The 56,140-nt window shown below is 58.0% G+C and carries 57 protein-coding genes (2 of these 57 cut by a window edge); 18 read left to right on the forward strand and 39 right to left on the reverse strand.

What is annotated here, in order from left to right:
• The 3 genes from ACP15U_RS07505 to ACP15U_RS07515 form a co-directional block, all read right to left on the reverse strand.
• Positions 1-269, reverse strand: partial view of a C40 family peptidase gene (locus ACP15U_RS07505; protein WP_425044531.1) — the start only. The gene continues 568 nt to the left of window position 1, outside the view; the window shows 269 of its 837 coding nt (coding positions 1-269); its start codon is at positions 267-269; its stop codon lies off the left edge, out of view.
• The gene (locus ACP15U_RS07510; RefSeq protein WP_425044532.1) at positions 266-1,645 is read right to left on the reverse strand and encodes a leucyl aminopeptidase family protein; all 1,380 of its coding nucleotides are present in this window, start codon (positions 1,643-1,645) and stop codon (positions 266-268) included. Before ACP15U_RS07510 ends, ACP15U_RS07505 begins: the two co-directional genes overlap by 4 nt.
• Positions 1,646-1,754: 109 nt before the next feature.
• The gene (locus ACP15U_RS07515) at positions 1,755-2,144 is read right to left on the reverse strand and encodes a hypothetical protein (RefSeq protein ID WP_425044669.1); all 390 of its coding nucleotides are present in this window, start codon (positions 2,142-2,144) and stop codon (positions 1,755-1,757) included.
• 139 nt (positions 2,145-2,283) lie between these two features.
• Between ACP15U_RS07515 and ACP15U_RS07520 the strand changes: the two genes are divergently transcribed.
• The gene (locus ACP15U_RS07520; RefSeq protein WP_425044533.1) at positions 2,284-2,934 is read left to right on the forward strand and encodes a carbonic anhydrase; all 651 of its coding nucleotides are present in this window, start codon (positions 2,284-2,286) and stop codon (positions 2,932-2,934) included.
• A 69-nt stretch (positions 2,935-3,003) separates the two neighbouring features.
• Here the strand turns inward: ACP15U_RS07520 and ACP15U_RS07525 are convergent, their stop codons facing one another.
• The 18 genes from ACP15U_RS07525 to ACP15U_RS07610 form a co-directional block, all read right to left on the reverse strand.
• Positions 3,004-3,195, reverse strand: coding sequence for a hypothetical protein (locus ACP15U_RS07525; protein ID WP_425044534.1), 192 nt, complete (start codon positions 3,193-3,195; stop codon positions 3,004-3,006).
• Positions 3,196-3,236: 41 nt separating this feature from the next.
• Entirely contained in the window at positions 3,237-3,416 is a 180-nt protein-coding gene (locus ACP15U_RS07530; RefSeq protein WP_425044535.1) for a hypothetical protein, read from the reverse strand.
• Positions 3,413-3,634: a hypothetical protein gene (locus tag ACP15U_RS07535; RefSeq protein ID WP_425044536.1), complete on the reverse strand. Its 222-nt coding sequence runs from the start codon at positions 3,632-3,634 to the stop codon at positions 3,413-3,415. Before ACP15U_RS07535 ends, ACP15U_RS07530 begins: the two co-directional genes overlap by 4 nt.
• 432 nt (positions 3,635-4,066) lie before the next feature.
• Positions 4,067-5,089 carry an aspartate-semialdehyde dehydrogenase gene (locus ACP15U_RS07540; protein WP_425044537.1) on the reverse strand — a complete coding sequence of 341 codons (1,023 nt, stop codon included), beginning with the start codon at positions 5,087-5,089 and terminating at the stop codon, positions 4,067-4,069.
• A 218-nt stretch (positions 5,090-5,307) separates the two neighbouring features.
• Entirely contained in the window at positions 5,308-6,366 is a 1,059-nt protein-coding gene (locus tag ACP15U_RS07545; RefSeq protein ID WP_425044538.1) for a branched-chain amino acid ABC transporter permease, read from the reverse strand.
• A complete protein-coding gene (locus tag ACP15U_RS07550; protein ID WP_425044539.1) occupies positions 6,363-7,394 on the reverse strand; it encodes a branched-chain amino acid ABC transporter permease in 1,032 nt (343 codons plus the stop codon). The genes ACP15U_RS07545 and ACP15U_RS07550 overlap by 4 nt, the downstream gene beginning before the upstream one ends.
• A gap of 62 nt (positions 7,395-7,456) precedes the next feature.
• Positions 7,457-8,179: an ABC transporter ATP-binding protein gene (locus ACP15U_RS07555; RefSeq protein ID WP_425044540.1), complete on the reverse strand. Its 723-nt coding sequence runs from the start codon at positions 8,177-8,179 to the stop codon at positions 7,457-7,459.
• Positions 8,172-8,936: an ABC transporter ATP-binding protein gene (locus tag ACP15U_RS07560; RefSeq protein ID WP_425044541.1), complete on the reverse strand. Its 765-nt coding sequence runs from the start codon at positions 8,934-8,936 to the stop codon at positions 8,172-8,174. Before ACP15U_RS07560 ends, ACP15U_RS07555 begins: the two co-directional genes overlap by 8 nt.
• A gap of 134 nt (positions 8,937-9,070) precedes the next feature.
• Positions 9,071-10,246, reverse strand: coding sequence for a substrate-binding domain-containing protein (locus ACP15U_RS07565; RefSeq protein WP_425044542.1), 1,176 nt, complete (start codon positions 10,244-10,246; stop codon positions 9,071-9,073).
• 128 nt (positions 10,247-10,374) lie between these two features.
• Positions 10,375-11,145 (reverse strand): HpcH/HpaI aldolase family protein, encoded by a 771-nt coding sequence (locus ACP15U_RS07570; protein ID WP_425044543.1) that lies wholly within the window; start codon positions 11,143-11,145, stop codon positions 10,375-10,377.
• 11 nt (positions 11,146-11,156) lie between these two features.
• Positions 11,157-11,957, reverse strand: coding sequence for a 2-oxo-hept-4-ene-1,7-dioate hydratase (hpaH, locus tag ACP15U_RS07575; protein WP_425044544.1), 801 nt, complete (start codon positions 11,955-11,957; stop codon positions 11,157-11,159).
• Positions 11,954-12,826 (reverse strand): fumarylacetoacetate hydrolase family protein, encoded by an 873-nt coding sequence (locus ACP15U_RS07580; RefSeq protein ID WP_425044545.1) that lies wholly within the window; start codon positions 12,824-12,826, stop codon positions 11,954-11,956. The genes hpaH and ACP15U_RS07580 overlap by 4 nt, the downstream gene beginning before the upstream one ends.
• Positions 12,826-14,235: a pyridoxal phosphate-dependent decarboxylase family protein gene (locus ACP15U_RS07585; protein WP_425044546.1), complete on the reverse strand. Its 1,410-nt coding sequence runs from the start codon at positions 14,233-14,235 to the stop codon at positions 12,826-12,828. The genes ACP15U_RS07580 and ACP15U_RS07585 overlap by 1 nt, the downstream gene beginning before the upstream one ends.
• Before the next feature lie 10 nt (positions 14,236-14,245).
• A complete protein-coding gene (gene hpaD / locus ACP15U_RS07590) occupies positions 14,246-15,226 on the reverse strand; it encodes a 3,4-dihydroxyphenylacetate 2,3-dioxygenase (RefSeq protein WP_425044547.1) in 981 nt (326 codons plus the stop codon).
• A gap of 18 nt (positions 15,227-15,244) precedes the next feature.
• On the reverse strand, positions 15,245-16,057 hold the full coding sequence (locus ACP15U_RS07595; protein WP_425044548.1) for a GNAT family N-acetyltransferase: 813 nt from the start codon (positions 16,055-16,057) through the stop codon (positions 15,245-15,247).
• Between the two features lie 27 nt (positions 16,058-16,084).
• Positions 16,085-16,948, reverse strand: coding sequence for a 3,4-dihydroxyphenylacetate 2,3-dioxygenase (gene hpaD, locus ACP15U_RS07600; RefSeq protein WP_425044549.1), 864 nt, complete (start codon positions 16,946-16,948; stop codon positions 16,085-16,087).
• A gap of 78 nt (positions 16,949-17,026) precedes the next feature.
• A complete protein-coding gene (gene hpaE / locus ACP15U_RS07605; protein WP_425044550.1) occupies positions 17,027-18,538 on the reverse strand; it encodes a 5-carboxymethyl-2-hydroxymuconate semialdehyde dehydrogenase in 1,512 nt (503 codons plus the stop codon).
• Complete coding sequence (locus ACP15U_RS07610) at positions 18,538-18,930, reverse strand: 5-carboxymethyl-2-hydroxymuconate Delta-isomerase (protein WP_425044551.1); 393 nt, start codon at positions 18,928-18,930, stop codon at positions 18,538-18,540. The genes hpaE and ACP15U_RS07610 overlap by 1 nt, the downstream gene beginning before the upstream one ends.
• A 105-nt stretch (positions 18,931-19,035) precedes the next feature.
• Between ACP15U_RS07610 and hpaR the strand changes: the two genes are divergently transcribed.
• Positions 19,036-19,479, forward strand: coding sequence for a homoprotocatechuate degradation operon regulator HpaR (gene hpaR / locus ACP15U_RS07615; protein ID WP_425044552.1), 444 nt, complete (start codon positions 19,036-19,038; stop codon positions 19,477-19,479).
• 40 nt (positions 19,480-19,519) lie between these two features.
• Here hpaR and nadC read toward each other — a convergent pair whose 3' ends face one another.
• Together nadC and nadA are read right to left on the reverse strand one after the other, a co-directional pair.
• Entirely contained in the window at positions 19,520-20,368 is an 849-nt protein-coding gene (nadC, locus tag ACP15U_RS07620) for a carboxylating nicotinate-nucleotide diphosphorylase (RefSeq protein ID WP_425044553.1), read from the reverse strand.
• Between the two features lie 309 nt (positions 20,369-20,677).
• Positions 20,678-21,730, reverse strand: a complete 1,053-nt coding sequence (gene nadA / locus ACP15U_RS07625) for a quinolinate synthase NadA (protein WP_425044554.1) — start codon at positions 21,728-21,730, stop codon at positions 20,678-20,680.
• Between the two features lie 833 nt (positions 21,731-22,563).
• Between nadA and ACP15U_RS07630 the strand changes: the two genes are divergently transcribed.
• Positions 22,564-23,214 (forward strand): GntR family transcriptional regulator, encoded by a 651-nt coding sequence (locus tag ACP15U_RS07630; RefSeq protein WP_425044555.1) that lies wholly within the window; start codon positions 22,564-22,566, stop codon positions 23,212-23,214.
• Positions 23,215-23,228: 14 nt separating this feature from the next.
• On the opposite strand, the gene ACP15U_RS07635 is transcribed toward ACP15U_RS07630, so the two are convergent.
• The gene (locus ACP15U_RS07635) at positions 23,229-23,945 is read right to left on the reverse strand and encodes a type 1 glutamine amidotransferase (protein WP_425044556.1); all 717 of its coding nucleotides are present in this window, start codon (positions 23,943-23,945) and stop codon (positions 23,229-23,231) included.
• Positions 23,946-24,017: 72 nt separating this feature from the next.
• Here ACP15U_RS07635 and ACP15U_RS07640 point away from each other — a divergent pair, with 72 nt between their 5' ends.
• The 3 genes from ACP15U_RS07640 (at position 24,018) to ACP15U_RS07650 (ending at position 26,981) form a co-directional block, all read left to right on the forward strand.
• Positions 24,018-25,277 (forward strand): cytochrome P450, encoded by a 1,260-nt coding sequence (locus tag ACP15U_RS07640; RefSeq protein WP_425044557.1) that lies wholly within the window; start codon positions 24,018-24,020, stop codon positions 25,275-25,277.
• Between the two features lie 89 nt (positions 25,278-25,366).
• The gene (locus ACP15U_RS07645) at positions 25,367-26,656 is read left to right on the forward strand and encodes a glutamine synthetase (protein ID WP_425044558.1); all 1,290 of its coding nucleotides are present in this window, start codon (positions 25,367-25,369) and stop codon (positions 26,654-26,656) included.
• Positions 26,657-26,666: 10 nt separating this feature from the next.
• Positions 26,667-26,981: a 2Fe-2S iron-sulfur cluster-binding protein gene (locus ACP15U_RS07650; protein WP_425044559.1), complete on the forward strand. Its 315-nt coding sequence runs from the start codon at positions 26,667-26,669 to the stop codon at positions 26,979-26,981.
• A gap of 50 nt (positions 26,982-27,031) precedes the next feature.
• Here ACP15U_RS07650 and ACP15U_RS07655 read toward each other — a convergent pair whose 3' ends face one another.
• The 3 genes from ACP15U_RS07655 to ACP15U_RS07665 are packed head-to-tail and all read right to left on the reverse strand — an operon-like array spanning position 27,032 to position 29,825.
• Complete coding sequence (locus ACP15U_RS07655; protein WP_425044560.1) at positions 27,032-28,390, reverse strand: aspartate aminotransferase family protein; 1,359 nt, start codon at positions 28,388-28,390, stop codon at positions 27,032-27,034.
• Entirely contained in the window at positions 28,387-29,049 is a 663-nt protein-coding gene (locus ACP15U_RS07660; RefSeq protein ID WP_425044561.1) for an HAD-IA family hydrolase, read from the reverse strand. The genes ACP15U_RS07655 and ACP15U_RS07660 overlap by 4 nt, the downstream gene beginning before the upstream one ends.
• Positions 29,046-29,825 (reverse strand): IclR family transcriptional regulator, encoded by a 780-nt coding sequence (locus ACP15U_RS07665; RefSeq protein ID WP_425044562.1) that lies wholly within the window; start codon positions 29,823-29,825, stop codon positions 29,046-29,048. The genes ACP15U_RS07660 and ACP15U_RS07665 overlap by 4 nt, the downstream gene beginning before the upstream one ends.
• A gap of 165 nt (positions 29,826-29,990) precedes the next feature.
• Here ACP15U_RS07665 and ACP15U_RS07670 point away from each other — a divergent pair, with 165 nt between their 5' ends.
• The 11 genes from ACP15U_RS07670 (at position 29,991) to ACP15U_RS07720 (ending at position 42,513) form a co-directional block, all read left to right on the forward strand.
• The gene (locus ACP15U_RS07670) at positions 29,991-30,929 is read left to right on the forward strand and encodes a tripartite tricarboxylate transporter substrate-binding protein (RefSeq protein ID WP_425044563.1); all 939 of its coding nucleotides are present in this window, start codon (positions 29,991-29,993) and stop codon (positions 30,927-30,929) included.
• Positions 30,930-30,998: 69 nt separating this feature from the next.
• Positions 30,999-31,529, forward strand: coding sequence for a tripartite tricarboxylate transporter TctB family protein (locus tag ACP15U_RS07675; protein ID WP_425044564.1), 531 nt, complete (start codon positions 30,999-31,001; stop codon positions 31,527-31,529).
• Entirely contained in the window at positions 31,529-33,148 is a 1,620-nt protein-coding gene (locus ACP15U_RS07680; protein ID WP_425044565.1) for a tripartite tricarboxylate transporter permease, read from the forward strand. Before ACP15U_RS07675 ends, ACP15U_RS07680 begins: the two co-directional genes overlap by 1 nt.
• Positions 33,130-34,497, forward strand: coding sequence for an aldehyde dehydrogenase family protein (locus ACP15U_RS07685; RefSeq protein WP_425044670.1), 1,368 nt, complete (start codon positions 33,130-33,132; stop codon positions 34,495-34,497). Before ACP15U_RS07680 ends, ACP15U_RS07685 begins: the two co-directional genes overlap by 19 nt.
• 7 nt (positions 34,498-34,504) lie before the next feature.
• Positions 34,505-35,737 carry a Tm-1-like ATP-binding domain-containing protein gene (locus tag ACP15U_RS07690; protein WP_425044566.1) on the forward strand — a complete coding sequence of 411 codons (1,233 nt, stop codon included), beginning with the start codon at positions 34,505-34,507 and terminating at the stop codon, positions 35,735-35,737.
• 287 nt (positions 35,738-36,024) lie between these two features.
• Entirely contained in the window at positions 36,025-38,124 is a 2,100-nt protein-coding gene (locus ACP15U_RS07695) for an FAD-dependent oxidoreductase (protein WP_425044567.1), read from the forward strand.
• Positions 38,121-39,299, forward strand: coding sequence for an acetyl-CoA C-acyltransferase (locus ACP15U_RS07700; RefSeq protein ID WP_425044568.1), 1,179 nt, complete (start codon positions 38,121-38,123; stop codon positions 39,297-39,299). The genes ACP15U_RS07695 and ACP15U_RS07700 overlap by 4 nt, the downstream gene beginning before the upstream one ends.
• Before the next feature lie 85 nt (positions 39,300-39,384).
• The gene (locus ACP15U_RS07705; RefSeq protein WP_425044569.1) at positions 39,385-39,744 is read left to right on the forward strand and encodes a SnoaL-like domain-containing protein; all 360 of its coding nucleotides are present in this window, start codon (positions 39,385-39,387) and stop codon (positions 39,742-39,744) included.
• Between the two features lie 40 nt (positions 39,745-39,784).
• A complete protein-coding gene (locus ACP15U_RS07710; RefSeq protein WP_425044570.1) occupies positions 39,785-40,975 on the forward strand; it encodes an acyl-CoA dehydrogenase family protein in 1,191 nt (396 codons plus the stop codon).
• Between the two features lie 4 nt (positions 40,976-40,979).
• Positions 40,980-42,107 carry an acyl-CoA dehydrogenase family protein gene (locus ACP15U_RS07715; RefSeq protein WP_425044571.1) on the forward strand — a complete coding sequence of 376 codons (1,128 nt, stop codon included), beginning with the start codon at positions 40,980-40,982 and terminating at the stop codon, positions 42,105-42,107.
• Positions 42,088-42,513 (forward strand): PaaI family thioesterase, encoded by a 426-nt coding sequence (locus tag ACP15U_RS07720; RefSeq protein ID WP_425044572.1) that lies wholly within the window; start codon positions 42,088-42,090, stop codon positions 42,511-42,513. The genes ACP15U_RS07715 and ACP15U_RS07720 overlap by 20 nt, the downstream gene beginning before the upstream one ends.
• Before the next feature lie 30 nt (positions 42,514-42,543).
• Here ACP15U_RS07720 and rpe read toward each other — a convergent pair whose 3' ends face one another.
• The 9 genes from rpe to ACP15U_RS07765 all read right to left on the reverse strand — a co-directional run bounded on the left by rpe (position 42,544) and on the right by ACP15U_RS07765 (position 50,618).
• Complete coding sequence (rpe, locus tag ACP15U_RS07725; RefSeq protein WP_425044573.1) at positions 42,544-43,233, reverse strand: ribulose-phosphate 3-epimerase; 690 nt, start codon at positions 43,231-43,233, stop codon at positions 42,544-42,546.
• Positions 43,234-43,343: 110 nt separating this feature from the next.
• Positions 43,344-44,027 carry a DUF1045 domain-containing protein gene (locus tag ACP15U_RS07730; protein WP_425044574.1) on the reverse strand — a complete coding sequence of 228 codons (684 nt, stop codon included), beginning with the start codon at positions 44,025-44,027 and terminating at the stop codon, positions 43,344-43,346.
• A 53-nt stretch (positions 44,028-44,080) separates the two neighbouring features.
• Entirely contained in the window at positions 44,081-44,557 is a 477-nt protein-coding gene (locus ACP15U_RS07735) for a class I SAM-dependent methyltransferase (protein WP_425044575.1), read from the reverse strand.
• A 3-nt stretch (positions 44,558-44,560) separates the two neighbouring features.
• Positions 44,561-45,355: a polysaccharide deacetylase family protein gene (locus ACP15U_RS07740; protein ID WP_425044576.1), complete on the reverse strand. Its 795-nt coding sequence runs from the start codon at positions 45,353-45,355 to the stop codon at positions 44,561-44,563.
• Positions 45,352-46,494, reverse strand: a complete 1,143-nt coding sequence (locus ACP15U_RS07745; protein ID WP_425044577.1) for a glycosyltransferase family protein — start codon at positions 46,492-46,494, stop codon at positions 45,352-45,354. The genes ACP15U_RS07740 and ACP15U_RS07745 overlap by 4 nt, the downstream gene beginning before the upstream one ends.
• Positions 46,491-47,075: a histidine phosphatase family protein gene (locus ACP15U_RS07750; RefSeq protein ID WP_425044578.1), complete on the reverse strand. Its 585-nt coding sequence runs from the start codon at positions 47,073-47,075 to the stop codon at positions 46,491-46,493. The genes ACP15U_RS07745 and ACP15U_RS07750 overlap by 4 nt, the downstream gene beginning before the upstream one ends.
• On the reverse strand, positions 47,072-48,136 hold the full coding sequence (locus ACP15U_RS07755) for a glycosyltransferase family 4 protein (protein ID WP_425044579.1): 1,065 nt from the start codon (positions 48,134-48,136) through the stop codon (positions 47,072-47,074). Before ACP15U_RS07755 ends, ACP15U_RS07750 begins: the two co-directional genes overlap by 4 nt.
• Positions 48,137-48,138: 2 nt before the next feature.
• Complete coding sequence (locus ACP15U_RS07760) at positions 48,139-49,398, reverse strand: glycosyltransferase family 4 protein (protein ID WP_425044580.1); 1,260 nt, start codon at positions 49,396-49,398, stop codon at positions 48,139-48,141.
• Positions 49,395-50,618, reverse strand: a complete 1,224-nt coding sequence (locus ACP15U_RS07765; RefSeq protein WP_425044581.1) for a glycosyltransferase family protein — start codon at positions 50,616-50,618, stop codon at positions 49,395-49,397. The genes ACP15U_RS07760 and ACP15U_RS07765 overlap by 4 nt, the downstream gene beginning before the upstream one ends.
• 335 nt (positions 50,619-50,953) lie before the next feature.
• Here ACP15U_RS07765 and ACP15U_RS07770 point away from each other — a divergent pair, with 335 nt between their 5' ends.
• The gene (locus ACP15U_RS07770; protein WP_425044582.1) at positions 50,954-53,305 is read left to right on the forward strand and encodes a mechanosensitive ion channel family protein; all 2,352 of its coding nucleotides are present in this window, start codon (positions 50,954-50,956) and stop codon (positions 53,303-53,305) included.
• 42 nt (positions 53,306-53,347) lie between these two features.
• Here ACP15U_RS07770 and ACP15U_RS07775 read toward each other — a convergent pair whose 3' ends face one another.
• The 3 genes in view from ACP15U_RS07775 to ACP15U_RS07785 are tightly spaced (each overlapping or abutting the next) and all read right to left on the reverse strand, a layout consistent with a single transcriptional unit that may run on beyond the window.
• Entirely contained in the window at positions 53,348-54,502 is a 1,155-nt protein-coding gene (locus ACP15U_RS07775) for an ABC transporter permease (RefSeq protein ID WP_425044583.1), read from the reverse strand.
• Positions 54,499-55,527: an ABC transporter permease gene (locus ACP15U_RS07780; RefSeq protein ID WP_425044584.1), complete on the reverse strand. Its 1,029-nt coding sequence runs from the start codon at positions 55,525-55,527 to the stop codon at positions 54,499-54,501. Before ACP15U_RS07780 ends, ACP15U_RS07775 begins: the two co-directional genes overlap by 4 nt.
• A protein-coding gene (locus ACP15U_RS07785; RefSeq protein ID WP_425044585.1) for an ABC transporter substrate-binding protein crosses the window boundary here: on the reverse strand, positions 55,527-56,140 show its end. The gene runs 1,318 nt beyond the window's last position; the window shows 614 of its 1,932 coding nt (coding positions 1,319-1,932); its start codon lies off the right edge, out of view; the stop codon is at positions 55,527-55,529. The genes ACP15U_RS07780 and ACP15U_RS07785 overlap by 1 nt, the downstream gene beginning before the upstream one ends.

Raw genomic sequence — 56,140 nt, forward strand, 5'->3', positions numbered from 1 at the left:
GGCGACACGGTTTCGGCCGGAATGTAACCAACGTACCCGTCTTTCTCAGCCTGAACAAAACACCAGCCTTCACGGGTTTCGTACACCGTCACACGGTCTCCCCATAGCAGTTGGCGATCACGCGCTCCACCCGGAGAGCGGCACAGGTCAACCACCGGACAGCTTACCTGCATCGGTGAACCGGTAACCCGATTCTGGCCTTCGGAGGGTGCCGGCAAATGCGCCGCAGTGACACGGGCATTGCTTGGGGTCAGGCGTGGGTCGCTCACAGGCCCAAGAGGTCCGGTAGGGCGATCAACAGGGCGCGCGGTCCCTGACCCAAACCACCTTTGGATCGGCCCGGCGCCTTGACGGGCTGCCAGCCGTAGATGTCGAAATGCACGTACCGACCTTCGCCGGCAAAGCGGCGCAGGAACAGCGCTGCTGTTATCGCGCCGGCGAACCCGCCGGCTGGTGCGTTGTCGAGATCCGCAAGATCCGGCTCGATTTTCACCTCATAGGGTTCATGGAAGGGCAGGCGCCAGACGGGATCCGCAGCTTTTGGTGCGGCGGCAATTAACGCGTTGGCCACAGCTTCGTCATCGGTAAAAAACGGGGCCAGATCCGGGCCGACTGCAACACGCGCCGCGCCGGTAAGGGTTGCCATCGAAATCATCAAGTCGGGCGTTTCTTCGGCGGCGAGGGACAACGCATCGGCAAGCACAAGCCGCCCTTCGGCATCCGTGTTGTTGACCTCGACCGTCAGTCCCTTGCGCGATGTCAGAATATCGCCGGGGCGAAATGCGTTTCCTGACACGGAGTTTTCCACCGCAGGTATCAGAACCCTGAGCTGAAGCGGCAGTTTCAAGGTCATGATCATTCGCGCCAACCCCAGAACATTGGCAGCGCCGCCCATATCCTTTTTCATCAAGGCCATCGCATTCGCGGGTTTCAGATCAAGACCGCCAGTATCGAAACACACGCCCTTGCCGACCAAGGTCAGCGTTGGGCCGGATTGACCCCAGCGCAGATCGACAAGCCGCGGCAGGCGGTCCGCAGCCCGACCGACGGCATGAATCATGGGCAGGTTGTGGTCCAGCAGTGTGTCGCCGGTTATCGTTTCGATGGTTGCACCAAATTCGGCGGCGAGGCTCCGGGTGGCCTCTTCAAGAGCGTCCGGCCCCATATCAGAAGCGGGCGTATTGATGAGGTCGCGTGTAAGCTGCTCTGCGGCGGCCATCGCCACGACCCGATCGGCATCCACCCCGTCGGGTGCCACCAGCCGAGCTGATTTCGAACCGCCCTTTTTGTAACGGTCGAACCGGTAGGCGGTCATCAGCCAGCCCAGGCATTCTTTGAGCAGGTTCATATCTTCTGGAAACCCGGCAAGCCGGTAGTCTCCCTCAGGAAGACGTTCGGCAGCTGCGGCCAGAGCAAACCTTACACGATCACGCTTTGCTTTCGTGCCAAACCCTGCAAGCGCCATGAGCGTGGTTCCATCTGACGCGGGAACCAACAAAGCCTCTCCGAGTGCGCCGGTGAACCCGTTTGTCGCCACCCAAGACCGAATAGGTTCAGGTTGCTCCTGCAACCATCTGTCCATGTCGGGTTTTGCCAGAACATGCAGGGCGATCGGGTCGGGGGCATTGGAAAAGCTCGGGGACATTTGGGCCTCGGGTCGTTCGTGATGCCGCCACAGTAACGGCCTCGCCGCCGCTCGCAAGCCCGGGTGGAGCAGAACCGCTGCGCCGTCCCTCGTCCTGCTTGGCAGTCCCCTAGAGTGAAAGGTCTCGCTGATCCCAAACCGCAGTCAAAGATCCCTCGCCTATTCGGATCAGGCGGAACAGGGTCGCGGCAATGGCAGCGCTGTCTTCATTGTCGACACATTCGGTTACATCCCCTGCTACCCGGGCCATTGCGACCAACCCGATCTGATCAGAAATCGCAATCAGGGATCTGGCGCTCTTGCGCAGATCCCTCAACTTGGCCTGACGCCATAGGCGCTCACAATGGGTGAGGCGCACGGCAAGCTCCTCGACCGCCCGACAAACCACATTTTCGGCTTCGGCCTCGCCCAGTTGACGATAAAGATTTGCCAGTTTCTCGGAATCCAGACGCACGGTTTCCGCCTGTTTTAGCGCGATCAGCTGTTCCACCACATTCACCCCTTTGATCTGCCCCCACGGCTCGATGACATTGGCCTCCTTAAGTTTGCAAAAGGTTGCACGCGAGGCTCTGAAATTTCTCGAATTTTGTTTCATTTCGCACTATGTCAGGAGGACTCGAAACGAAACGGATGGCATCATGGACTCTGCTCGCCCTCTTCCCACGTATCTTGTGAAACGGTACCACGGTTGGAAAGCGACCACGTACGACGAAAACCAGGGTTGGTATCGACGCCTTGCCAACGAAGGGCAGCGCCCGCGCGCCATGGTTATTTCGTGCTGCGACAGCCGAGTGCATGTGACCTCTATCTTCGGTGCCGATCAGGGTGAATTCTTCATTCACCGCAATATCGCCAACCTGGTTCCCCCTTATCTGCCGGACGGTGACCATCACGGCACCTCTGCTGCGGTAGAATACGCTGTTACGGCCTTGAAGGTGTCGCATCTTATTGTGCTGGGCCATTCGCAATGCGGCGGTGTGCAGGGCTGCATCGATATGTGCAAAGGCTCCGCTCCGCAGCTTGAAGCAAAAGAGAGTTTTGTCGGCCGCTGGATGGAGATTCTCAAACCCAAGTTTCCTGAGGTTGCAGATATCGAAGATATGCAGGTGCAGGCGCGCCATTTTGAGAAGCTGGCCGTTGTCGCCTCGCTGGAAAACCTGATGACCTTCCCGTTTGTGGCGTCTGCGGTTGAAGAGGGGTCGCTAAGCCTGCATGGGCTATGGACCGATATCGGCGAAGGCGGACTGGAATGCTTCGATCCGAAGGGCAATTCATTCTTCCCGGTCTGACACTGCTTAAAAAATGAGGGCAGGCGAATAGCCTGCCCTCTGCTCTGAGCGGACGAGGGAAAGTCCCGTTCAGGCTGCCAATGCGACATCATCCCTGACCACGCGCCGCGACGAGAACACCGGTGCCGCGGTTTTCTTTGCCCGGATTGCGGAGAGGTCAAACACCTCTCCCACGCTTTCCTTGGCCTGTCGTTTTGCATCCAGATAATCCAGAGCGGCGATACGGTTGGCGCGGGCGGTTTTGAGCAGCGAAGTGGTCATATTGAGTTCTCCTGAGTACGTGATTTTCTTGGAAAAGGGGATCAGGCGGCGTCGCCGGATGTGCCCCATACATTTGATACGAAGAACACACCGTTGCAGGTGCGTACTGGGTGCGATCCCGAGCGCCAGTCGTCCAGGGAAATCACGTTGTCCGCCTGGTCGGTCTTTGCGACCACGTTGCGGGTGGCATTTTGATTTTTGAATGCAATGATGTTGTTCATTTTCTTACCCCAGTTTCTGGAGGCGCAACCGCCTTGTTTGTGTTGGCAACTGATACAGGATTGATGACCCACGCGTCGGCCTGACTGATGCGCGGCGGGTCGATGCGGCCCGGTTGATCCGAGCACTTTGAAAAGAGGGAAACAGGAAGTCCTGCGACCGTGATTCGCAATTCCGTCACAACCCTTGAGGTAGTGATGCGAGGCGAAGTGGTTGTCATTTCCTGTCTCCTTAGGTTTGGAGGGTTGTTCGTTGATATGCCCATGCTTCGCCTTGATTCGGTCGGGATTCGACCGAGATTGTGGCAAAAAAGTGGAAAATCACACAAAAATCAAAAGATTGTCGCCATTTTGGCGCATAGTTTCCTTGTGGCTTCCGGATTTTGCAGGCTTCGGAAACAAGGAAATTCGACAGAAAGTTGTCTAAACCCTCGGATGAGTCGCTCTTCATGGGTTTGGCGTCACCGCTTTTTGCGTCTTTTTGACAAAAAGCGGGCGCCGAAAGGTCACCTCAGAGATGCGACGTTATACCGATAGGGCTAAATTGCGGTTCAAATTGGGCCGGGTTTGAGGAATCTTGAGGGGGCCGAATTGGAACACAAAAAAGCCGCCCAGCCGAAGGCAGGACGGCTTCAAGATTGTCTGACGAGGGATCAGCCCTTTTTCAGGACCTCTCTGCCGAGCAATTCCGCGATCTGAACCGCATTGAGCGCGGCACCTTTACGCAGGTTGTCAGAAACGCACCAAAGGTTCAGACCGTTTTCGATGGTGGAATCCTGACGGATACGGCTGATGAAGGTGGCGTAGTCGCCAACGCATTCCACCGGGCTGACGTAACCACCGTCTTCACGCTTGTCGATCACCATGACACCGGGCGACTCGCGCAGAATATCGCGCGCTTCGTCCTCATCGAGAAAATCCTCGAACTCGATGTTCACGGCTTCGGAGTGGCCAACAAACACGGGCACGCGGACACAAGTGGCCGTTACCTTGATCGACGGATCGACGATCTTTTTGGTTTCGGCAACCATCTTCCATTCTTCCTTGGTCGATCCGTCTTCCATGAAGACGTCGATATGGGGAATGACATTGAACGCGATTTGTTTGGTGAATTTCTTCGCCGGTTTGTCGTCGGTCGGGTTGTAGATCGACTTGGTCTGATCCCAGAGCTCATCGATCCCTTCCTTGCCGGCGCCGGAAACGGACTGGTAGGTCGACACGACGACCCGCTTGATCTTGGCCCGGTCGTGCAGCGGTTTCAGCGCGACCACCATCTGCGCCGTGGAACAGTTGGGATTGGCGATGATGTTCTTCTTGGTGTAGCCGTGCACAGCCTGCGGATTCACTTCTGGCACGATCAACGGAATGTCCGGGTCGTAGCGATACAGCGAGCTGTTGTCGATCACGGTGCAACCAGCCGCAGCCGCCTTGGGGCCGTAGGTTTTTGTCGCGTCCGAGCCGACGGCGAACAGCGCCATGTCCCATCCGGTGAAGTCGAATGTGTCCAGATCCTGGGTCTTCAGAGTTGTTTCGCCAAAGCTGACCTCGGTTCCCAGGGATTTCCGGCTTGCCAGCACGGCAATCTCATCCACAGGAAACTGGCGTTCTGCCAGAATGTTCAGCATTTCGCGGCCCACGTTGCCAGTGGCGCCTACGACGACGATACGGTAGCCCATTTTCTTGTTTCTCCAGATCTGCCCGGTCTCATGACCGGCGGCGGTTCCCTTACAAGGATTCCCGGCCATTTGAAAGGGGTTGCTCGGTCGACTCTGTCGCGGCGGCGCAGTTTGACCACTGGACCGGTAGCCACAATCGGGAAGATGGCTTGCGATGCCGGAATGAGGCGACGGACATCAATGTCTGGGGGCCTGATCCACCGCAGCGTTTTGTTTGCTCAGCCCCGTGCCTTTCGCATTCTGCCCACGACCCCGGTGGGGAAAAAATAGACGCTGAGGATGAACAGCACGCCCAACCAGAGCAACCACCGATCTGCGCTGAGAAGTTCAGGAAGGACAGGCAGGCCTTCGAACAAGCCCGACGCAGTACCCATCAGAGCTTGCAGATAGTTTTGAGCCAGCACGAACAGTGTGGCTCCGATCACGGCGCCGTACATCGTCCCCATACCTCCGATGACCACCATCAGAAGGATGTCGATCATGATCTCAAGGCTCAGGGTTGTATCGGGACCGACATATCGCAGCCAGACTGCATACAGGCTTCCGGCCAATGCGGCCGCGGATGCCGACAGGCAGGTTGCGGCGACCCTGTACAGTACGACCCGATATCCGATGGCTTCGGCGCGGAAGTCGTTTTCGCGGATCGCTTGCAGAACGCGCCCGAACGGCGAGTTGACCACGCGCAGTAACAGCAGAAACAGGATCAGCGCGCCGAAAAAGACGAAGTAGTAGGCCAGCAACTTGCCGTTCAGCTTCACTCCGAACAGGGTGTCGCCGAACTTGAACGCGGGTCCCAAGGCCCGGGGGGTCTTGAAGGTGAGACCGTCCTCACCCCCTGTCAAACCGGAAAGCTGGCTGACCAGAACAGCCACGGCCGAGGCAACCGCAAGGGTGATCATGGCGAAGAAGATCGCGCGAACGCGCAATGAAAACAGGCCGATCAACAAGGCCAGCGCAGCTGCCAGCCCGGCACCGGCCAGGGATCCCACTGCAATTGCATCGAAACCGCGCCCCATATGAGTAGAGGCCAAAGCAACCCCATAGGCCCCGATGCCAAAAAACATGGTGTGGGCGAAACTGACAATTCCACCATAGCCAAGCATCAGGTCGTAGCTGGCCACCAGTACAATAAAGATGCAAATACGCGCGGCGGTATCCACTGTACGGACGCCCGGAAACAGAAATGGCGCCAGTGCCAAACAAATGAAAATGACCGAAAGGATCAGCGCCAGCGCGGTCGAGCGGGGCAGGTCGCCAGAAAGAAGAGCCTTGATCATTTCGCTTTTACCACCGGGATCATGCCCATTGGGCGCCACATGAGGATGGCGACCATCAGGCCAATGTTGGAAATCAATGCCGCTTTGGGTTCAAGAAAGGCAACGTAGTTTTGCATGAGGCCGACCAGAAGGGCCCCGATGAAACAACCCTCGACGCTGCCAAGGCCGCCGATGATCACCACGATGAAGATCAGGATCATGGCCTGATTGCCCATATGGGCAGTGATCGTTTCCTGATAGAGCCCCCACATCACTCCACCTAGACCGGCAAGAGCCGAGCCAGCTATAAAAACACCGACAAAGACAAGACGCAGACGATAACCTAGTGCTTGCACCATTTCTCCGTTCTGCACCCCGGCCCGCACGATCAGGCCCAGCTTGGTCCGTTGCAGAACAAATCGCATGGCAAGAAAGATCACCAGTCCGACTCCCACGGCGACCAGACGATACTTTTCCACCGCAGCGCCGAACATTGTTAGCGCGCCTTTCAGCATCTCCGGCTTAGCGATGTAAATCTCGTCCGGTCCCCAGAGTACGACGATCAACTGCTCTACGACGATCAGGCCGCCCATCGTGACAAGAATTTGCTTCAGATGATGGCCATAGACGGGTTCGACGATCACTTTTTCAAAGGCCCAACCCATGAGCCCGGTCGCAAGCATGGCACCAAATACCGCCAGCAGAAGCGCCAGCAGGTTCAGGGCCAACGATGGCGCTCCGGTCATCTGTCCAAGCATGAGCAAGACTGAAACACCGACAAACGCCCCCACCGAGACAAAGGCACCGTGGCCGAAATTGATTACATCCATCAATCCGAAAACGAGGGTCAGGCCGCTGGCCATGATGAAAATCATCATGCCCATTGCCAGCCCGGACACCGTCAGGGTCAGCCACGATGACGTGCTGGGTATCGCCAGATACCCCAGCAAGGTCAGAACCGGGACCAACAGAACGGGTATCCAAGGGGCTAGACGCTCCCCTAGCGAAGCGCGCATCATTGTCGGCGCATGTTCAGGTGCGGTTGTCATCTTGGGGTTCCACCTAGTTGCAGTATGGAAATCGGCGTTCTCTGTCGCGTCAGGATGTGCATTCAATTCGCCTCCATGCTGAGGCCCATAAGCCGTTCCTGCAGCTCGGTATCCGATACCAGATCCGCCATGGCCCCGGACCAGATCAACCGACCGTCATCCATTACGTTTGCAGAGTCTCCGAGTGCTTTTGCGACAGAAAAGTTCTGTTCCACCAGCAAAACCGATGCGCCCTGTTCCTTCAGTTCGCGAAGGGCTCGAGCCATGGTTGAGATGATGGCGGGTGCAAGACCTTTCGTGGGTTCGTCGATCAGGTAGAGCTTTCGTTCTTCGATCATCGCCCGGGCGATCGACAGCATTTGCTTTTGTCCGCCAGACAGATTTCCGGCTTCGGATTTCCAGAATGTCTTGAGCGGCGGAAAAACCGAGAAGACCCATTCCAGGCGGGACTGATCGATCGGGCCGGAAACCGCAGCGAGGATCATGTTTTCTTCGACCGTCAGATCGGAAAAGATGCCCATGTCTTCGGGAACAAAACCGACGCCCATCCTAGCGATCGCGGGGGTCGGGGTCCGGGTTATGTCTTCGCCGTCGAATAGGATCCGGCCTTTGTGGGCTCGCCAATGTCCGATGATCGTGCGCAAGGTGGTTGTCTTTCCGACCCCATTGCGGCCCAGCAGCATCGTCACCTCACCGCGCGGCACCTCCAGGTCGACCCCTTGCAGGATATGATACTGGGCAATGTTGGTGTAGACGCCCTCTAGGTGCAAAATCGGGTCAGACATCTTCCAACTCCCGGCCCATGTAAGCTTCCTGAACCACGTCGGACGCCATGACTTCTGCCGGCGGACCGTCCGCTGCCAGCTGGCCGTTGTGCAGCACGATGATACGGTCGGCCAGCGTGCGAATTACATCCATTTTGTGCTCGACCAGAAGAATTGTTCGGTCCTGCTGGTCTTTGAGTTCCTCGATCAGGTCGAGCACCAGGGGGGCTTCGTCGACACTCATTCCGGCAGTCGGCTCATCAAACATGTAAACCGCAGGGTCTAGGGCGATCAGCAGAGCAACCTCGAGCTTGCGCTGATCGCCGTGACTCAGTTCCGCAACCACTTGTTCACGTTGATCGATAAGGCGAACCCGGGTCAGGACCCGTTCAGCCTGTTCGGTCAGCTCGATATGCTGGCTGGCCATGGAAAACATGTTGAAGCCTTTGCCGGAATGCGCCTGCACCACCAATCGGACGTTTTCCAGAACGGACAGGTTCGGAAAGAGGTTGGTGAGCTGAAAGGCCCGCCCGATCCCCGCCCGCGTGCGTTGCGAAACGGACATGCTGTCGATGGGCTTGCCGCGCAGATGAACTGACCCCGAACTTGCCGGGATCTGGCCCGAAATCAGATTGAAATAGGTCGTTTTTCCCGCGCCGTTCGGGCCAACAATGGCCGTCAGTTCACCTGTCTGGAAGGCGCAGGTGACTGCATCGACAGCAACATGGCCGCCAAAGCGCACCGTCAGGTCCTGCGTCTGAAGAATTGGGTCTGTCATGGTTCGGACTCTTGATCGTTCGAACGGCCCGCTTTCGAGCACATGAGCTTCGAACTCTTCGGGATAGCCCGGGTCGGAACCCCGGGCGAGGTCAGGGCGCCACGCTGCCCTGACCCGTTTTTCGGACGATCTACTTACTTGTTGCGAACCGGGATGGGCAGATCTTCGATACTCAACTCGCGGACCAGCTCAGGGATTGCCCATTCCACGCCATCCTCGACCTTGATCTTGAAATGATACATGGACTGCATCGCCTGATGATCCTCGGCGCGGAACTTCATGGTGCCTTTTGGCGTTTCCCACTCCATGCCTTCCATGGCCGAGATCAGATCTTCGGTGTCGGTGTTGCCGGCTTTCTTGATCGCTTCGACTGCCGCGATGCCAGCGCTCATGCCACCTGCGGTGAAGAAATCCGGGGGTGAATCAAAGCGTTCCTGATGGGTTTTGACCAGCCAGTCATTCACCGGGTTCTGGGGGATCTCGTAGTAATAGTAGGTCGCGCCTTCCATGCCGGGAAAGTCCTTGTAGCCCTTCATGGCAGCCAGAATGTTTCCGCCGGTTGCAATCTCGATCCCAAAGCGGCCGGGATCCATGGCATTGATCTTACCCATCGGGTTGCCACCACCGGCCCAGATGATGAACAGCTTCTTTTCGCCGTCCAGATCCTTCATCGCGTTGAAGATACGCTCGGCTGCAGCAGTGAAATCGGTGGTGTCGGTGGGCACATATTCTTCATGAGCGACACCTGAGCCAACACCTTCGAGGGCTTCCTTGAAGGCGGCGATTCCGTCCCGGCCAAAGGCGTAGTCTTGGGCCAGCGTCGCGATATGAACATTCTCGCCCGCCAGCGCAATGGCGTTCGAAACTGCGTCCTGCGACGAGTTGCGTGACGTGCGGAAAATGTAGCGGTTCCAGTTTGCGCCGGTGATCGAGTCTGCAACCGCAGGTTCGACGATCAGCACTTTTTCGTATTCTTCGGCAACGGGCAGCATTGCTAGCGCCACGCCCGAGCTGACAGGGCCAATCGCCAAGTCAACTTCGTCGTCGCCATAGGCCTCTTCGAGCAGGGCCTTGCCGTTCTCCGGTTTCAGCTGGGTGTCTTTTTCGATCACGACGATCTTTTCGCCGTTGATCTCCATGGTTCCGCCGGTGGCGTATTCCAACCCAAGCATCAGCCCGTCATGGGATTGCTTGGCATATGCTTCGAATGGGCCGGTTTTGCCATAGATATGGGCGATTTTGATATCCGCAGCGGCGGCCGAGGCCAGTGCCAGAGCAGATACCATGCTTGCAGCAAACAGACGGTTCACGATGTTTCTCCCTGATGGTGCAAGGGGCTCTCAGAATGGCCGCAATGCAACTCTCTCTTATGATGACAGGGTAGCGAGCGCGTCGCGAAACGGTCAATTATGCGGAAATACGTATGCCCAGAGGGTAGCTATTCCGCCTTCCAGCGCTTGGCCAGATTTCTGGCATTGCGCGCAAGGATCATTACGTCGATACCGACGGCAACAAACTGGGCGCCCATGTCGAGGTAGCCTTGAATTGTTTCTTCCGTCTTGCCGAGAATACCAGGCGCCTTGCCCGCAGCGTGAATGCGCGCGATGGCGTCCGCAATTACTTCCTGAACTTCGGACGCAGTGGAATTTCCTGCATAACCCATGTCCGCAGAAAGGTCCGCGGGCCCGATAAAAACGCCGTCCACTCCCTCGACCGCGAGGATAGCGTCCAGGGCCTCAATGCCGGCCCGGTTTTCCACCTGCACCAGCAGGCAGATCTCGTCATCTGCAGTCGGGACGTATTCGCTAACCGACCCGAACAAGGAAGCACGGGCCGCCGTTGCGCCCACACCGCGTGTTCCGAGCGGAGGATAGGTGCAGGCGCGGACCAGCTCGCGCGCCTGCTCTGCGCTCTCCACGATGGGGACAAGAATTGTCTGCGCACCGGCATCAAGGATCTGTTTGATGATCCAGGTTTCACCTACCGGCACCCGGACAACCGGATGAGAGGGGCTGGAACGCAAGGCTGTCAGTTGGTCCCGGATTGACCGGATATCATTCGGAGCATGTTCGCCGTCGACCAAGAGCCAATCGAAACCAGTGGTCCCCATGATCTCGGCCAAATAGGGTTCGGCAAAACTCATCCAGCAGCCAATAACCCGCTCGCCATCGGCAAGCGCCTTTTTGAAGGAATTTGTCGGAGCAGGCATGAAGTGACCTTTCAGGCGAAGTTGACGTTGACCGAACCGAAGCTACCGAAATCAGCCTCGATGCGTGATCCGGGCGGGCATTCGATAGGCCGGATGAACGAGCCTGAAAGGACGATATCGCCAGCTTCAATCACTTGTCCATATTCTGCCATCCGGCGTGCCAGCCACAGAACCGATGTGACGGGGTCGTTGAGGACTCCGGCGCCAAGGCCGGTTTCCTCGACAATAGAGTCACGCGATACGATGGCAGCCACCCAACGCAGATCCTGCGCATCGCTCGGGTGGCGCTCATCCCCCAGAACAAGGCCGGCATTGGCGGCGTTATCGCTGATTGTATCAGTGATCACCCGGGCCTGGCCGGTTTCCGGATCAACGCGCTGAATGCGGGTGTCGAGAATCTCCACAGACGGGGCCACGCATTCCGTTGCCGCAAGCACTTCGTCGCGGGTGCAATTAGCGCCCGCGAGCGGCGATTTCATGACGAAGGCGATCTCGGCTTCGACCCGAGGTTGGATGAACCGGCCGGCCGGCACGGTCCCACCGTTCTCAAACAGCATGTCGTCCATCAGAACGCCGCTGTCGGGTGTCTCGATCTTTAGCGCATCTTGCATTGCACGGCTTGTCAGGCCAATTTTCCAGCCGATCTTGTGCCGCCCGGCGGCCAGCTTGAGCGCCACGAGTTGCTTCTGAACCGCATAAGCATCGTTTAGCGTCATCCCGGGATTAGCCAAAGACAGGAGCCCACATTGCCGGCCAGTTCGTTCGGCCTGAAACAGCATTTCGGCAGCGTCCCGGTGTTGATCGGGGGTCATGTTCTACTCTCCACGAGCTCATCCTCTACCGTGTTCACCAGCTTGCCAATGCCTTCGGCCTCGACTTCGATGACATCCCCGGGGCGCAAGAATACAGGCGGATCAAACCGGGCCCCGGCACCGGTCGGAGTGCCAGTGACGATGATGTCGCCGGGAACGAGAGTGGTGAAAGTCGAGATATATTCGATCTGCCTGCGGATCGGGAACAGCATCCGGCTGGTTCGGTTGTCCTGGCGCAGGTCTCCGTTCACCCGGGTCGTCAGGCGGATATCGTCAAGCTGTGCGGCTGCAGTGAACGGCACCAGCCACGGCCCCATGGCCCCTGAGCGATCCCAGTTCTTCCCCTGTGTGACGTTGAACTTGGCGTGCCGCACCCAGTCGCGCAGGGTCCCCTCGTTGCAAAGTGTGAGTGCGGCGATGTGATCAAATGCGTTTTCCTGCGAGATCCGGCGCCCCTCTTTGCCAATGACGACGGCAATTTCGCCCTCGTAGTCTAGCTTGTCGGATTCCGGCGGGAGGATTATGGGCTGCCCGGCACCGCAGAAGGACCGGGGAAAGCGGATGAACAGGGACATGTTGGGTGGCGCTTCCTGCCCATCCTTGTACTCTGCATTGCGGTCCGGGAAATTGACACCGACGCAGATGATCTTTTCCGGGTCAGGGATCGGGATTAGGAAGTCAAAGCTGCCATTCGGGTGGCTGACGGCTCTGCCTTGAGCGGCAATTGACAGTTCATGGAGCCCACCGGATTCGATCACCTGCCGCAAGGTAGCCCATTGCGGAAAATCCGCCGAGAGCGCAATCATGCCCTCGCCCGTCGCGACACCATAGTTGGTTTCTCCGTTCGCGGAGTAAGTGGCAAACCGCATTACTCCAACCCTCTGGCGATTTCGGTTATGACATCCCAGGCCATCATCACGTCCTTCTCGGTGGTATCAAACTGCCCGGCCTGAAAGCGGATCACCAGATCGCCATCGACACGGGTTTGGGTCAGGTAGATCCGCCCATCATCATTGATTGCATTGACCAGCCGCAGGTTCAGGTCATCAGGATCGAACCCTTCGCGAAGATAACGAAAGGACCACAGCGACCACATCGGCGGCGTGACAATTTCGAAGCCCGGTGTTGTGGCAATCTTGTCATGCAGCTGTTGTGACCACCGGACATGGTCGCGAATGCGTTTCCGCAGCCCGTCGAGACCATAGGCACGGATGAGGAACCAGAGTTTCAAGGCCCGGAACCGGCGGCCAAGCGGAACCGACCATTCCGAATAGTTGATGATGCCATCCTTGCCGTGAGTGCGCAGGTATTCAGGGCTGATCGCCAGTGTGCGGGTCAGATCCTCGGGAGAGCGGACAAAATGCACCGAGCCGTCAAACTGGCCGCCAATCCACTTGTACGGATTAAAGACAATTGAATCCGCGCTTTCAGTTCCAGCCCACATCGGGCGGAATTCCGGGCAAATCATAGCGTTGCCGGCCCAGGCCGCGTCGACATGCAGATACAGCCCTTCTTGCTGTGCCACCTGCGCCACCGCGGCTATGTCGTCCGTGGCGCCGACCCCTGTCCCTCCGACACAGGCAACGATGCCCGCTGGCTTCAATCCGGCTTCGCGGTCCGCTTGAATGGCCTTGCGCAGGCTGGCGATGTCCATGGCGCGTTGCGGCCCGTTTGTCGGGATACGAATGAGGTTTTCTTCTCCGATCCCGGCGATCCAGATTGCCCTGTCGATGGATGTATGCACCTCTCTCGAGGCATAAACTCGAACCGGGGTTTGTCCGGCCAGCCCTTGGGTGTTGCCGTGCCAGTCCAAGGCACGCTCGCGCATTGTCAGGATCGCGGCCAGCGTCGCTCCGCTGGCGCTGTCCTGAATGACGCCGGAAAAATCTTCGGGCAGTCCCGTCGCCTGCCGCAGCCAGTCCAGCACGCGGGTCTCCATCTCGGTGGCTGCTGGCGAGGTTTGCCACAACATGCACTGGGCCGTCAGCGTGGCGACAAGATACTCGGCCAGAACCGAAGGAGGGGTCGCGTTGGTTGGGAAATAGGCGAAAAAACGAGGATGCTGCCAATGGGTCATCCCCGGCATCACGATCTGTTCGAAATCCCGGAATATGTCCTCCATCGATTCCGGCCCCTCCGGCGGCGAAGCGGGCAGCGCGTTCAGTATGTCTCCGGGCTCGGTCTGCGCCCGCACTGGGCGATCCGCGATGGTTTGGTGATACTCCTGCGCCCAGTCTGCAACCTTGTGGCCCCAGCCAGCGAATTCATCCCACTTCATTCCGGTCTCCTTAGGGGGCAATGATCGGTTGTGCTTTCAGTTTGCTGGGCACCGGTTCGGTGCCTTCGAAACTGGAGCCTTCCTCGAACCAGCTACGTGGGGCGGGAGCCCCCCACAGTGTCTGGCGCTGAGGGTCGGTAAGCGACCATTTGATAGGTTCGAGGTCCGGGTCGACTGTCTGATAGTCTGAGCAATAGATTTCTATCCTGTGGCCATCGGGGTCGCGGACATACAGGAAGAACGCGTTTGAAATCCCGTGCCGGCCCGGTCCTCGTTCGATGTTGCCGACATATCCGGTTGTTGACATCAGATCGAGCAGGTCGATGATGTTGAGTGGAGTGGGCACCCAGAATGCTGTGTGATGCAGTCGCGGTCCGAGGCCGTTGGTAAAGGCCACGTCGTGCACACCGCCTTTGCGGTGCATCCAAGCGGCCCAGACCTTGCCGCTTTCGTCATCCTCTGTGAACTCCGTCACCCGGAACCCCATGTCGTTGTAGAAGGCGACGCTGGCGTCCACATCTGCAGAGAACATGTTGAAATGGTCAATACGCAGCGGTTTGACCCCATTGTAGAGTCGGTATTTCTGATGGATCGGTTCCAGGCGCTCCATTTTCACATAGAATTCAAGTGGAATACCCCATGGATCCCGAGTGCGGAACGTGCGCCCCATATGAGGACGGGTGACCCATTCCACTGGCAAGTCGCGGTCCTGAAAAAACGTGGCGGCCTTTTCCAGATCTGGTTCGTCGTAGAGTTTAAATCCCAAAACGCCAACATCCGCCGTGCCGGCTTGCGCCAGAACAATGCAGTGATGTCCGCGCTCTTCCATTGCACGCAGATAGATCCGGGCGGGATCTTCATGTGTGACCTGCAGGCCAAGAGTGTCGACGTAAAACGCACGGGAGGCCGCAAGGTCAGTTACACGGTACTCCACATGGCTCAGCCGAACGATGTTGAACGGTGGATACAGGTTCGGGGCAGGGACAGGCATCAGAGTAACTCCTTGCGTTTAGCGGGTGGGTGATCCGCCACCGGTCAGTTCAGGGTCGATTGCGCCGGCATAGACCCGGTCAGAACGGGTCACGCCGAGGCGCGTGCACATGGCCTGCGAGGCCAGATTGTCTGGTTTCACGCCGCTGGAGAACCCGCGCGCGCCAAATCTATGGGTCAATTCACGGATGGCGGCGGCACCGACCCAACGGGCCAGCCGGTGGCCGCGCCACGATGGAGCGGTGGCGAGCATTCCCCAGAACGCCTCATCGCGGCGGTCACTCTGAGGATGATACGCCATGAAACCGCCCCCGGTTGCAACGACATCTCCGCTGTCTGTTTCGACGTAGAGTATGATACCAGGCGGCCCATCTCCGCGCATTACCGAGCCGGGCGGCTGCAGCACTCCGTTTTCCGAAGACATTTGGCACAGCGCGTGAATTCGATCGTCAGGCGTGTTGGTGGTGACGGAACATAGTCTCAGGCCCTCCGGCGGAGAATACGTGGCAAGGAATTCGGCACTGGCCTTCTGTGCGCTATCCCGCCCATGGAATTGGTCCCATTCGATCGGGATAAGGCCAGCTTGTTCATATGCATTCTGGAAGGAGCGGCTGTCTGTCCTGGCAACGAATTGTGCACTGGCATATCCTTGCAGACGGCACAGGTCGATCACAATACCAGCCTCTTCCGGGCCGCGCGCCAGCCAGGAAATCGTGCGCCCCTGAAAGGTCATTTGCGGGTCATCCCGAAAGAACCGTCGCAGAGCGAGGGCACGTCGAACGAGAGCGATTTGTGCATCGCTGCCGTAGATGATGTCCTCGTTCTGGCACATGGTCCTCTACCTTGTTCTGATCTTAGTCTATCGAGCGTTGCTGACCGGGAAGATAACGTTTGTCTGCCCGGTTCCGGACGAGGGAAAGTACTCGGTGACTATTTCGCAGGGGGCATCGTAGTCATCCCAACCCAATGCGCCATAAAGCATGGCGGTATCGTGCATGGATCCCTCTCCGCAACAGTGGTCGGCATATTCCGACAGCATCTTCAGAAAGGTTGCATGTTCGCCTTTTTGCCAAAGCTCCAGAACGCGCAGATCCATTTGCCGGTTGAATTCGGAGCTGATGGTGAACGTCCCGTTGTTGGCGGCATAGTCCTTGTTTGCCCAGATCTTGTGGGACATGGAACCGGATGCGATCAACAGCACCCTGCTGTCCGAAGCCTCCACGGCTTCGCGGATGGCTTCGCCGACAACGCGGCTTTCCTTATGATCGTGGACGGTGCACCATGCGGCGATCGATACGACCTTGAAATCCCCTTCGCGGCTCATGAAACGCATGGGCACCAGCGTCCCGTACTCCAACTCCAGTGAATCCAGCTTGTGCGACAGCGTGTGGACGCCTTTGCTGGACGCACATTCGGCGATGGCGTCGCCAAGTTCAGAGTTGCCTGCGTATTCATAAGGCAGGTTCTGGATGAATTGCGGAAACTCGTTCGAAGTGAACAGACCCTTGAATCGGTGATTGGCGTTGATGTGGAACCCGGCATTGATCATCCAATGCGTATCACAGATCACGATGGTGTCGGCGCGTAGTCCTTTTGCCCGGCGCGCGATTTCGCGATGTCCGTCTATGGCAGGTTTTCGGGTGCCTTCCAGTCGGCCGGGCTGTTCCGACATCAGCATGGTCGGAACATGGGTGCATTTAGCGGCGAGAACGATTTCTCCCATTTTGTCCTCCGGTCTGTTTGCGGGTCGGGCTGAACCACAGCGTTCCACAGAAGTTCGCGTTGGCGTATCTCTGTGTCTTCACGCGCCAAGGCGCGGGATCTTGTGCTGTCCCAGAGCGAAGCCGATGTGTTTTTGCTCCATGAAAAACTCGAAGGACCAGTCGCCGCCATCACGCCCGATGCCCGAGGCCTTCACGCCGCCAAAGGGGGTGGGCAGGTGACGGACATTCTCGCTGTTGACCCAGATCATCCCGGCCTCGAGCTTGTCGGTAAATCGCATGGCTCGTGTTAGATCATTGGTCCAAACATAGGCAGTCAGGCCATATTGGGTGTCATTCGCAAGGCGCAAGGCTTCGTCCTCATCCCGAAATCGGATGGATGTCAGGACCGGCCCAAAGATCTCCTCCTGAGCAATCGTCATGTCGTTGGTCGCCCCGGTAAAAAGGGTGGGCCGGACGAACCAGCCGGTATCTCCGACGCGCGATCCGCCTGCGGCGATGGTTGCGCCATTCTGCCGGGCGATATCGAAATACGAAGTAACTTTGTCGAAATGCACCTTATGGATCAGAGGTCCGATCTCGGTGGCCGGATCCAGAGGGTGGCCAACATTGATCCTGTTCACGCGTTCAATCAACTTGGTCTCGAACTCGTCGGCGACTGTCTCATGCAATAGCAGTCGCGACGAAGAGGTGCACCGCTCGCCGTTGAGCGAATAGATCATGAAGATTGCCGCATCCAGCGCCCGGTCCAGATCGGCGTCGTTGAACACGACGACCGGGTTCTTGCCGCCAAGCTCGAAATGCACCCGCTTGAGCGTATCCGCTCCCTGCTTCATGATCATTGATCCGGTCTTGCTTTCGCCGACAAAGGCAATGGCCTTGATGTCGGGATGTTCGGTCAATCTCTTGCCGGCTTCCTCGCCAAATCCGTTGACAAGATTCCAAACTCCCGGTGGCAGGCCGGCTTCGTGGGCTATCTCGGCCAGTATCCGAGCGGTCAGCGGCGAAAATTCGGCCGGTTTGTGAACCACGGTGCAGCCAGCTGCCAAGGCCGGGGCGATTTTCCACGTGGAGAGCATGAAGGGCGTATTCCAAGGTGTGATGACCCCGACAGGACCGATCGGCACACGCGTCGTCACGTTCATCAATGTTGGCGACTGCAGCTGTTGTCCGTCCCGCGCTGACGTCGACATATCTGCAAAGAAGCGGAAATTTTCGGCTCCGCGCAGGGCAGCCTTGGACATGAAGCGCAGCGCCTGACCGGTATCCCAGCACTCACACAGTGCGATTTCCTCGGCGCGTTCAACGATCAGGTCGGCGATCTTGTGCAGGATCTTTTTGCGTTCGGGGGCCGGCATATCCCGCCAGGCTGGAAATGCCTTGCGTGCCGCTTCGGCCGCGGCGTCGATGTCTTCGCTTCCGCCACGAGCGACGCGACAGATCAGGCTTTCATCCACGGGCGAAGTGGTTTCAAACTCGGCTCCCGACATCGCCGGACCAGATTTTCCACCGATGAGGTTGAGAACTCCGTTTTGCTGAAACCGCTGAAGGTAAGAATTCAGCTTTTCGACATTGCTGGTAAGTTCGCTCATCAGGATTCCTCCCGTTTCAGGTGGTCGCGAATAGTGCCGGTTTTCGGAGAAAGCTCCGGATCGATGTCCCGCATCTCGAAGGACAAGGCGAGAGAATGCGCTTTCATCGCCGGCTCCAGAAATAACTCGGCCGCGGAAAAGATCTGTTTCGTTGCTCTCTTCCGGGTTTCTAGATCGCGTCCAGAGCGCAAGCGGACCGAGATATCGATGTATCCGTGATCTTTGTTACCGTCAGCTATCGAGACATGGCTGGCACGAAAGGCCCTTACGCGAACGCCGGCCAGAGGAAAAACCCCCGTGTCGATCATGGCAATCCGGAGGTGTTCGCAAAATGTGGAAAGGTCGATCCATTCCTCGACATTTGCAGAATAATCCAGACTCAGGTGGGGCACGACTCGTCTCCAAATTTAGTTAACATGTTATTTATTTTCCAGCATTTGTCAATCCCGCGTTCGAGTCGCATTGCGCTTGGGCGCAGGCCTTTGCAATATCATTGCATGACAGAGCTCAGACCAACGACGAACCGTTCACTTCCAATTGCACTTTTGCGCGCGCGCGAGCGGGTCATGGGGCCAATTCGGGAGATGCTGAGCGATGTGGACATAACGGAACAGCAATGGCGCGTTCTGCGGGTTCTGGACGAAAACGGGCCGATGGATCCGACCAGAATTGCGGATCAGGCGTGCCTCTTGCTGCCGAGCCTCACGCGTATCCTGCAAAAGCTGGAAGAGAAATCTCTGATCCAGCGTCGGAAAGATCGCGATGACAAGCGCAGGCAAGTCGTGCAGATCACTGCCAGCGGAAACAAGGTGATCAAGGACAATCTGTCGACCAGCATCGCGCTTGTAGAGCAGCTACAGGAAAAGCTCGGTCAGGATCGATACGAATTGCTGCTCGACCTTCTGAATGAGTTGGATCAAGTCGATCCGACAGGCAACTGAATCCGTTACCGGCCAGGAAACGGCCCCTCCGGCACCGATTTCAGAAATCGAGGCCCAGATCGATGGTCCGGTAAGAGTGTGTCAGGGCCCCGGATGAGATGTAGTCGACCCCGGTTGCAGCAATCATTCCAACCGTTTCGAGGGTGACGTTGCCCGAGGCCTCAGTCACCATCTGCCCGTCGACCATTGATACCGCCTCCCGCAACATCTCCGGGTCCATATTGTCCAGCAGAACAACGTCGGCACCCCCAACTTCGAGCACTTCGGACAGCTGATCCAGTCGGTCGACTTCGATTTCCACCTTCATCATATGCGACACTTGGGCCTTGGTGGCCTGGAGGACAGCGCGGACGCCACCGGCCGCAGCAATGTGATTGTCTTTGATCAGGATCGCATCTGACAGGGAGTACCGGTGATTGAACCCGCCTCCATGCAAAACGGCTTGTTTTTCGACAATGCGCAGACCTGGTGTCGTCTTTCGCGTGCAGGTTATGCGCGCCTTGGTGCCCTTGGTTTTGTCCACAAATGCAGCGGTTTGCGTCGCAATTCCAGTCAACCGGCCGGCGAGGTTCAGAGCGACCCGCTCGCCAGTTAGTATTGAGGCAGCGTCGCCCCGGATCTCCATCAGAGTTTCCCCTTTCCGGCAGCGGTCACCGTCGGCGGAATGCCGGGTGATCACAAGCGAGGGATCGACCAGCCGAAAGGACAGTTCGGCCACCTGCATGCCGGAAACCACCGCATCTTCGCGGGCGTTCAGGCGAGCCTGATACCTGGTCCCGGCGGGGATCACGGTCCGTGTGGTGATGTCGCCGTAGCTGCCGATATCCTCCATCAGCGCATTTCGAACCAGTGGCTCCAGAATCAAGTCGGGAAGTGAGGATCGGGTCATGCCTGTTCCTTTACGATGGTGTTGGCGGCGTTCATTGCGGACCTAGAAGTTTCTAATCGAAACGAAATTGAATATGCCGACCAGCCCCGACGTGTTCGATTTCGTCAAAAGGGTCCCCGGCGTTTCCGGTAAGGGTCGAAGTTGGAATGACACTGGCCTCTGACAATTCAGAAAAGCCCTCCGACGCCCATGCATCCGGGGCGACCGTCGCACATGGGCGCGCTGCCCTTTTCGGCTGGGTTTGTGCGCTGGCAAGCCGCGCCCCGAGCTTTGCCCCACCTAGGGAGGCATGCGCCTGCACGCGTGAGATCAGAGCCCCAGCTTGCGCGAAAGATCAAGCATACGCTGCACTGCCAGGCGGGCTTTTTCTGCGACTGCCGGATCGACTTCGACTTGGCCGGTCATGGTGTCGAGCGAATAAAGAACCTTCTCCAGTGTGATCTTTTTCATGTAGGGGCACATGTTGCAGGGTCCTACAAATTCCACTTCGGGAAGCTCGTCTGCGATGTTCGAAGCCATCGAACACTCTGTTATCAGTAGCGCTTTTTCAGGTTTTTCCTTGGTGACGTAGTTCAGGATGCCGCTGGTCGAGCCGGAGAAGTCTGCCTCGGCAACGACGTCTGGCGGGCATTCCGGATGGGCGATCAACCGTGTTCCGGGATTCCATTCCCGGAAGTCACGCAAATCCTGTGCTGTGTATTGTTCGTGCACGATGCACGACCCTTCCCACCAGACGATGTTCTTCTCCGGAACATTCCGGGCGACGTTTTGCGCCAGATACTGGTCCGGTGTCATAATGATGGTTTCTGCGTCCAGCGCCGAAATGATCTGTTCCGCATTCGAGGAGGTACAGCAGATGTCCGACGCTGCCTTAACCTCGGCTGTTGTGTTGACATAGGACACGACCGGGGCGCCTGGGTACCGGCGGCGCATCTCTTCGATCCCTTCTGCCGTGATCGACTCGGCCAATGAGCATCCGGCTTCCATGTCCGGCATCAAGACGATCTTCTCCGGGCTGAGAACTTTTGAGGTCTCGGCCATGAAGTGCACGCCGCATTGAACGATGATATCTGCTTCGACCTCGGTTGCCTTCATGGCAAGCTGCAAGCTGTCGCCGACGAAATCAGAGATCCCGTGATAAATTTCGGGTGTCATGTAGTTGTGACCAAGAACGACGGCATTTCGTTCGGTCTTGAGCTGGTTGATCGCCTTCACATAGGGGGCATAGATTGCCCAGTCGGCCGGCGTCACGACGCGGGACATCTTTTGGTAGATGTCGCTCATCTCTTCGGCAAGTTCGGGGGAGGGGCTCAGGTCGTATTTCTCTGCCAGCGAGGTGCGCAGAGCGGGAAGATCGAACACGGGTCTGAAAATCTCTGACTGTTGAAGTTGCGTTGAGATAGGAGATTCGCGGCAAAAAGACCACAGTATGCAGAGGGAAATTGTCCTTTCTTGCCGAAATCGGGTCGAAAATTGATGTCTGGGGTGAAGGGGAGCCGGGAAATGTGTTCTCCCCGCCGTCCGGGGGATTTGGCCGGCAGGGAGAATCACAGGAAACAAACTGTTTCCTATAGCTAAACAGTTTGGTCCATCACAAGAATTTGGCAATAGTAAAGAGCAGGGCGTGCAGGTGTGACGCTGGTGATCTGCGGGCGGGTTTCCCGGGGTCAGGAGTCACGTTTCAGTTTTGAAACATCTTGGTGATCTCCACCGGTTGTATCGGCCAAATCTGGCCGCCGCGTAAAGGTGCCTGTAAGGCCCTGTAAAGTGGGGTCGATCTACATGCGGTTGTGCTTGCACAGCGCGTGTGACCATTTCGTTTCGGCAACAGCCGGGCAGGAAATCGCGCAGGGTCAGATAAACGGATTATCCACGCCGGGAAATCCGTTATTTAGCTGCTCATGAGAGATTCAAACATACCCAACCAGAACCTGACCATTTTTGAAAAGGTGATGATTTCGATCGCGGTGGTCGTAGCAGGCTCGGGCCTTTATGCGGCGTTTTCCGTATTGCTGGGCTAGTCACTGCCCCGTGCCGTTTTGGCACTGCTGAACTGATTGATCGTTTCAGCCGTTCTTGAATTTGGACTTGTCAAAAAAACGTGTCTTCGGATGTGGAGCCCACAGCCGATCTCATTGGATTGCGCCTTTGGGCGCAGCGCCCTAGGCTGGCCAGCACGGACAGCGGGGACGGTAATGGCGGGTCAGACAGGGCAGGTTCTTTCGGCAATTCTCAAAGAGATCGAACGAGGTGGCCTCAATCCCGGCGACGTGCTGGAAGAGGCGCCGTTGATGGCGGCGCATGGCGTGTCCCGGACACCGGTTCGCGAAGCATTCATCCAGCTCGAAGCTGTCGGGCTGATCCGCCGTCTGCCGCGCAAGGGCGCGGTTCTGTTCAGGCCCACTTTGGAAGAATTCCTTGCCATTCTCGAAGTTCACGCAAAGCTCGAAGGACAGGCCGCAGGATTGGCAGCGCGCCGGATGACACCTGCGCAGACTGCAGATCTGGAAAAGATCGTATGCGCCTGCGAAGCCCACGCACAAGAAAAGGGTGATGGTGATCCCGATGGGTATTATCAACTGAATCTGCGGTTTCACGAAATGGTTGCGTTGGGATCGGGCAATCCGTTTCTGGTGGAAATGATCAAGACGAATGCGCGGAAACTGCTTGCGTACTATCGTGCTCGGTATCGCTATCCCGGTTCTATTGCCAGGTCCGCCAAGGAACATCGTGAACTGGCTGCGTTGATCGCTGATCACAATGCCTCGGAGGCCGAGGCTCGGATGATCCGGCATGTGCAGTTCGATCAGGTAACAGTTATGGATCTTCTTGCCGCCTTGGGGTGATTTGCCGGCTGTGGTTAAGAGGCCTGCTCAAAGAAGCGGGCGATGCTCTCGGCAAAGGCGCGTTGATCGGAATGTTCAGTCAGGCTCGCCCGTGCGGTCTCATATGCATCCTGCCCCAGTTCTTCCTGCATCTCGTCGGTCAAAGCGGCAATGAAACCGGGCGTCATTTCCGGATGATGCTGGGTTGTATAAATGTAGCGGTCCACGACAAACCCTGAAATCGGGCAATCCGGCCCGCTGCTGAGAACAGTTGCCTCGGCGGGTGCGGAAACGACCTGCTCCTTGTGGCTGGCATACAGTTTCACTTCTTCCGGCAGATCCTTGGTCCAGTCTGGATACGCCTGCAGGCTATTGCGCGTCAGACCGTGCACCCAGCCGTTCGGGTTCGGACCAATTTTCCCGCCAAGGGCAAGCGCGATGGCTTGGTGACCGAAACAGGCGCCAAACATTGGGATCCGGGCGTCGCGGGCCGTCTTGATGAGGCCAACCAGATCGGAAATCCACGGTGCGTTGTCGCCGACCGAGGCGGGGCTGCCTGTGATAATCAAACCGTCAAACGAAAAGAGGTCTTCAGGAAACACGCCATCCTTCACAGGAAACACCTCAAGTGTCCAATCCGGGCGGACCATTTGGATGAGATCCGTAAATTTTACGCCATCCTTGGGGTGCCGATGCGCAAAGGAGCTTTCATCCGTATTGGTCATGAGAATGGCGAGGTGCTTGATTTGCATCGAGAATATTTCATTTACATATTTAGTATCATCATTAATATACATATAAACGAAAGCGGAAAAAGTCAAAACATGACAGTCTGGATACCCACAGATGACGGTAACGCGGACCTCAGCAGTCACGATGCTTTTGTCGACGGCCCTCCGCACAACACGTTCGCCAGGTTGCGCCAAGCAGACCCGTTGCATTGGACATCTTATGCCGGCGGTCAGGATTTCTGGTCTGTAACCCGGCACGAAGACATCTCGGCCATGAACCGCAACACGCAGGTATTCTCTTCGGCTCGCGGTATCCGGATGGAAGACCAGACATACGAAGAATACCTCGCCCGCCGCACATTTCAGGAAACCGATCCGCCAGAGCATTCCAAGACACGAATGAAGCTGATGAAGGCGTTTTCGCGGACAACAATGGCGCAATACGAAGACGAAATCCGCAGTATCTGCGTGGACATTCTCGATGAAGTGCTCGAACAAGAGACCTTTGACGCGACGAAGGAGATCGCACGGCAGTTGCCGATGCGCATGCTGGGCCGGATTGTTGGGCTTCCGGATGAAGACCTGCCATGGCTTGTTGAAAAAGGAGATGCGCTGATTGCCAACACCGATCCCGATTTCACCAGCCATGTTCTCGATAAACTGGACACTGACGAATTTCGGATGATGCCGTTCAATTCCCCGGCGGGTGCAGAACTGTACGCCTATGCCAAAGAGTTGATGGAGAAAAAGGAAAAAGCCGGGGACACATCGGGTGTTCTGCACATGATCCTGCAACCGGCCAAGGACGGTTCCATCATCACCGAGACCGAGTTTCGCAACTTCTTTTGCCTTGTGGTCGCTGCCGGGAACGACACCACGCGCTATTCCATCGCAGCAGGGATCCAGGCGATGTGCCACCAACCCGAACTGCTGGAACAGATGCGTGCAGGTGATGATATCTGGGAAACCGCACCGGATGAGATCATTCGATGGGCGACTCCTGCGTTGTATTTTCGCCGTACGGCCACGCAGGATTTCGAAATGCACGGAAAGACAATCCGGGAGGGCGACAAGGTGCTCTATTGGTTTGCTTCGGCCAACCGGGACGGAAGCATGTTTGAAGACCCATATCGGGTCGACCTGTTTCGAAATCCCAACCGGCACTTGAGTTTTGGTCAGGGCGGGCCGCACGTATGTCTTGGAATGTGGCTTGCGCGTCTGGAGGTGCGGGTTCTTTTTCAGGAATTGGCCAAGAGAATTTGCTCGATTCAACCAGCTGGGCCACATAAGTTTCTGCGTTCGAATTTCGTGGGCGGGATCAAAGAACTGCCTGTTACTGTCGCCCGCGCCTAGGCGAGGCATCGCCGCTCGGCTAAGGTGAACAGGTTAATGAAGCAAGCCGTAACCGGGAAGGCGGGCGGTCCATTTGGAGGAGTTCGGACATGAAAGACCGCCTACGCGCCCTTTATTGCGACCACCTCAGCGTCATGCGAGGAAAATACCTGCCGAATTCCAAGATTGGCGACGACAGCACCCGGTTCTGTGTCTCGACATTTGGCGTTCATTATGACCGCGATCTGCTTGATGCACCGGGCGCCAAAATGAAACAGGGGTTGCCGGACATGGAGCTGAAATGGCTCCACGACGATATCCGAGACAGCTGGCACGCAGACACAAAGATCGTTCTGGGAGATCTCTACGATGACGAGGGGGAGCGGCTGCCACTCTGTCCGAGGGGAGCATTGCGGCGCGCCGTGAGTGACTGGAAAAAACACGGTCTGGTTCCCAAGGTCGGCATAGAACTTGAGGCATTTGCATTGCAGGCAGATGACAATGGGCGGCTCGTTCCGTATGACGCGCCGGGCGGCGTTGTTTATGGCACGGGTCCGTATTCGGATCCCCTGCGGTTCAACGATCGGATCTGGGCAATGGCGGACGAGATGGGATTCTCGCTCGACATGATTACAGCCGAATTCGATAGTCCGCAGTTCGAATACACGCTCACATTCGATGATGCGATCACGGCAGTGGACGACATCGTTCTGTTCCGTCTCATGGCCCGCGAGATCGCCTTGGAATATGGAATTGTCCTAACTTTCATGCCCAAGCCAATCGCCGAAGCAGGTGGATCGGGGATGCATATCAACTTCTCCTTTTCCGACGAGAGCGGCGGCAATGCCTTGTCGTCGGGGCCAAGAGGCGGACCGGATCACATGAATGACCTTGCGCGGGGCTGCCTCGCCGGATTGTTGCATCATCACAAAGGGCTTGCAGGGCTGATTGCGCCGACCGCCAACTCATACATGCGCCTGCAACCGGGATCCCTTTCGGGTTTTTGGCAAAATTGGGGTGGCGACCATCGGAATGTGACCACCCGGATCAGTTCCGAAGGTGGGGCCAAGGCGCGATTGGAGCACAGGATGGCGGACGCGTCGGCCAACCCATACACGGCTGTTGCTGCCGTGCTGCACGCGGCCCGGCTTGGCGTAGAAAACGGGCATGCACTGCCGCCGATGGAAACCGGGGACGGTTTTGATCGAACAGATGCCAAAGAAGGCACGGCAATCGATCTGAAGGGCGCGGTGGCCGATCTTGAACGTGATACGGTTCTTGCTCAGGCTGTCGGACCTGAACTGGTCGCCAATCATGTGTTTATGAAGCAGAAAGAAGTGCGCAAGACCCGCGATCTTGAAGGCGACGCATTGCGCGATTTCTACGTCTATTCTGTGTAAGGAGTGCCTGATGAAGGTCACCTGGAAATTGCCGGACGGGCGTGAGGTCAGCGCAGAAGTGGACGAAGGTCAGTCTCTGATGGAAGCCGCCGTCGCCAACACCGTTCCTGGCGTGATCGGGGAGTGTGGCGGGTGCCTGAGCTGTGCGACCTGCCACGTTTACGTCGATGCTGCTTGGCTGGATCGAACGGGATCTGTCGAAGACTTCGAAGACGCCATGCTCGACATCGCGGCGGCCGAGCGACGCCCGGAAAGCCGCCTGAGCTGCCAGATCGAAGTGCATCCGGATCTTGACGGGTTGGTGCTCAACGTGCCTGAGATTTGAGTGCCGGCCGCCCGGGGTGAACTCCGGGCGGCGTCTAATCCGAATTGGCTTTAGCCAGCCACCGAGGCAAACCCTTCGTCCAAAGCGGAGAGTATCGTCGACGCGTCATCTTCGGTCAGAATGAGGGGTGGAGACAGCATGATGTTCGGGCCGGATACACGGACCATTGCACCAGCCCGATAGGTTGCCTCCTGAATGGCGCTGATCGTTCCCTTGTCGATCGGGGTCTTGGTGGCCCGGTCGCTGACAAGCTCCATCGCGGTCATCAACCCGTGCCCTCCGCGGACGTCGCCGATCAGATCGTGTTTTTTCTGCAGCTTCCGGAACCCTTCGAACAGCTGGGTGCCTCTCGCGGCCGCGTTTTCGGGAACGTTCAGTTTCTGAGTTTCCTCAAGACAGGCCAATGCGGCTGCGGCACCCACCGGATGGCCAGAATAGGTATAGCCATGACCAATCGCAGCCCGTCCGGTTTGATCCTCTTCAAACACCTGCGCCACCGGTTCAGAAATCATTGCCGCGCCAAACGGGAAATATCCGTTGGTTATGGCTTTGGCAGTGGTCATCATGTCGGGCTGAACGCCCCAGTGCCGGGACCCGGTCCAGCTGCCGGTGCGGCCAAATGCTGTAATGACCTCGTCAGCGATCAGAAGAATGCCGTTCCGGCTGCAGATTTCCCGCACGCCGGGCATGAAGCTTTCATGTGGAGGGATCACGCCGCCCGCGCCGAGAATGGGCTCCATGATGAAGGCCGCGATGGTTCCAGCACCCTGAAACGCGATCTCGTCTTCGAGTGCATTCAGGCACAGCTGGGCGAGTTTCTCCGGATCGGTCTCGTTGAACGGATTGCGATACGTGTAAGGCGCCGGAATGTGATGGCACCCGGCAAGCAACGGCTCGTAGGCTGTGCGGAAATTCGCGTTGCCGTTGATTGATGCGCCGCCGAAATGAGTGCCGTGATACCCTTTCTTGAGGCTCAGGAATTTCACGCGTCCCGTTTCCCCGCGAACATTGTGGTATTGGCGCGCCAGTCGCAGGGCTGTTTCTACGGAATCCGAGCCGCCTGAAGTATAGAACGCCCTGGTCAGGCCATCAGGTTCGAAAAACGCGCGGAGTTCTTCGGCCAGCTGGATTACGGTGTCATTGGTGGTTCCACGAAAGATCGAATAATAGGGCAGCCGATCGAGTTGCGCGGCAATAGCATCCTTGATTGGCTGGCAGGAAAATCCAAGATTTACGTTCCACAGCCCGCCAACGCCATCCACGACCTCATGGCCGACTATATCCGTGATCCGAACCCCGGCGGCGTCGGTTACAATCGTTGGCGGATTCTGCTGGCAATCAGCCGGGTGCGCCATCGGGTGCCACAGCGACCGTGCATTCATTTCCTTTAGGAAGTTGGAGTCTTTCATGAGCTCAGCTCCTCGGTCACGCCCAACATTTGCAGGGCAGTTTGATATCCAGTCGCCGGATCGGCGACGTCGAATTTCACGGTCGGGATTCCCAGTGCGATTGCACCGTCAACATTGCGCTGCTGGTCGTCGACAAATACGCAGGCGTTTGCGGGCAAACCCAACCTGTTCAGACAGGCCTGATAGGCACGCGGATCCGGCTTCAGTATGCCCGAGTAAGTGGCATCCTCGATCACTTCGAACCGCTCTAGAAACGGAAGTTTGTCCCGGAAGTCCGCGCCGTAGAACAGGTCGAGCTCATTTGAAAGGATAGCCAGTCGAATACCGCTGACGGCGGCGGCGTCGATGGCAGCCCGAAATTCCGGCCGGATGACCGCATCAGGATCGGCACCGCGCGCTGCACGCACAAACTGCGCCATTTCGGTCCAGTCCTGACCAATCATCCATCCGACTTCGACGGTGCGGGTGGCGTAATAGTCTCTTTCTGACAGTTTGCCGGCCTGCATGTCCTGCCAGAGCGTGTCTGTTTCCGGCTCGAACGGCCCGCGCCATGTCAAGCTTCCGGGGGGAAGTCCCAGAGCAGCCTCGGTCAGGTCATGTGTTTCGAACAATGTCCGAGTGACGACTCCACCGAAATCGAGGATTAGGGCTCGCGTCATGCGGCTTTCTCCTGCGGGTAGTCTGAAGGGCAGAAACCGCCGATCCGGTGTGTCAAATCCAGAGCCGCAATCTTGACCTCTCTGCGGATCAGGGTCTTCAGATCCGGCGTGATCCGCGCAACCGGCGCTGCGACGGCCAAGGATCCTATCGGTTCCCGGTTCGGGCCAAAGATCGGCGCGGCATGTGAATGCACATCCGCTTCGAACCCGCCAACGGATTCTGCAATTCCAAGAATCCGGGCTTTCGAGATGGCTTCCCGCAATCTCTTTGGGTCGGTTTCGGTCTCGGTCGTATGCCGCGAGAGGGGTTGTGCCAATACATCTTCGACAAATGCGGATGGCGCAAAGGCCAGATAGGCAAGCCCCGATCCGGTCGCATGAAACGATAGGATCTCGGCATCTTCCATCGTAACACGCGTTCCGTGCCGCGGGCTGTAGGCGTGGGTTAATGTGTTGAGCTGCTTTCCGCGAACGAGAGAGACGTGCGCTGTTTCCCCGGTCAGATCACAAAGTTTTTTCAGGATATCCTGAGAGACCGACAGGATTGGCACGGCGGCTTCACGCAGGGCGGCCAGTCGCAAAACCTCGGGGCCAAGCCTGTAGGCACGGTCCGAGCCAACCTGTTCTACAAATCCCTGCGCCTGCAACTCGCTCATCAGGCGATACACGGTTGCCTTGTTCATGCCTGAGAGCCGGGTGATGTCGCTCAACCCGATTTCCAACCGGCCGTGGTTAAAAAGTGTCAGTAAAGACAGGGCTTTGGATACTGTTCCCATCAGGGTTCCCGTCGATTGTCTGCGCCCGTTTGTTGGGCTGTTAATGATTTTCGGCCGCGCCGGTTGCAGAAATTGTTGACAGAAGGCTGGGTGGGGAGTCAATCTATTTTAAACCGATGGTTCATATAGCGAACCAATCACAACCTGCGTCTTAGGGAGGACCGCATGAAACTCACCACCACAATCGCGGGGGCACTTACCGCCGTGGCCATGACCGCCGGAACAGCGTTCGCTGAATATCCGGAAAAGCCAGTCAATTTCATTGTGCCTTGGCCTCCGGGTGACCTTGAAGATGTCCTGACCCGAATGATCGCCGAAGACTTCCAGAAGGAATACGGAGTTGCAGCAGCGGTTGTGAACAAACCAGGCGGTGGCGGCGGGCCCTTCCCGGGGGCGATCGAAGTCGCGAGCGCGCCTGCTGATGGTTACACAATCGGTTCATTCGTGATCGGTGTGCCGGTAATGGGCCACCAGATCGACATCCCACCGCTGACGCCCGAGAAATTCGATCCGCTTGGGATTTTCCTAACCTATCCTTTCGTGATCGCCACAAGCGGCGATGCTCCCTACTCCTCGATGGAAGAATTGGCGGCCTACGCCAAGGAGAACGACGTGGCGCTGGGTCATTTCGGGGATGTCTTGACCCCGACGCAGGTGACAAAGGCCTATGCCAAGAATGCCGGTTTTGACTGGGGTTCGGATGCCGCGTTTGATGCGCTTGACTGCAACACTTTGGCTTCGGGAGATGCGGACGTTATCAATACGACCTTGCAGTTGGTTCTGCCTTGCCTTGACCAGATCAAGGTACTGGTCTCGATCACTGACGAGCGCATTCCGCTGGTCCCTGATGCGCCAACCATTGGTGAGCTTGACGAAAGCCTGAACATTGCACTTTGGAACGGTCTGTTTGTGACCAAGGATACTCCGCAGGACGTGCGCGACAAAATCATTGCCGTTGCAGAAAAGACGGTCATGAGTGAGCGCGCGCAGGCTGTTGCCAAGGAAACCGGAGCTTTGGTTTACTGGCAGAATGCAGGCGACAGCGCGTCCCGTGTCGCCAACGACATCGATACGATGGCCCGTATCGGTCAGTTGCTGCAGTAAGAAGCTTGGCGGGATGGTTCTGATCCGTTCCGCCATATTCCCAGTACCCCCAGCCAAGAGAGCTTTGTCATGCCCTCCGAACGCGAACGCCGTTTCGTCGGACCCCGGCGCGGCCAGTTCATTTTTGCGCTCGCCTTTCTGGCCTTGTCCGCGCTGCTTCTGAGCCAGATCGGGGAGCAGACCAGATGGATGGACAAGACTAAGATGTTTGCACAGCCGCGTTTCTGGCCGGCGATTGGTCTTGGTGGCATGGTGGTAATGGGCGGGTTGCACCTCTATCGGCTGCCGTGGCGCCACAACACACGCTATGACTGGTGGGAAACCCGAAAATGGGCGCGGGTATTGGAATTTGCGCTATGGTTCATGGCTTATGTGATCCTCGTTCCGGTCTTGGGCTACCTTCCTGTCACGCTGATTTTCGTGCCGGCCCTGAGTTGGCGCATGGGTTACCGCAGCCGTGAAATGCTCTGGATCAGTGCGGCGTTTGGTGTTGCAGTGGTTCTGCTCTTCAAAGCGTTCCTGTCCGTCAAAATACCCGGAGGCATAATCTATGAAATCCTGCCCGGGCCGCTTCGCAGTTTCTTTATCCTGTATCTCTGATGGATTTGCTTTTCTCCGCCCTCGAAATCCTGACCCGCTGGGACGTGGCACTGGCTCTTCTGACCGGTTCGGTTGGCGGCGTGCTGATCGGTGCCATTCCCGGTGTCGGCCCAGCCGTGGCCATTGCCATCCTGCTGCCGGCCACCTTTTCCATGGATCCGATTGTCGGCCTGACCGTGCTTTTGGGGATCTATGGATCGTCAATGTATGGCGGTGCCATTCCGGCCATTCTGATCAATACACCCGGAACAGCTGTCAATGCGCTGACCACCTATGACGGCTATCCAATGACCGCGCGCGGAGAGCCCCGAAGGGCGCTGTCATTGGCTTATTCGGCCTCATTCTTTGGCGGTATCTTCTCGGTAATCTGCTTGATCCTGTTTGCGCCGGTTCTGGCCAAGGTCGCACCGATGTTTGGTTCGCGCGAGATCTTCCTCGCCGCTCTGTTGGGCCTCTTGCTGGTGGTCGTTGCCCACCGCGGGCAATCGCTGATAGCGGGCGCACTGGCTTGTTTCGGGATCTTCCTGCAGACCATCGGGCTGGAACCGGTGAAATACACCTCGCGATACACGTTTGATCAGCCTTTCCTGTCGGGCGGGATCAACCTGATCGTCGTTGTGCTGGGGTTGTTCGCCCTGTCGCAGGCCTTTGTGCTTTTGATGGACGACGACGAAAAAGTGCATCTGACCAAGTTGCGTGGCGGTATGTTCCAGGGCCTGCGCGAACTGGCGCGGCATCCCCGGGTCGCAGGTGTTTCGGCATCTTTTGGCGTGGTCATGGGCATGATCCCTGGTGTCGGAGAATTCACGGCCCAGTTCATGTCCTACACATATGCGCAACGAACCTCTAAACGTCCGCAGGATTTCGGCAGCGGATCCTCCGAGGGGCTGATCGCGGCTGAGACGGCCAATAACGCAGTTCCGGCCGCAGCCATGGTTCCGCTGTTGGCGCTCGGCATTCCGGGGGAAGCGCTCACCGCGATGATGCTCTCGGTGTTCTACGTACACAATGTCGTGCCAGGGCCCGGGCTGTTCCAGAACCAGATGGATTTCGTTGTTGCGCTATATCTTGCGCTTCTCATCCTGAATGTTCTGGTTCTCATCTTCCTGTTGTTTGCCACCAAATCGCTGATCCAGGTGGTGCGTATTCCGAACCGGTTCCTCGGGGTCTGTATCCTGACGCTGAGCTTTGTCGGCGTCTACAGCCTGCGAAATTCGGCGACGGATTGCCTGCTGGCTGCTGTCTTTGGGGTGCTGGGCTTCATCCTCAAGCGGTTGTCGATCCCTTCGGTGCCTATCATCCTCGGCATGGTTCTGGGCGGTATTATGGAGGTCAAGCTGCGCGCGGGCATGGCGCGGGTGAAGGAGCCGCTCGACTTTATCGATCGTCCGGTGGCATTCATCCTGTTTCTCATCATTATCGTTGTTCTGGTGGTCCATATCTTCCGCGTGGTGAAGGACCGCAGGGAACTCAAGGAGGCCGAATGGCAGACCAAAAGCTCATCGACGCGCTTCGGCAAACTCCTGTTGCGCCGCAGAAACTCTTTCTTGAAGGATCGTGGCAAAGTGGTTCGGGCACGCCACTCGAAGTTACTTCGCCGATTGACGGAACTCTTCTGACGACGATCGACGGTGCTTCGGAGGCAGACGTAAGCCTCGCAGTTTCTTCAGCGCGGGCCGCATTCGATGATGGGAGGTGGTCGGGGCTGGCTCCTGCGGAGCGCAAGAAAGTGCTGCACCGGATCGCCAACCGGATCGAAGCCGAAGCCCTGGAACTTGCAGTTCTGGGAATTCGGGACAATGGCACCGAGCTGGCAATGGCGCTAAGGGCCGAGCCGGGTTCGGCAGCCGGAACTTTTCGCTACTATGCCGAAGCCCTCGACAAGGTTGCCGGAGAGGTCGCGCCGACTGCGCCCGGAGTTCTGGGCCTGGTGCACCGGGCGCCTGTCGGGGTGGTTGCGGCGATTGTGCCTTGGAATTTTCCGTTGATGATCGGAGCGTGGAAATTGGCACCGGCGTTGGCGATGGGGAATTCCGTGGTGCTGAAGCCGGCGGAAACGGCCTCGCTGAGTTTGTTGAGGTTGGCCGAGATTTGTTCGGAATGCGGCTTGCCGGACGGGGTGCTCAATGTGGTCACCGGATCCGGCGTCGAAACGGGTGCGGCCCTTGCGCATTCCATGGGGGTCGATGTTTTGGCCTTTACCGGATCCGGCGCGACCGGACGCCGATTGCTGGAGGCTTCGGCAGCCTCTAACCTGAAACGGTGTTATCTGGAATTGGGTGGCAAGTCGCCAAACATCGTGTTTGCAGATGCGCCGGATCTGGCTCATGCCGCCAAAGTGTCAGCGGCGGGGATTTTTCGAAACTCTGGCCAGGTCTGCGTCGCTGGATCCCGGCTTCTGGTTGAAGTGTCGGTTCACGACGAGTTTGTCGAAATGCTGAAAGAACAGGCCGAAATGCTACGCGTCGGCGATCCGCTTGATACCGACACCCAGATCGGGGCGGTGAATTCCGAGGATCAGCTGCGACGTAACCTGAGCTTTATGGACAAGGCCGTGTCCGAAGGCGGGAAAGTCGTCACCGGCGGTTTCCGGATCCTGCAGGAAACCGGTGGCAGCTACATGGCGCCTACAATCGTCACTGGTGTTACTCGGGATGCGACCCTTTTCCAGCGCGAGGTGTTTGGGCCAGTTTTGGCGGTTTCGGCGTTCGAGACCGAGGAGGAGGCTTTGAGCCTAGCGAATGGTACCGAGTTCGGTCTGGCGGCGGGGGTGTGGACTTCCAACCTGTCGCGAGCCCACAAAATGGTCGCCGGAATCCGCGCTGGTGTAGTGCATGTCAACACCTATGGCGGTGCCGACAACACCGTGCCGCTCGGAGGTGTCGGACAATCCGGCAACGGCCACGACAAATCGCTTCATGCGCTCGACAAGTATGTCGATCTGAAAACGGCCTGGATACAGCTTTGAGGACAACATGACCGACAAGACCATACTCGTTGCGGGCACCTACGACACCAAGAACGAAGAGCTGGGCTATCTGGCTGGCGTGATCCGGGAACAGGGCGGCGATGTGCTGTCGATGGATGTTAGCGTTCTGGGCGATCCATCAGAACCCGCCGATATCTCCAAACATGATGTGGCCGAGGCAGGTGGAAGTTCAATTCAGGAAGCGATCGACAGCGGTGACGAAAACACCGCGATGCAAATCATGGCCCGAGGCGCCGCGGCTAAGGCGCTGGAACTTTTCCGCGCCGGCCGCATTGACGGAGTCATCGTGCTTGGTGGAACCATGGGGACTGATCTGGCGCTGGATCTGTGTGCAGCCTTACCGGTCGGAGTGCCAAAATATGTTGTTTCCACAGTCTCCTTTTCGCCGCTGATGCCACCTGAGCGCATTGCGGCAGACGTTCAGATGATCCTCTGGGCCGGCGGGCTGTATGGATTGAACTCAATCTGCAAAGCGTCGTTGTCGCAAGCGGCGGGTGCCGTTCTTGGGGCAGCCAGAGCTGTCGAGCCGCCCAAGCGGAAACGCCCCCTGATTGGTATGACCAGCTTTGGGAAGACCGTGCTTCGCTACATGGTCACCCTGAAGCCGGCGCTTGAGGAACGCGGATTCGAGGTTGCCGTGTTCCACGCGACCGGAATGGGTGGGCGGGCTTTTGAAAGCCTGGCGGCCGAAGGTGCATTCGCTGCGGTTTTCGACTTTGCCCCTCAGGAAGTGGCCAACCACATTTTTGGCGGGCTGAGCGCCGGTGCGGATCGAATGACCAATGCAGGTCGTGCAGGAATTCCACAACTTGTTGCCCCGGGGTGCTATGATCTTGTGGATTTTGTCGGCTGGCAGGACACACCTCGCCAGTTGCAAGGACGTCCAACTCATGCACATAACCGCCTGCTAACCTCCGCGGTGTTGGAGCCCGAAGAGAGGCGGCAGGTTGCGCGTGCCATGTGCGAAAAGCTTTCCGGATCAGTTGGCCCCGTTGCCCTGCTTCTTCCCGAAGGCGGGTGCAACGAATGGGATCGGCCGGGTGCGGATTTGCACGATGCTGCCGGACTTGCTGAATTTTGCGGAGAGATCAAAGCCAGTTGCCCGCAGAACGCTTCGCTTCACGTGACGCCGGCCCATATCAACGATCCCGAGTTTTCTGCGCTTGCCTTGTCGATTTTCGATCGTTGGCTGGCAGACGGCACCGTCGGTCGAAAGTGACGACACGTCGTTTTCTCAGCTGGTGGCGTCCGCACCGTTTTTCGCCTTGATCTGAGCAAGGCCCGCTGCCTAGGCTTTCGGCAGGGAGAGTAAATGAGGGTATCGCCGGGCAAGTCAGAGTTTGTCGGGCGAATGTCTTGGAAATCCCGGAACGCGTAAAGTGCTGCCTAAATGCTTTGACTTTTAAGCGCTCTCAGGTATGTCGATTTTGCAATGACCGACCGGTCGGTCGCAAAAAATATAAATGCACCCGACAGCCGGGCAAATGGAAAAGGGGAACGAACCGTATGACCGAAGCAATCGCATACGAGCTGGTAGGTGAGATCGCTGTGTTGGCGGCCAATAACCCGCCGGTCAACGCCTTGGGGCTGTCCGTTCGTCAGGGGCTTCAGGCCGGAATCGAGCGTGCAGAGTCAGAGGGCGCCAAAGCTGTGCTTATCTACGGTACCGGCCGAACCTACTTTGCAGGTGCCGACATCCGTGAGTTTGGAAAACCACCGCAGGCACCCTGGTTGCCCGATCTTTGTGCCCGGATCGAAGCTTCGCCGCTGATTGTTGTTTCCGCTCTGCACGGAACTGCGCTGGGCGGAGGACTCGAAGTTGCACTGTCGTCGCATTACAGGATTGCCGTTCCGTCGGCGCGCGTCGGTTTGCCCGAGGTCCATCTGGGTATTCTTCCCGGCGCGGGTGGCACGCAACGGCTGCCTCGGGTCGCGGGCGTCGAGGCGGCGCTTGACCTGATTACCACCGGTCGACATGTGGGCGCTTCCGAAGCCTTGAAGCTTGGCATTCTCGACAGGATAGAAGAAGGCGAACCGCGCCAGATCGGGCTTGATTACACCCGCGAACTGCTCGACAGCGGTGCACCACGCCGTGCGATCGGGGAAATGCCGGCACCCGCTCCCGTGGATTTTGACAGCGTCTATGCCGAGGTTCTAAAAAAGGGTCGTGGCCAACTGTCCCCGGCAACAGCCGTGCGTGCGGTTCAGGCTGCCTGTGAAGCGGAGAGCTTTGGCGCTGGTATGAAGCGTGAACGTGAGCTGTTTTCGGAACTGATGGATTCGGATCAACGTCAGGGCCTGATCCACGCCTTTTTCTCCGAACGCGCCGTGTCGAAACTGCCGGAACTGGAGGGGGTCGCCCCCCGCACGCTCAAAAAAATCGGTGTCATCGGCGGCGGAACAATGGGGGCCGGTATCGCAACGGCGGCACTGCTGTCAGGGCTGAACGTCACCATGCTCGAGATGAACGACGAGGCAGCTGCCGCAGCCAAAACCCGTATTGGGGGCAATCTGCAAGGGGGGCTGAAGCGGGGCAAGATCTCTCAGCAGCAATTCGATGACCTCACCGAAGAGGCGCTGACGCTTGCGACGGATTATGCGGATCTTGCTTCGGCCGACTTGGTAATCGAGGCCGTTTTCGAGGATATGGAGGTCAAGAAACAGGTCTTTGCCCGACTGGATGAAGTCTGCAAGCCCGGTGCAGTGCTTGCAACAAACACCTCGTATCTCGACGTGAATGAAATCGCGGCTAGCACCCGTCGGCCCGAGGACGTGATCGGGTTGCACTTCTTTTCGCCAGCACATGTGATGAAGCTGCTTGAGGTGGTCGTCGCCGACAAGACAGCCCTTGATGTGGTCGCCACGGGGTTTGCTTTGGGAAAAATGCTCAAGAAGATATCCGTGCGGGCCGGTGTATGCGATGGGTTCATTGGAAACCGGATTCTGGCCACGTACCGAACCGCTGCGGATCATATGGTTCTTGATGGCGCTTCCCCGTTCCAGATTGACAAGGCGTTGACCGATTTCGGTTTTGCCATGGGGCCCTTCGCAGTGGCGGATCTGGCCGGGCTGGATATCGGTTGGGCAGTACGCAAACGCAAGCGGTCCGAAGGGCTGGATCCGCGCGCTCGTGACAGCTCATACGCCGACAAGATCTGTGAGGCTGGAAATTTCGGGCAGAAAACGGGCAAAGGGTATTACGTTTACGAGAAGGGCAAGAGAGGCGGAACGCCGAATGCCGAAGTGACCAGCCTGATCGAAGCTGAACGCACCGAAAAAGGCATTACCCCACGGGAGTTTTCGGATGATGAGATCGTGCGCCGCTACATGGCAGCGATGGTTAACGAGGCGGCCAAGGTCGTAGGGGAGGCGATTGCCCGCCGCCCGCTGGATGTCGATATGACACTGCTGTTCGGCTACGGATTTCCTCGCTATCGCGGCGGCCCACTGAAATGGGCGGATATCGTCGGGCTGCCCGGCCTGCTGGCCGACATCAAACGCTACGCGTCCGAAGACGACTATTTCTGGCAACCCGCCCCACTTCTGGAACAACTGGTGGCCGAGGGCCGCAGCTTTGATGACCTCAACAAGGAGTCTTCGAAATGAAACAAGCGGTTATCGTGTCTGCCGCCCGCACTGGGTTGGCAAAGTCTTTCCGGGGTTCGTTCAATGTCACCCACGGTGCAACGATGGGCGGGCACGCGGTTTCTTCGGCGGTGGCACGCGCTGGGCTTGATGGCTCGGAAGTCGAAGATTGCATCATCGGGTGCGGATTTCCCGAAGGCGAGACAGGGGCCAATATCGGGCGACAGATTGCAATACGCGCCGGCCTTCCGGTGACCGCCTCGGGTATGACGGTGAACCGGTTCTGTTCTTCCGGCCTTCAGACCATTGCTCTTGCCGCGCAGGCGATCACCGAGGGGGGATCGGGGCCGATGGTGGCAGGCGGGGTCGAGAGTATCTCGATGGTGCAGCCCAAGACCCGACCGGCGCCGGAGGCATGGATTCAGGAACACAAGCCGGCAATCTACATGGCGATGATTGAAACCGCAGATATCGTGGCGGGACGCTATGGGATCAGTCGCGAGGCGCAGGACGAATACGGTCTTCGCTCGCAGATGCGGATCGCAGCTGCACAGGCCGCCGGAAAGTTCGATGACGAAATTGCTCCGATGGAGGCGACGATGGCCGTCAAGGACAAGGAAACCGGCGACATCACGATGAAGAACGTCACTGTTGATCGTGACGAGTGCAACAGGCCTACAACAACACTTGAGGGTCTAGCAGGTCTTGAACCAGTGCGGGGAGAGGGAAATTTCGTCACCGCGGGCAATGCGAGCCAGTTGTCCGACGGAGCTGCAGCGGTCGTTCTGATGGACAGCAAAGAGGCTGAGAAGCGGGGGCTGGAGCCAATGGGTGCCTTCAAAGGCTTCTGCGTCGCCGGATGCGAACCTGACGAAATGGGGATCGGCCCGGTTTTTGCCGTTCCGCGCCTGCTGGAACGCCATGGGCTTGGTGTCGACGATATCGACCTCTGGGAGCTGAACGAGGCGTTTGCCAGTCAGGCGCTCTACTGCAGGGACCGCCTTGGGATCGACGACGACAAGTGCAACGTCAATGGCGGTTCGATTGCAATTGGTCACCCGTTTGGCATGACCGGTGCCCGGATGACGGGGCACCTGATGCGCGAGGGCAAGCGTCGCGACGCAAAACTTGGCGTTGTCACAATGTGTATTGGCGGTGGCATGGGCGCGGCGGGATTGTTCGAAATCTACTCCTGAAACTGTGAAGACCGCGGTTCTTTCCCGAATCGCGGTCTTGTGTCAGCATAAGAACATTATGTGAACATAGTGAGTGGAGGAACTGATGACACCGAAAGAAATCGCCGCCGAACTGGTCGCTGGCTGCCGCGAGGATCGCACCAAGGAAAATCTTGATCTGCTTTACTCCGACAATGCCGTGTCGGTCGAAGCGCAGGACATGGGGCAGGGTCGCGAGAGCAAGGGTCTCGATGCCATCAAAGCGAAACATGACTGGTGGGAAAACGCCATGGAGTATCTCGGAGGCACCGTCAGTGAGCCAATGATGCACGGAGATGACCGCTTTGCCGTGATCTTTCGCCTAAAGGCACGGGAACGGGCAACCGGCGAGGAAACCGAAATGGAAGAAGTCGGGATCTACACGATTGCCGGTGGAAAGATCGTACGCGAAGAATTCTACTACTGACCGGCATCCCGGCGCGGATGCCTGACCGGAAAGGGGAAGCATGGACCTGAACTATTCACCGGAGGAGCAGGCGTTCCGCGCCGAAGTGCGGGAATTTCTGGATACCGATTTGCCCGTTGAGCTTGCCGATCGAGTGCGGCTTGGCAAACCGATCGAAAAATCCGGCCACGATGAGTGGCATGCGATTTTGAATGCGCGGGGCTGGTTGGCACCAAACTGGCCCCGCGAGTTTGGTGGCTGCGAGTGGAACGCCGTTCAACGGCACATCTTCGAAGAAGAATGCTGCCGTGCGCACGCGCCGCGTATCGTTCCGTTCGGGTTGTCGATGTTGGGTCCGGTGCTGCAGAAATTTGGCTCAAAGGCTCAACAGCAACACTATCTGCCGCGAATCATGAGCGGGGAGGATTGGTGGTGCCAAGGGTATTCCGAACCAGGCGCCGGTTCTGACCTGGCCTCGTTGAAAACCCGCGCTGTGCGTGAAGGCGATCATTATGTGGTCAACGGCCAGAAGACGTGGACAACGTTGGGTCAGTACGCCAACTGGATTTTCTGTCTTGTACGCACGGACCCGGATGCCAAGCAACAGGAAGGCATTTCGTTTCTTTTAATCGATATGGACACGCCCGGGATCGAAGTGCGCCCGATAATCCTGCTGGATGGCACCCACGAAGTGAACGAGGTCTGGTTTACCGACGTGAAAGTGCCGATCGAAAACCTGGTGGGCGAAGAGAACAAGGGTTGGACTTATGCCAAGTACCTGCTGACCCATGAACGAACCAACATCGCCGGAGTCGGGTTCTCACGTGCCGGGTTGGAGGCAGTCAGGCGCATGGCCCGGGCAGAAACTGCCAACGGCCGGCCGTTGCTCGAAAACCCGCATTTTGCCGCGCGTATGGCCAAGGTGGAAATCGACCTGATGGCCATGTCGACAACGAACCTGCGGATCATTTCGATGGCAGCGTCGGGGCAGGCTCCGGGCGTTGAAAGCTCGATGCTGAAGGTAAAGGGAACCATCATCCGGCAAGAGATCAACGATCTCGCGCGACGTGCCGTCGGACCATATGCGATGCCGTTCGCCTCCGAGGCGATCGAGGGGGATAACGATCCGATCGGTCCGGATTATGCAGGCCCGGTTGCTGCTCAATATTTTAACAATCGAAAACTCTCGATCTTTGGCGGGTCGAATGAAATCCAGCGCGGCATCATTGCCAAGGTAAAGATGGGAGGCTGATCGGATGGATTTCAAACTGACTGAAGAACGCCAAATGTTGCAGGATAGCCTGCGCCGCTTCCTGTCCGATCGATATACGACACAGATCCGCAACGAGATTATCGACAGCCCCGAAGGCCAAAGTGCCTCGGTCTGGTCCGATCTTGCCGATCTTGGCGTGATCGGTGCCCTGTTTTCCGAAGAGGATGGCGGTTTCGGCGGCAGCGGGTTCGATATTGCCACTGTGTTCGAGGAACTGGGTCGTGCGGGTGTGGTGGAACCCTTTCTCGATACGGCCCTGCTATGCGGCGGGCTGATCGCCGAATTGGGCTCTGCGGAACAGAAGAAACTTGTCGATGAGGTGATTTCCGGGACACTTCAGCTTGCCTTGGCGCATGGCGAGCCCGCTGCACGATACGATCTAAGCCGCGTCGAAGCCCGCGTGCTTGTCGACGGGGATCATCTGGTGCTTACCGGTCGAAAGTCGGTGGTCATCAACGCGGAAGCCGCCAAATACCTGATCGTGTCCGCGCGCGAAGACGGAGGCGTTTTTAATGAAGCCGGCATTTCCCTGTTCTTGGTCCCTGCGGCGACGAATGGGGTCACGATGCAAGGATATGGGATGATCAGCGGCGGCCGTGCGGCCGAGGTGGTTTTTGATGGCGTCCGACTGCCCCTGTCCGCTCGGCTTGGAGAGGCGGGGAAAGGCTTTGCTGCGCTGTCCGATCGGGTTGCCGCAGCCAATGTCGCACTTGCGGCGGAAACGGTTGGTGCGATGGAAACTGCCACGGAACTGACCCGCGACTACCTGATGACCCGCAAGCAGTTCGGGCGTCCGATCGGGACGTTTCAGGCATTGGCCCATCGTTTCTCCGACATGCTGATCGAGCTGGAACAGGCGCGCTCCGCAATGATCAACGCCGCTGGAAACCTTGGAAGCGCTGACCAGGCTGTTCAGAACGCCGCAGCCCGCAACCTTGTCGCACGGGTGGGACGGTTGATTGCCGAAGAAGCGATTCAGATGCATGGTGGAATTGCGATGACCCGGGAATATGAACTGGCGCATATTGCCAAGCGCATTGTCATGGCCGAACATCGGTTCGGAGACGCTGATTATCATCTGGAGCGGTTCATTGAATTCAGCGCAGCCTGACGTGCCTAACGAATTGCGGGTCGTCGATGATCCGGGGTGTCAGCAGATGGTTGGATACCGCACCGAGGTGTTCCCCTCGGAAGGTATCTGCCGGGTCAAGCTGGACATCGAACCCCGCCATCTGAACAAGGTGGGCATTCTGCATGGTGGTATTGTCGCGATGCTACTGGATGTCGTCTGCGGCAACGTCGCCGCCATCCATTTTGATCCAGCCGGGCGGTCCCGGCTGGTTACTGTATCGCTTAACACCAATTTTGTCGGCGCTACCAACGAAGGTCGAGTTGAAGCCACCGCAAGTGTCACGGGCGGGGGCAAGACACTTTGCCATGTCGCTGGTGAACTGCAGGACGAGGCCGGAAAAACCCTGGCTACGGCAACAGGTGTCTTCCGCCGGATCAGCGTTTAGACAGGGTCAAAAAGGCACCGTCGCGAAGGTTCAGGCCCAAACACCTTCGGCGGCTTCGCGGATCTGCCGGATGTTGTCTCCATAGACGTCCGGGTTCGCAACGGACCCGCCGCGGAATACTGCTGATCCGGCCACCAGCACGTCTGCGCCAGCTTGCGCAACCAGCGGTGCGGTGGTCGGATCTACTCCGCCATCAATTTCAATATGAATCGGGCGATCGCCGATCATCTCGCGCAGCCGCCGGATTTTGGCTGTCATATCGATGAATTTCTGCCCACCAAAGCCGGGGTTCACGGTCATCACGCAGATCAGATCGGTGAGATCCAGAAGGTGCGAAACAGCCTCGGCAGGGGTTCCGGGGTTCAGCGCCACACCTGCTTTCATTCCCGTCCCGCGAATGGCCTGCAAGGTGCGGTGAATGTGCGGCCCGGCTTCGATGTGCGCTGTCAGAACATCTGCGCCGGCCTCGGCATAGGCGTCGATATAGGGATCGACCGGAGAGATCATCAGGTGCACGTCCATCACCGTTTTGACATGTGGGCGAAAGGCTTTTACGGCGGGGGGACCAAACGTGAGGTTCGGCACAAAATGCCCGTCCATGACATCTACATGGACCCAATCGGCCCCCTGCGCTTCGATTGCCTGGATCTCTTGGCCGAAATTGGCAAAGTCGGCCGATAGGATAGACGGGGCGATCTTGATCTTGCGGTCAAAGCTCATGGTGGCACCTGCATGTGAGAGAGTCGGGGGGGATATAGGTGTTTTCCGCCAGCAAGGATAGAGGGCTGCATGGGCAATCGCGTTCTATCGCCTCGCCGGATCGCATGAGGTTAACCCTGCAGCGTCTCCCGTCGGATCAGATGAAAGCGTCCGTCGATGTCTTCCCCCATCAGGGCAAGGTCGGAAATGGGTATGCTGTCCTGCAACAGCGGTTCCAGATCCGTTCGCAGTTTCTCCCGTACCTGCCGCAGTTCTGGTTTGCCCAGTTTCTCGGTGAGGGTGATATGAAATCTGAAGAGGTCCATGACATGTGGATAACCCCAACGGACAAGATGGCCTTCCTGCCGGGCCGTCAGCCCGGATGCCCGCCGTTTTTCAAGCTCAGAAGGCAATAAAGGCGCGCGGAACCTGTCCAGTTCACGAACGCAGGCTGCGGCGAGGTCTGATATCCCTACGCAATCCCCTGCCGGGCAAAGTGCCAGAAATCGCCCGAGTTTTCTGATTTCGAGCCTTTCGATCATGACCGGCGGCAACGACGTGCAAAGGGCAGAAAACTGATCCTGCAGGCCGGCTGCGCTCTGGTTTTCGGCCAGGCGGAACGGAGGCTTCAACGTGGCGTGAAGCCCGTATCGTCGCGGCGCCTCGGTAATTTTTTTAAGATCCAGTCCATCGGCAGGAGGATGCTCGATGGATCGACCGGTTTCTGCGTCCCATCCGAGCCATGCGATGCAATACCGGACCCATTCTTCGGTCATGTGAGGCAGGTAGTAGACTGCAAAACGCCTGTAGCTCAAAACGCACTCCGCGATGAAAAAGCGATACTCAACCTGTCATCCGGCGGTCGGCCTCAGGCCCGGTAGAACAGGTAACGGTCAGGGGCGATGCTGTCCGGTCCCTTGACCTGCTCAAATCCAACCAGCGGCTGGCCCGAGATCAGGTATCCCCCCGGCACCATGACCTGCGCAATCAGCGGGCTCAGACGCGCGGCTTCTGCGACGTCTTCTTCTTTGATCCCGCGCCCGAAATCATAATGCGCAAGGGCAATTCTGTGGCCGCTTTGCGCGAGTTTCCGAAGCATGGGTTCAGCTTCGCCCTGAAGAAAATCTGCTTCTGGCGGGGTGCAGGACGGATGACATTGAAGCACCCTGTCCATAACCCAAATCCGGCGTGTGGGAAGCGTTTCGCGCAGGTGATCGTAGGTGCGGCCGTTGCCGAGACCCATGTCGAGTACATCACCATCCATTGGGGCGATCCGCTCGGCTGCCCAGTTCAGGCCGTCTCTCTGGGCGGCCAGTCTGCGCAACATTGAATCCAGCCTACTCATTCTCTATTCCTCATCTTGATGCCGTGCGTACCGTGCGGAAGCTTTGAGGGCCGCTGTCGAGGGCAAGGCCCAAGGGCGGACAGGGCCGGCCATCAACCGTTCGAGCACCGCTTCGCTGAACGCCCAAATCTGTTGATCATGGACAAGGTGATGGGTCAACAACCCATATGGCTCGTCGTTGTCTGCTCGCCCGTACCGGCGGTCCTGCAACTGCAAAACCAATTGCTCGACAAGGTGGGCAGGATCGGCAAGGCTGCGGCTTCCGCGCCAGTCGATTGGGTCTAGATGCGTGTTGATCTGCAAAAGGTCGGGCGCAGCAACGGGCGTATTGCGCGGGGTGAACGTAGACACCGCCCGAAATCCCAGATTGCCCAGTCCGGGCAGAATATCATGTGAGATCCGGTTCCACGGTGGTACAAAAATCGGGCAAAGCGCCTTGCCGAACAGGTCCCGCAAGCGGGCAATCCCGGTATGTGCATCGTTCAGCATGGCCTCTGGTGATCTGTGGGGCCCAAACTCCGCCTTTTTCTCATCCTTCGGTGCATGGCTGAAATGAGCCCACCCGTGCACCACCGGTATCATGTGATCGGGTAGGCGATCAGCCAGTTCTTGCCGTGCGTCGCGCGGGATCACGGCAAGATGCACGGGCAGTCCCACCCGATCTGAGAGTGAGATCAGCTGATCAAGCTGTAGCGTCCGATCAACCGCGTCATCATCGCGCCACCAGATCGGCAGCGTCAGCTCGGCTCGGTGCCAAGCTTCTAGTTCGCGTTCCAGTGGGGAGAGGTCGAATGTCATGCCGTTGCCTCCCTTAGCGTCACCGCGATTTCCACCGACCGGATTGCACCGTCGAACTGCAGGGCGGGTGCCGGTGATCGGCCGCTGGCCAGAAGAGTCTCGATCGTTCGGGCGAGACCGTCACCGGTTAGTTCCGAACTTTTCAGGACAGCGAATTGCGGCATGTGGGACAGAGCCGCCGCTCGCAAACCCTGTTCCACTTCCTGGCCATCGTCGAACGGGATCAGGACTGCCGGTGTTCCGGCTTGCAGGAGGTCCAGCATGGTATTGTAGCCGCACATGCTCACCGAGGCCGCGCAATGGTTCAGCATCTGCCGGAAATCCGGCCGGATGCGCTCGATCAATACCGGTGCATCCCCAGCGATCTGTTGCAGCTCTTTGATCCTTTTCGGAGCATCGGATCCACCTACCAGCAGCCTCCAGCGCCGGTCTGAGATTTTCGTGGCGGCGTTGATAGCAGCATGAAAGATCGGCCCTCCGACAGAGCCACCGCCGGCGCTGACCACAATCTCGTTTTTGCCCAGTTTTTCGGGGTGCGGCCCAACAGGGACAGGGGCTACATAGCCGGTGTAGTGCAGCTTGCGTTCCAGTTTTTCTGAAACCGGCCAACTGGCCTGAAGCCGGGTCGCCGTTGGGTCCGAGTGAACAAGGACACCATCATAGTACTGTTCGAGGACGGTATCCGTAACTACCGCCTTTTCCGGCTTCGAAGGAGGGGCAAGAATGTCACGGATCGAGCTTAGGATCAGCGGCGGGCGCGGTTGTTGATGGGCCGCCTGCAGCAGGGAAAGAAACTCCTCTCGCAGAACCCTGCGTCCGAAAGGATAGAGCTCTGTGATCAGGATATCGGGTGCGAAACTCTTGACCGCCGACACCATGCCGATGCGTCTGGCTTCTAGATAGGCCGCGTCCGCCAGAGATCCGCATTCCGTCAACAAGCGGGTGAAGTTCGTGCCGTCGGAACGCAAAGGTGGCAGATTGAGAATATCCAATCCATTGCTGTTCAGTTGTGGGGCAGGCATCCCCCCCGAGACCACCAGAATTTCGTGATCTTGCGCCGCAAAGGCCCGACCCAGCGTAAGTGCGCGGCTTAGGTGGCCGGTCCCCAAAAGATGCGTTACCGCGATCAGCACCTTCACCGGGCAGCCTCCCTGAGCACCAGTCGAACAGGTTCCGGTGCAGGCGTCCAGTTGTCGAGGTCGATGATAAACAGGCGGTTTCGTTTGATCCGAAACGGGGCAGGGCCATCGAAGTGCCAGCCATGTGCGCGGGCAAGAAGCACACGCATGATACCGATATGACAGACGGCGACCGCATCGGTTTTCAGTCCTTCGGCCCAAGGCCGCAATCGGTGCCAGACTTCTTGCGGGCTTTCTCCGTTTGGTGGCCGATAGTCCCAGCCCCAGTCTTCGATATGTCGGTATCCGCTGCCGTTCTGAGCCAGAAGGTCAACGCCGCGCTTGCCTTCCCAATCGCCCCAGTTCATCTCGGTCAGGGCAGGGTCGGTTTTCGGTTTGTGGGCTGCGACCAGCTCCGCGGTTTCACGGGCGCGGGCAAGCGGGCTTGACCACAGCTCTGCCTGCTCCCACGGCACGGGCAACGCGTAGCCCGCCAATTCCTTCCGGGCTTCCGCGTCAAGCGGGATATCGCTTCGGCCCTGAATTTGACCGGCTCGGTTCCATGCGGTGTGACCGTGGCGGAGAAGGGCGAGTTTTGTCATGTCCGGTCCTCTGTCAACGGGCGGCACGCGGCCCAGAATTTGTGAGTAGCGGCAGGGCGCAGGTGCCTTGACGCAACATAATCGCGCGCCATGTCAGACTGCGCCTGACGGCTTTCCAGAATCTTCGAGATGCAGTCGGCAAGACCTTTCGGTCCGGTCTCGGGATCAGGGCAATGACCCGGGCACACGACGTCGCGCACGCCGGGTCGGTCCTGCGCGGCCACGGGAACCCCCGCAGCCTGCGCTTCTAGATAGACCATCCCGTAGGCTTCGTTGACACCGGGCCAGAGAAACAGCGAAGCGCGAGCATAGGCAGCGGTCAGATCCTCCCGATCCAGTTGCCCAAGAAACTTTACCCGGTCTCCGAACCGGCTCAGAAGCGCTTCGACCTGAGAACGCGCCGGTCCGTCGCCCGCGATGTCCAATCTCCAATCGCCGCCGAGCTCCGCCAGGGTGTCGGCAATGATCCGATAGGAGGCGAGCTTGTCGCCTTCACGCATCATCGCAACCGTGAGCATCGCCCCGGTGTCGGTCGAGGGCTCAGGCAGGTCATCGCGAGGCAGGAAAGGCGGCAGATTGACCAAAGTTTGGTTTCCGAACCGATCTCGATCAAGCGTGATGAGGTCGTTTGCCGTGGGATAAAAAATAACATCCGCAGCATCACACGCCTCATGCGCAGCCTTGGCGAAACCTTTCCACGGCCCCTTGAGCCGGCTAGACGCGCGGGTGGACTCGATCTGCACATATGGCCGGCCACGGGCCTTGCAAACCGCTGGGCCAAGCAGGTCAGGTGCCTTGTAATAGTTGTGATATGTGACCCAGATGTCGAAATCCGGAAGCTGGGCGATCAGACGGTTGGCTTCGGTTCTGGCGTCTTCCAGCAAACCTGTCTGAACCGCGGGATCGCCGGCCTTGTCATAGAGCCGAAGTTCGGACACCAGCGAAACCGGGTCCCCTTCAGCTCCGATTGCAGCCATGAGATAGCGTGCCATTTCCCGGTCGCCAGAAGGCACAGGATGGTTGGGGGATTTCATTGGCGCATAGAAGGCGACCCTGGCCATGGTTAGCCCACCCGGCTCAGCCGGGACTGGCACATCGTATCTAGCCGTTGCGACAGTCTCTTGATACCGGGGGGCATTGTGAATTCGCGCACCAGCCTGGCATACGCCGCGTCGGCCATGTCTGCTGCAACAACCGGGTTCCGTGCCATCAAGGCAATTGCATCGGCCAACGCGGCCGGTTCGTCTTTGGAGAGAAGCCCGTGTGACCCGGTTTCGATAAACTCGGGAATTGCCGCGACCGGTGTGGATAGGATCGGAAGCTTTTGGGAGGCTGCCTCCATTAGAACGTTTGGTAGCCCGTCCCTGTCTCCGTCCGAGGCAATTCGGCTGGGCAGGACAAACAGGTCAGCCTTTCGCATGGCGTCTATCACTTCTGGCTGATCGCAGGCGCCCAGCCAGGAGATCCGGTCCGATAATCCGGCGTCTTCCGCCTTTGCTGAAAACGCGGATTTCAATTCCCCACCACCGATATGGGTCCAGCGCCAGTCGAGGTCGGCGGGCAACAGAGAAAATGCTTCTATCAGACGGTCGAAGCCCTTTTTTTCCACAAGCCGTCCGACGGACAACATGTGCAGCGGGGCGTTGACTGAGCGCACTTCGCGATCGGCTGGAGGGGGGAACCGGCTCAGATCCAGGCCGTGGTACACAAGATCAATCCGATCAGGATCGCGTGCGAGTTGGCGCAAATGCGCGGCTCCATAGGCCGTACAGGTCGCACCAAAGCTTGCCCCGTGCGTTGTGGGATCCAGCTTTTCGCGCAACTCCCAGTCCGGCGAAGTCCAGATGTCCTTGGCGTGGGCGGAAAAGCTCCAGGGCAATCCCAGCATAATCGCAGCGTAGCGCGTCACCGAAGACGGCGTATGCAGAAAATGCGCATACAGCCCATGCACGCTATCAGGCAGCTCGGCGGCCAGAACGCAGGCTTGCCCGAACCGACGAATGCGGTTCTGGCTGACATCGCGCGCCAAATCCGCACGCCAGACACGATAGGCCTCGGGATACCCGGGTAAGGTGCCCGCGACTGCGCGCGCGGCCCAAACCCGATCGGGATCTTCGTGCAAATACTCGGGCAAATAGCGCACGCGAGCCTTTAGCTGTTCGTGCAAGGGGTGGCGCTTGGTATCTGTCGGATAGCGCAGCGACCAGATATCGAAATCGTGGCCGGCATCCTCAAGCGCGACAAGCTCCTGAGCGATGAATGTTTCAGACAATCGGGGCCAGCCTTTGACAAGCACGGCAAGCCGGGGCGTGCCGGTGCTCATTGTGCGGCCTGCTGCTGTTGTCCGGAAAGCAGCGCCTCGACGCGGCGTGTTACATAGTCGAGGCCGTCCAGAAGCCCGTCCTGAATTGACTGTGAGGGGAGCGGTTGATCGGGCAAGCCGCGAATGGCCCGGATCATCGCCTCGGGGGCCAGACCGTCGCGCCACTCGTCTATCATACGCACGAGGCCAAGCTCTTCGGCACGTTTGGCCCGGATCCATTGTTCAAGCCTTGGGACGGTTCGGGGTACGATAACCGCGCGCTTGTCAAAGGAAAGCACTTCGCAAAAGGTGTTGTATCCACCCATGCAAACCACGCCCTTTGCACCGGAAAACAGCGTTTCGATCTGGGATTCAAATCCGACGGCCTCCACGCGGCCATTCAGGGCGGCAACGCGGGTTTCGAATTCGACCCGCGTTTCACCGGACAAGAAGGGGCCATAGACAAGGATTGCTCGCGGCGAAAGGCCGGGATCCTGTTCGTATGCGGACAGAACCAGGTCTACCATTGCCTTGCCGTCGCCTCCGCCTCCGGGCGTAACGAGGATGTAAGGATCCCCCGGCGGCTCGTCCGAGGCCGTTAGTTCGCGTTTCAGGTAACCCGTCCAATGCATTCGGGACTGGGACTCGGGGCTAAGTGCCAGCCCGGATGTCGGATCATAGACGGATCGCAAGCCGTAGACCCAGATTTCATCATAGAATTGCTCGGTCGCGTGCAAGGCATCTTTGCGCTCCCATTCGGCGGCCAGAACTTCGGGTTCATCCAATACATCGCGCAGGCCCAGCACAAGCTTTGCCCGCCCGGTCTCGCGTAGCATCTCCAGCGTCGGCAGGAGTTCTCCCCTGAAGCCAGTTGGCTCTTTGTCGACGATCAGCACATCCGGGTCATACTGGCGGGCTGTCGAACGGATCAGTCCGGCCCGCAACTCGGTGACTTCTTCAATTCCCATCCCCATTGTCTGCGAGGCATAGGATCCGTCACTGCGCTTGGTTACGCCGGGAAGACGCACATGATCGACGCGTTGCGGAAAGGTAAAACGGCCAGCCACCGGTGAGCCGGTGAGAATAAGGGCCGATATCTTGGGGTTGGCCCTCGTGATTGCCGTGGCAAGCGCGCGGGAGCGCCGCAGATGACCCAACCCGAACGTGTCGTGGCTGTAAAGCATCACACGAGGGGCGCGTTCTCCGTCCCGAGCGGCAGCCATGTCACCTGCACTATTCATTCTAGCCTCTGTTATCCGGAACGGGCACATTCCCGATCGGAGGTTCCCATGATGCCGCAGGTGATCCCCGCTTTCATTTCAGTCTGCCGATCGACCAAATGAACGCGGATCTGTCTACGGTAAAGGCACCTTTCGATCACACACTCTACTAGTAAATTCCGGTGGCAATGAAAACACGTAATCGGGAGGTATCTTGTAAGGTAAACTGTTGCGATGGTAGGGCAACAATCCAGCCGATCCCGCCGATTGCGGTGCCACTTGCTGTCGTTTAGCGTGGGGTATGCGCCGCAATTGTCGGCAACCCCTGCGGACCCGAAACCGAGTAGATCTGACCTATGCCGACAATCCTCATTCGCTTTCTGACCGCCTTCTTGACGACGGTGTTTTTTTCTTTGCCGTTGGCCGCACAGGTTCCGGGTCTCAGTGCAAGCGCCGAAACTGAAACCGGTTCAGAGAATGCGCTTGCAGAAGTAATCCGGCAGGCGTCGGAAGCCGGCGTCAGCGTCATCGTTGTCGACAGCTCGGGGCAACTGGCCGAGGCGGCGGAGGCGGGATCCGGTTCAGGTGACGGCGGCTCGGGCATGGAGAGCGCCTCTGGTCTGATGCGGGCGCAATCAGAAATCGCCCAGTTCCGAGAGACTTTGCGCAAGCGCCTCGAGGTTTTGCCAAACTCTTTTGTCGAGGTTGCCTATATTCTGCGCGCCACAAGCCCCGACGGCGAGATCCTGACATTCGCAAAGATCCTCGGGGTCTGTGCGGTGATGTTCTTTATTGCGTATTTCGCCATGCGCGAAATCTATGGAAAGCGCATCGCCCGCCGGTTCGTCATGGCCCGGATTTTGGAAAACCCACAGGGGTATCGCGAGAAAATGCCATTTCTGGTGGTCCGCTTTCTTGCCGGGGTTGGGGGAACAGTGTTCGGCATGATTGTGTCCTATATCGGACTGTATCTGCTGTTTGGAGAAACCCAGAATCTGGCTGTGGAATTCACCGTTTCGGCCATCTTCCTGACCTTTTTCCTCGCGCGAACGGCCTCGGACCTGTGGCGTATGATACTGTCGCCGTTCCTCAGTCAGTACCGTATCCCGCACTTCTCTGACCGTGACGCCAAGAGGCTCTACCTGTGGGCCTCGACGCTGGCCACATATGACATCATTACCGTGATGTTCAGCACCTGGATCGGTGATTTCGGACTGAACTACAATGTCTATGCCGTGTTCTACGGGTTGATGTCGCTGGTCGGTGTGTTTGGAAACGTCCTGATGGTTCTATTCAATGTCGGTGCCATCTCGAACGCGATCCGAGGCGGACGACCTGCGGCCGAGGTTAGCTGGCTGCTGCGATTCCTCTCGTTCGCATGGGCCCCGGCCATGCTGGTCTATGTCGGCTTCAGCTGGCTGGAGATGGCCTTTGACCTTGTGTTGGAAAAGCCGGTTTCGGTGCCGATCATCGTTGGTTCATATGGCGTTTTCATATCCATCATCATTGTCTATGGCGCCATCAATTATGCGATCGAGAGATATTTCGATCGGTCGCGGGAGATTCAGCGCCGCAATGCCGAGACCGAGCAGGACGACGAGGAGGCACTGGAAGAGCCGGTTGCCGAGATTCCCGATCCGTTCCGTCGGCATCCGATCGCAACCTTCGAAGATCTCGCCCGCCGGGTCGCCGGAATTCTTGCCTTCGGTGTCGGGTCCTATGCACTGTTCATGGTCTGGAACCCCGAACCCGCATGGCTGAATGATACGGTTGTGGACCGCTTCATAGACGTGGCCGTGATCGTATTCATCGGGTACATCGTTTTTCACTTTTTCCGCATTTGGATCGACAGCAAGATCGAAGAGGAAACCGATGGTCTCGAGCCCGGCGAACTGGGCGACGAGGGCGGTGCGACTGGCGCGTCACGCCTGGCAACGTTACTACCGCTCTTTCGCGGAGCAATACTGGCCGTTGTGGTGGTTTCGATTGTGCTGATTGCCTTGCTGGAACTCGGCATAAATGTCAGCCCGCTCTTTGCTGGTGCCGGTGTCGTTGGTCTGGCCGTTGGTTTCGGTGCACAGACGCTGGTGCGCGATATCTTCTCTGGGGCGTTCTTTCTGATCGATGATGCGTTTCGCAAAGGTGAGTACATCGACATTGGTGATGTCAAAGGAACGGTTGAAAAGATCTCTGTCCGGTCGTTCCAACTTCGGCACCACCTTGGCGCGCTCAACACCATTCCTTTTGGCGAGATCAAGGTTCTAACCAACTATTCCCGCGACTGGGTGATCATGAAGCTGCCGCTCCGCGTCACCTATGACACTGACGTTGAAAAAGTTCGCAAGCTGATCAAGAATCTGGGGCAGGAATTGCTGAGCGACCCGGTCATTGGCGACAATTTCATCCAGCCTCTGAAATCTCAGGGCGTGATCGAGATGCAGGACAGTGCCATGATCATTCGGGTCAAGTTCATGACCAAGCCCGGCGATCAGTGGCTGGTGCGCAAGAAGGTCTATCAGGAAATCCGCGAGCTCTTTGCCCGTGAGGGTATCAAGTTTGCGCACCGAGAGGTCACGGTTCGGCTGGCAGACGAAAAGGGAGCGGCTGATCTGACACCGCAGCAACGCGAGGCTGTTTCCGGTGCCGTTCAGGCCGCGATCGACGAAGATTATCTGGACGACATCGGGCCGGGTGGCGACGACCGCTGAACGGTGCGTCGCTGACGCCGCCATTCAATATACCCGCCGGGCTTAACTGTCGTAGGGGTCCAGGCTGTCCCGAAGGCCGTCGCCCAGGAAATTGAACGCCAGAACAACGACAATGATCGGGATCATCGGAATCGCCGTCCAAGGGTAGATCTCGATCGACGCGAGGTTCTGGGCATCGTTGAGCATGACGCCCCAGCTCACCGCAGGCGCCCGCAGACCAAGCCCAAGGAAGGACAACGCCGTTTCGCCAAGGATCATTGCCGGGATCGACAAAGTGGCCGATGCAATCAGGTGGGACATGAAGTTCGGCAGCAGGTGCTTGCGGATCACCCGGCCTGAGCTTGCCCCCATCATTTCGGCCGCGCGGACGTATTCCTCTTCGCGCAGCGACAGGAATTTGGCCCGCACCGCACGTGCAAGTCCCGGCCAGTCGAGAATTCCCAGAATGACAGAGATAATGAAAAACACCGCCACCGGCCCCCAGTTCGAGGGCACCGCTGCCGATAGCGCCAGCCATAGCGGCAATTCAGGAAGGCTGCGGAGGATTTCGATCACACGGTTGATGATCCAGTCGGTCTTGCCACCGAAATATCCAGCCAACGAGCCAAGAATGATCCCCAGGAAGAACGAGACCGAAATGCCGATCAGACCCACTGTGAGAGACAGCTGAGCGCCATAGAGAATCCGGCTGAAGACATCCCGGCCCAGCCGGTCGGATCCCCAAAGGAACACTGTTGCGCCTTCGGGCGCGCAGAACAAATGCGTGTCGCTTCGGATCAGGCCGGCAAGCTTGTATTCCCCGGCCTCGCAGAAAAAGCGCACCGGAGCGGGATTGTCGGTGTCCGGAACGAATTTCCACTGAAATGTTTCAAGGTCCGCTTCGGCGACGATTGGATAAATGAAAGGTCCGCGAAACTCTCCCTCGTGGAACCAATGAACAGCCTGTGGCGGTGCATAAAGATGGTCCGAGTTCCGCTCGTTCGGCGTGTAAGGCGCGATGAAGCCGGCAAAGGGCAGCATCAAATAGGAAAAGAGCAGGAAGATCCCGGAGATTAGGCCCAGTTTGTGTTGTTTGAATTTGCGCCAAACCAGAACGAAATTGGGGGCGTCGAGATCGCGGCGCTCAAGCTGTTGCAGGCTGGCCTGCGGATCATAGGGCGCATCGTCGACATAGCGACCGTCGGGGAGCCTGCTCATGTTTCGCGCCCCTCATATCGGATCCGGGGATCGAGCATCACCAGCAGCACGTCCGAGATCATAGTGCCAACCAGAGTCAACAAGGCGACAAACATCAGTACGAAGCCGGACAGAAACTGATCCTGCGTCTTTAGGGCGGTCAGTAGCGTGGGGCCAATTGTTTGCAGCCCCAGCACAACGGAAACCAGAACTGATCCCGAAACCATTGACGGGAGCAGGTTTCCGATATCAGCCACGAACGGGTTGAAAGCCACTCGTAGAGGATACTTGGTCAGCATTCGTGGCGGGCTCATTCCCTTGGCGATAGCAGTTTCCACATATGGCTTGCCAAGTTCGTCAAGCATGTTGGCCCGCAGGCGTTGCATCATGGCCGCCGCGCCGGAGGTGCCGATTACGAAGGTCGGGACGATCAAGTGGATCAGGATCGACTTGACCTTTTCCCATGTCATTGGCTGGCCTTCGTATTGCGGGTCCATCAGGCCACCGATTGGCAGGTCAAAGAACTTGTGACCGTAATAAAAGAGGATAAGTGCCAACAGAAAGTTGGGGGTCGCCAGCCCCAGATATCCGACAAATGCCGACGTGTAATCCACCCATGTCCGCGACCGGGCCGCTGCAAGCACCCCCAGTGGCAGTGCGACCATATAGACAAAAAGAACAGCGGCAAGATTGACCAAAACCGTTAGCCAAAGGCTTTCGCCAACGATCTCGGCCACGGGGCGGTCGAACTCAAAAGACCAGCCGAAATTGCCGTGGATCAACCCGGAAAACCCGTGCGGCCCGGGCATGAAGCCGACCCAGATCATGTACTGTTCCCACAACGGACGGTCGAGCGCATATTCCTTGCGCAAAAACTCGGCCTTGGCCACCCCGGCTGATTGGCCGGATGCGCGCAGCTCCGCGATCTGGTTCGACAGATAATCCCCCGGTGGGAGGTTGATTATCAGGAACACCAGCGCGGACACTACGAGCAGTGTCAGCAACATGGTGAAGAACCTGTAGATCGCGTAGCGAAGGATCAGCATCAGCCGTCACCAGCATCCGCAAAAAAGAACTCGTCAGGGCGGTGCACACCGAAATGAGCCCCCGGATCCCACGCCCACATGCCGGCCTCGGGGACATTGCGCAAGCGCTTGGACACGACAATCGGTTGTGGTGCTTCGTTCAGGATACCGATGCCATAGACCTGGTCGGCATGAATGGCCAGCATCTCGCGCCATGCAGCTTCGCGCTGTTCGTCGGTTTCGGCGGAATCCCAGATTTCGGCTAACTCCATCAGGCGTTGCGGCTCAGGCATGTCGGGAGCTTCCCCCGCGTCGCCGTTGGTCTGGAAGTGCTGCCCCCATTTCGGCCAGGCAAAAAACTCCTGCTGACGCGGCGCGATGTAGTCGGGCGAAGTGTAGACCTGCGGGATACCGTTATCCCAGCCGAACCAGACTGCGGCCATGGAGTTTCCGGAGTAAACCCGGTTGCGCAGAATATCCCGATCAAGCGGTCGCATGACCAGTTTTACGCCGACTTCGCGCCAGGTATCGGTCACGATCTGAAGGGCGTTCTCCACCTCCTGCCGTTCGCCTGCCGTTTCGATAACCAGTTCCATTGGCCGGCCATCGGGCAGCAGGCGGATACCGTCGGGCC

The organism is Primorskyibacter sp. S87 (genome assembly GCF_049801055.1).
Classification (GTDB): Bacteria; Pseudomonadota; Alphaproteobacteria; order Rhodobacterales; family Rhodobacteraceae; genus JBNAGF01.

What these genes read in the sequence shown, in the direction of transcription:
- ACP15U_RS07510 (WP_425044532.1), bottom strand. Translation starts at nt 1,645, where the DNA reads ATGTCCCCGAGCTTTTCCAATGCCCCCGACCCGATCGCCCTGCATGTT.
- ACP15U_RS07520 (WP_425044533.1), top strand. Translation starts at nt 2,284, where the DNA reads ATGGACTCTGCTCGCCCTCTTCCCACGTATCTTGTGAAACGGTACCAC.
- ACP15U_RS07525 (WP_425044534.1), bottom strand. Translation starts at nt 3,195, where the DNA reads ATGACCACTTCGCTGCTCAAAACCGCCCGCGCCAACCGTATCGCCGCT.
- ACP15U_RS07530 (WP_425044535.1), bottom strand. Translation starts at nt 3,416, where the DNA reads ATGAACAACATCATTGCATTCAAAAATCAAAATGCCACCCGCAACGTG.
- ACP15U_RS07535 (WP_425044536.1), bottom strand. Translation starts at nt 3,634, where the DNA reads ATGACAACCACTTCGCCTCGCATCACTACCTCAAGGGTTGTGACGGAA.
- ACP15U_RS07540 (WP_425044537.1), bottom strand. Translation starts at nt 5,089, where the DNA reads ATGGGCTACCGTATCGTCGTCGTAGGCGCCACTGGCAACGTGGGCCGC.
- ACP15U_RS07545 (WP_425044538.1), bottom strand. Translation starts at nt 6,366, where the DNA reads ATGATCAAGGCTCTTCTTTCTGGCGACCTGCCCCGCTCGACCGCGCTG.
- ACP15U_RS07550 (WP_425044539.1), bottom strand. Translation starts at nt 7,394, where the DNA reads ATGACAACCGCACCTGAACATGCGCCGACAATGATGCGCGCTTCGCTA.
- ACP15U_RS07555 (WP_425044540.1), bottom strand. Translation starts at nt 8,179, where the DNA reads ATGTCTGACCCGATTTTGCACCTAGAGGGCGTCTACACCAACATTGCC.
- ACP15U_RS07560 (WP_425044541.1), bottom strand. Translation starts at nt 8,936, where the DNA reads ATGACAGACCCAATTCTTCAGACGCAGGACCTGACGGTGCGCTTTGGC.
- ACP15U_RS07570 (WP_425044543.1), bottom strand. Translation starts at nt 11,145, where the DNA reads ATGCCTGCTCCGACAAATTCCTTCAAAAAGGCGCTTGCCGATGGCGAG.
- hpaH (WP_425044544.1), bottom strand. Translation starts at nt 11,957, where the DNA reads ATGACCCCCGATCAACACCGGGACGCTGCCGAAATGCTGTTTCAGGCC.
- ACP15U_RS07580 (WP_425044545.1), bottom strand. Translation starts at nt 12,826, where the DNA reads ATGCGGTTTGCCACTTACTCCGCGAACGGAGAAACCAACTATGGTGTC.
- ACP15U_RS07585 (WP_425044546.1), bottom strand. Translation starts at nt 14,235, where the DNA reads ATGAAGTGGGATGAATTCGCTGGCTGGGGCCACAAGGTTGCAGACTGG.
- hpaD (WP_425044547.1), bottom strand. Translation starts at nt 15,226, where the DNA reads ATGCCTGTCCCTGCCCCGAACCTGTATCCACCGTTCAACATCGTTCGG.
- ACP15U_RS07595 (WP_425044548.1), bottom strand. Translation starts at nt 16,057, where the DNA reads ATGTGCCAGAACGAGGACATCATCTACGGCAGCGATGCACAAATCGCT.
- hpaD (WP_425044549.1), bottom strand. Translation starts at nt 16,948, where the DNA reads ATGGGAGAAATCGTTCTCGCCGCTAAATGCACCCATGTTCCGACCATG.
- hpaE (WP_425044550.1), bottom strand. Translation starts at nt 18,538, where the DNA reads ATGAGCGAACTTACCAGCAATGTCGAAAAGCTGAATTCTTACCTTCAG.
- hpaR (WP_425044552.1), top strand. Translation starts at nt 19,036, where the DNA reads ATGACAGAGCTCAGACCAACGACGAACCGTTCACTTCCAATTGCACTT.
- nadC (WP_425044553.1), bottom strand. Translation starts at nt 20,368, where the DNA reads ATGACCCGATCCTCACTTCCCGACTTGATTCTGGAGCCACTGGTTCGA.
- ACP15U_RS07630 (WP_425044555.1), top strand. Translation starts at nt 22,564, where the DNA reads ATGGCGGGTCAGACAGGGCAGGTTCTTTCGGCAATTCTCAAAGAGATC.
- ACP15U_RS07635 (WP_425044556.1), bottom strand. Translation starts at nt 23,945, where the DNA reads ATGCAAATCAAGCACCTCGCCATTCTCATGACCAATACGGATGAAAGC.
- ACP15U_RS07640 (WP_425044557.1), top strand. Translation starts at nt 24,018, where the DNA reads ATGACAGTCTGGATACCCACAGATGACGGTAACGCGGACCTCAGCAGT.
- ACP15U_RS07645 (WP_425044558.1), top strand. Translation starts at nt 25,367, where the DNA reads ATGAAAGACCGCCTACGCGCCCTTTATTGCGACCACCTCAGCGTCATG.
- ACP15U_RS07650 (WP_425044559.1), top strand. Translation starts at nt 26,667, where the DNA reads ATGAAGGTCACCTGGAAATTGCCGGACGGGCGTGAGGTCAGCGCAGAA.
- ACP15U_RS07655 (WP_425044560.1), bottom strand. Translation starts at nt 28,390, where the DNA reads ATGAAAGACTCCAACTTCCTAAAGGAAATGAATGCACGGTCGCTGTGG.
- ACP15U_RS07660 (WP_425044561.1), bottom strand. Translation starts at nt 29,049, where the DNA reads ATGACGCGAGCCCTAATCCTCGATTTCGGTGGAGTCGTCACTCGGACA.
- ACP15U_RS07665 (WP_425044562.1), bottom strand. Translation starts at nt 29,825, where the DNA reads ATGGGAACAGTATCCAAAGCCCTGTCTTTACTGACACTTTTTAACCAC.
- ACP15U_RS07670 (WP_425044563.1), top strand. Translation starts at nt 29,991, where the DNA reads ATGAAACTCACCACCACAATCGCGGGGGCACTTACCGCCGTGGCCATG.
- ACP15U_RS07675 (WP_425044564.1), top strand. Translation starts at nt 30,999, where the DNA reads ATGCCCTCCGAACGCGAACGCCGTTTCGTCGGACCCCGGCGCGGCCAG.
- ACP15U_RS07680 (WP_425044565.1), top strand. Translation starts at nt 31,529, where the DNA reads ATGGATTTGCTTTTCTCCGCCCTCGAAATCCTGACCCGCTGGGACGTG.
- ACP15U_RS07690 (WP_425044566.1), top strand. Translation starts at nt 34,505, where the DNA reads ATGACCGACAAGACCATACTCGTTGCGGGCACCTACGACACCAAGAAC.
- ACP15U_RS07695 (WP_425044567.1), top strand. Translation starts at nt 36,025, where the DNA reads ATGACCGAAGCAATCGCATACGAGCTGGTAGGTGAGATCGCTGTGTTG.
- ACP15U_RS07700 (WP_425044568.1), top strand. Translation starts at nt 38,121, where the DNA reads ATGAAACAAGCGGTTATCGTGTCTGCCGCCCGCACTGGGTTGGCAAAG.
- ACP15U_RS07705 (WP_425044569.1), top strand. Translation starts at nt 39,385, where the DNA reads ATGACACCGAAAGAAATCGCCGCCGAACTGGTCGCTGGCTGCCGCGAG.
- ACP15U_RS07710 (WP_425044570.1), top strand. Translation starts at nt 39,785, where the DNA reads ATGGACCTGAACTATTCACCGGAGGAGCAGGCGTTCCGCGCCGAAGTG.
- ACP15U_RS07715 (WP_425044571.1), top strand. Translation starts at nt 40,980, where the DNA reads ATGGATTTCAAACTGACTGAAGAACGCCAAATGTTGCAGGATAGCCTG.
- rpe (WP_425044573.1), bottom strand. Translation starts at nt 43,233, where the DNA reads ATGAGCTTTGACCGCAAGATCAAGATCGCCCCGTCTATCCTATCGGCC.
- ACP15U_RS07735 (WP_425044575.1), bottom strand. Translation starts at nt 44,557, where the DNA reads ATGAGTAGGCTGGATTCAATGTTGCGCAGACTGGCCGCCCAGAGAGAC.
- ACP15U_RS07740 (WP_425044576.1), bottom strand. Translation starts at nt 45,355, where the DNA reads ATGACATTCGACCTCTCCCCACTGGAACGCGAACTAGAAGCTTGGCAC.
- ACP15U_RS07750 (WP_425044578.1), bottom strand. Translation starts at nt 47,075, where the DNA reads ATGACAAAACTCGCCCTTCTCCGCCACGGTCACACCGCATGGAACCGA.
- ACP15U_RS07755 (WP_425044579.1), bottom strand. Translation starts at nt 48,136, where the DNA reads ATGGCCAGGGTCGCCTTCTATGCGCCAATGAAATCCCCCAACCATCCT.
- ACP15U_RS07760 (WP_425044580.1), bottom strand. Translation starts at nt 49,398, where the DNA reads ATGAGCACCGGCACGCCCCGGCTTGCCGTGCTTGTCAAAGGCTGGCCC.
- ACP15U_RS07765 (WP_425044581.1), bottom strand. Translation starts at nt 50,618, where the DNA reads ATGAATAGTGCAGGTGACATGGCTGCCGCTCGGGACGGAGAACGCGCC.
- ACP15U_RS07770 (WP_425044582.1), top strand. Translation starts at nt 50,954, where the DNA reads ATGCCGACAATCCTCATTCGCTTTCTGACCGCCTTCTTGACGACGGTG.
- ACP15U_RS07775 (WP_425044583.1), bottom strand. Translation starts at nt 54,502, where the DNA reads ATGAGCAGGCTCCCCGACGGTCGCTATGTCGACGATGCGCCCTATGAT.
- ACP15U_RS07780 (WP_425044584.1), bottom strand. Translation starts at nt 55,527, where the DNA reads ATGCTGATCCTTCGCTACGCGATCTACAGGTTCTTCACCATGTTGCTG.